The organism is Thermithiobacillus plumbiphilus (assembly GCF_038070005.1).
GTDB lineage: Bacteria > Pseudomonadota > Gammaproteobacteria > Acidithiobacillales > Thermithiobacillaceae > JBBPCO01.
Genome location: NZ_JBBPCO010000011.1, coordinates 56,614 through 114,284 on the forward strand (window position 1 = coordinate 56,614; position 57,671 = coordinate 114,284).

Consider the following 57,671-nt stretch of genomic DNA (forward strand, 5'->3'; position numbering starts at 1 on the left):
GGCCAGGCGGATCGCCGGGCGCGCGTAATCGGTAAAGACAAAGAAGGTAGCCGCGAAAGGCCGCAGGCCACCGTGCAGCATCATGCCGGAACTGGCGGCACACATGCAGTGCTCGCGCACGCCCCAGTGGATGTTGCGGTTCTCGTAGGCCCCCTTCTCAAAATCCCCGGAGGACTTGATCAGGGTACTGGTCGAGGGTGCCAGATCGGCGCTGCCGCCAATGAGCCAGGGAATGCGCTCTGCCAATGCATTCAGGACCTTGCCCGAGGCAGAGCGGGTGGCGACGGCGCCCTCACCGGGCTGGAATCGCGGCAGATCCTCCTCCCACTCAGGTGTCAGTTCGCCCCAGAGCGCGGCATTGAGCTGTTCGGCCAGATCGCTGTACGCATGCTTGTAGGCTGACAGCAACCTTTGCCAGTCCTGCTCCAGGTCCCCTCCCCGTTCAACCGCCTCTCCCAGGTGCTCGCGAACCGCCTCCGGCACCAGGAATTGGGCATCCTCGGGCCAGCCATAATGGCGCTTGGCGCCCCTGATCTCCTCCTCGCCCAGGGGCGCGCCGTGGGCCTCCGCCGAATCCTGCAGCTTGGGAGCGCCATAGCCGATGTGGGAACGCACGATGATCAGCGATGGCCGGGTCAGATCCGCGCGGGCGTTGTTGAAGGCGGTCTTGAGTGCGTCGAGATCGTTGGCCGCGTCGCCAAGGTTCTGCACCTGCCAGTGGTAGCCCTCGAAGCGCTTGGCGGTGTCATCCGAGAAGGCGAGATCCGTTGCACCCTCGATCGAAATCCGGTTGTCGTCATAAAGGACGATGAGCTTGCCCAGCCCGAGATGTCCTGCCAGTGAAGCGGCCTCATGAGAGGCACCCTCCATGAAGTCGCCATCGCTGCAGAACACATAGGTGAAGTGGTCGATGATGGGGAAATCCGGGCGATTGTAGACCGCCGCCAGATGCGCCTCGGCCATGGCCATGCCGACGGCGTTCATGAATCCCTGACCCAAGGGGCCGGTGGATGTCTCAATACCCGGGGTGATGCCGTATTCCGGGTGGCCGGGCGTGCGGCTTCCCAATTGTCGAAACTGGCGGATGTCCTCCAGGCTCAGATCATAGCCGCTCAGGTGCAGCATGGCATAGAGCAGCATCGAGGCATGTCCCATGGACAGCACGAAGCGATCGCGGTTGAACCAGTGCGGGTTTTTCGGGTTGTGGCGGAGAAACTGGGTCCAGAGCACGTAGGCGGCCGGCGCCATGGCCATGGGTGTGCCCGGATGGCCCGATGCGGCCTGCTGAACCGCGTCCATGGCCAGGGTGCGAATGGTGTTGATGGATAGGTCGTCGATCTGTTGCGCTGCGTCCTGTGGTATGTCTGCCGAATTACCCATGCATAGATATCCCATACTGTCCGGCAGCTTCCCCAAACTGCCAAATACCCAATGATTCGTCAGAACGTGCTGGCCATGTTTGGCTCAGGCAAGCCCTGTTCATTTGATGACTCAGCTGCCAAAGGGTTTCAAAGAGTGACGTGCTCAGCCTCCTACCATGGGCTGATGGCAGAAAGCCGCCAATCAACGCTACTCACTTCATGCCACCCTGATCGTGAGCATCCGGGGCGTCCAGATCTGGGATTTCCGTCTCCTGTCCGACGCAACGCAACATGCCACCCATGGCCGCGGCGATCTTCCCTGGCTGATACTGCAAGGCCCAGTCCAGCTCATGCACGGTACGCTCGAAACGGAAGAAACGCAGCCATTCGAGCACCTGCCCGGGATCCCTGACCTGCACCGGGCTGTCGAGCACGGCTTCCTGATAGGTCGCCAGAAAGGTTTCCACTGCTTCGCGCTTCCACTGTTCTGTGAGCGGCTTGAACTGCTCCAGATCAGTGGGTCGCCTCAGACAGGCCTGATTGAGCGCCTCCCTGGCAGCATAGTCAAAGGAACGCAGCATGGCGGCCACATCCCGCAGCGGCACGTGCTTCAAGGTCCGGGCAGAAGCCAGTGGCGAGCCGGCACCGGCAAAGTTGGTGATGTAGAAATCATTCTGCGCCAGCAGCACCTGCTCCAGGCCGTAGTCCCCATGGTGCCGGATCCTGATGCCCTCGTGGAGGCTGGCAGCACAATGATCAATGCCTTCCAGCAAAGCCTCGCGCAGGGAGAGCACGCGTTCGGCCAGCGGCTGCAGGCTGCCAGGCAGCGTGCCCAGCAGACCCTGCAGGTGATCGAGTGCCCGCATGGACTGCTGACGCACCAGCAGGGTCCAGGCACGGACATCCTCGGGCCGCACCGGTTCGGGCTCGAAGGCGCTGTCCCCGGCAGGTCTGGCCAGTGCCTGGTGCATGGCAGCAGTGCGAAGCGCCAGGGTGCGCACCAGGGCAAGGTAGGCGGCATGCTCGCTGTCATGGAACTCGGCCGACTGGGCCGGCACCTCGGGACCCGTGTCCACGCCTTCCAGGAAGCGGCCAAGATAGTCGAGCGTGTAATCCCAGAAACTTCCCTGATTGGTCAGGTAGCCCTGTAGCAGGGCCAGGGTGCAGGGCACGCCGTCCTCACGGATGTATTCCAGCGCCCCCAACACCGGCGGCGTGTTCGGGAAGGGCGAGACTTCGGTCAGGAAACGGCCGATTTCCAGCTCGCCGTCCATGCCCTCGGCCAGCAGACGGTTCACCTTCAGGAAAAGTTGTTCCTCAAAGGTGATGAAGGTCTTGTTGCGGCTGTAGCCGGGCACCTGCGCCGGCGGCAGCGGTGAATCCCCGATCACGCCGGGGTAGGCCGCTGTCGAGGAGAAACGCAGCGTGCCGGTTCCCATGCGGTATTCGGTATTCTGGCCCATGGACAGGACAAGCGCCCGGCAGAACAGTTCGTCGGCAAAGGCATCATACAAGTATCCCATCTTGGCGCGCTGCCTGACCCTGGCCACCGCCCAGGATTGAACCGCGCGGGTACGCTCCTCGTTGTCGGTCTCCTCCCAGATCAGGGCCAGTGGCAGGAAGATGCTTTCGCGCTCATCATCATGCAGGTCCACCCGTGCCATGGTCATCAACCAGTTGCCGTTCATCGGCGACCATTCGCTGATCGCCTGCAGGGTGACTCCGGAGATCGTTCGGGACCCCAGGGTCAGCCAGCGCTGTGCCTTCAGAAAGGCTGGCAGGACATCGTGTTCGAGCTGCGTGCGGGTGCGGCTGGCGAGCAACTGGCGCACGGAATCCGGGGCATTGAGCTGTTCGAAGAAGGTCCGCCAGCCTTCCAGCAGGACCAGCACCGGCAGCTCGGGCGGCGCGAGCCGCTCCTCGTGCCAGACCGGCGCGACGGCCTCGGGGGCGAGATGAAACCAGTAAAAACTGTAGCCCGGCAGGGTAAGAAAGTAGGGCAGCTCGCCGACTGGCGGAAAGCTGGTATGCCCCATGAGCTCGACCGGCACCGTGCCCTTGAAGCGGGACAGGTCGATCTCCACCGGCTGGGCATTGCGGGACAGGTTGGCCACGCACAGGATGGTTTCATCCTCGTATTCGCGCAGGTAGGCCAGTATCTTGCGGTTGCCGGGATGCAGGAACTGCAGGCCGCCCCGGCCGAAGGCCCTGTAGCTCTTGCGTACCGCGATGATGCGCTTGGTCCAGTTGAGCAGGGAAGACGGATTGCGGCTCTGCGCCTCGACATTCACCGACTCGAAACCATAGATCGGGTCCATGATCGGCGGCAGGAACAGCCGGGCGGGATCGGCGCGGGAGAAGCCGGCATTACGATCCGGGCTCCACTGCATCGGCGTGCGCACGCCATTGCGATCCCCCAAGTAGACATTGTCACCCATGCCGATCTCATCGCCGTAATAGAGGATGGGCGAACCCGGCATCGACATCAGCAGGCTGTTGACGAGCTGGATCTTGTCGCGATTGTTTTCCATCAGCGGCGCCAGACGCCGGCGGATGCCGAAATTGATGCGCATGCGCTTGTCGGCGGCATAGATGTCGTACATGTAATCGCGCTCACGGTCGGTGACCATCTCCAGGGTCAGCTCGTCATGGTTGCGCAGGAAGATGGCCCACTGACAGTTGGGCGGAATGTCGGGGGTCTGGGCCATGATCTCGACGATCGGGTGCCGTTCCTCCAGAGCCACGGCCATATAGATGCGCGGCATCAGCGGGAAGTGATAGGCCATGTGGCACTCATCGCCATTGCCGAAGTATTCGCGCACATCCTCCGGCCACTGATTGGCCTCGGCCAGGAACATGCGGCCGGTGTAGTGAGCATCGAGCTCCGAACGCATGTACTTGAGCACATTGTGGGTTTCAGGCAGGTTTTCGTTGTTGGTGCCCTCGCGCTCGATCAGATAGGGAATGGCATCCAGGCGCATGCCATCCACCCCCATGTCCAGCCAGTAGCGCATGGTCTTCATCACCGCTTTGACGACATTGGGATTGTCGAAATTCAGATCCGGCTGGTGGGAAAAGAAGCGGTGCCAGAAATAAGCCTTGGCCTCTGGATCCCAGGTCCAGTTGGAGGTTTCCGTGTCGTTGAAGATGATGCGGGTCTCTTCGTATTTCTTGACCGTGTCACTCCAGACATAGTAGTCCCGCTTCTTGGAACCGGGCGGCGCCTTGCGGGCGGCCTGAAACCAGGGGTGCTGGTCGGAGGTGTGATTGATCACCAGTTCGGTGATCAGACGCATGCCGCGACGGTGCACCTCGCGCACGAGGTTGCGAAAATCCGCCATGTTGCCGTAATCGGGATGGATGCCGTGGTAATCGGCAATGTCGTAGCCATCGTCCCGCAGCGGCGAGGGATAGAAAGGCAGGAGCCACAGCGTGTTCACGCCAAGATCCTGAATGTAATCCAGTTTTTCCGTCAGTCCGCGGAAATCCCCGATACCGTCGTTGTTACTGTCATAGAAGGCCTTGACGTGTAGCTCATAGATAATGGCGTCCTTGTACCAAAGCGGATCGTCTTCGAACATGCGGGCTCCTGAGTGAAGGCTTGGGCGTGGGGCTCGGGGCTGCGCCCCCTGCCCTCTGACCTTATCCTAGCATTGTACCCGGCTGACCGGCTCAGGCCCTGCGCCGTCCGGCGGAGAAGGATGGGTAAATCTTTTTTCAGGCAGAAAACAGATCTTGAGCTATCATTATCAAAAAACCACGCCTGTGACACCATGCACAAATTCGAACGCTTCTTCAAACTGCATGCGCTGCTGCATTCAGGGCACCCGGTCTCCATGAAACGCATGCGCGAGGCGCTGGATGCATCACGTGCCACCGTCAATCGTGATCTTGAATACATGCGTCTCTTCCTGCACGCACCCATCATCTACGAGCGTGCGGCCAACGGCTACCGCTACGATCCCGATGCACCCACCTTCGAACTGCCGGGGCTCTGGTTCAACGAATCCGAGCTGTTCGCCCTGCTCGCCAGCGAGCAAATGCTGGAATCGCTTCAACCCGGCCTGCTCGCCCCCTACACTGAGCCATTGCGCCAGCGCATCCGTGAACTGATCGCACAGAGCGGGCACAGTGCCGAAACCGTCAGCCAGCGCATCTGCCTGCACAGTTTCGGCCGACGCCAGACACAAAGCGCCACTTTCGCGACAGTCGCCCAGGCCGTGCTCGAATGCCGGATGCTCAGCATCCATTATCACAGCCGCAGCCGTGACCAGACCAGCAGCCGTTGTCTGCAGCCCCGCCTGCTCCTGCATTATCGCGATAACTGGTATCTCATCGCCCACTGCGAAAAAGCGCAGGCACTACGCACCTTCTCACTCGACCGCATCCGTGAAGCGGTCCTGCACGAGGCCCCCGCCGCTCCCGGCGACGAATCCGAGTTACAGGATTTTCTGGGTTCCAGCTTCGGCATATTCAGCGGCCCCGTTCAACACTGGGCCGTCTTGCGTTTCAGCGCCGCGCGCGCCGCCTGGGTCGCCGACGAAGTCTGGCATCCGGATCAGGTCGGCGCCTGGCGTGATGATGCCTACGAATTGCGATTGCCCTACGCCGACCCTACCGAACTCATCATGGAGATTTTGAAACACGGGCCAGAGGTGCAGGTGCTGGAGCCGGCGGAGCTACGGGAGATGGCCATAGGACGGCTTGAGGCGGCATGGCGACAGTATCAGAAGTGAAAAAGTTTTGAGCGGCTCAGGCTGTGAGACAGTGGGTGTGGGAGAATGGATGTAAAGGCGGGGAAGACTTGCACCGTTGTGGTCAGATCACTCTTGGGAGTCGGTGGAAGTTTTTTCTTTTAAACCGAGCAACTTACGCCGACAGCGCTTGGTATTCCATGCGCGATGACGGAGATATAGCCCGACTCCCGTCACGCCGATAAGCAACATAGACAATAGAGGGGACAGCTTGATCTGGAAAATGATCTCCATGACGCTGCCATCCATGAAGAGAGGAATAGCCATAATACAATCTCTCTCTGGATTTACAACCTTTACTAGATTTGTAATAAAACAACAGCTATGCTTCAGATCTCTAGGTCATAATACCTAGCCCCATTGAAGCACTAGCTTTGTCATAGAAGATCCAGCAATAGAAAACATATCCGGGGCACTGCCCCGGCCTCATTGCCGTGTAGGGAGAGAGCATGGAATACGAGGCGCTGTTTAGAAAAGCAACCGGGTTGCAAGCTCCGTACCCTTATCAGGTGAAGCTCGCCAAGGAACCGTGGCCAGACACCCTCGACATTCCTACCGGGCTCGGCAAAACTGCCGCCGTAATGCTGGCCTGGTATTACAAGCGGCGCGTTCAGAAGGACGCGGCCACACCACGCCGACTCGTTATTTGCCTTCCGATGCGGGTCTTAGTGGAGCAGACCCACTCCAATATAAATCAATGGCTGGAAAATTTGGGTGATTGGGCGTCTGCCGCAGGCAACGACAAGGTGTCTGTACACCTTCTCATGGGTGGAGAAAACGACCTCACATCCTGGGCTGACTTCCCTGAAGAGGACATGATCCTGATCGGCACCCAGGACATGCTGCTGTCGCGCGCCTTAATGCGCGGTTATGGCATGAGCCGTTATCAGTGGCCAGTTCACTTCGCCTTGCTACACAACGATGCTCTCTGGGCTTTCGACGAAGTGCAATTAATGGGTGCCGGCCTGCAGACGTCAGCTCAGCTTGAGTCCTTCCGACGCTCTTTTATCCTCGGCTCGAACTCCCGCTCGCTCTGGGTATCTGCCACGCTGAACAAGAATTGGCTTGCCACTGTTGATTTCAAGCCATATTTAGAAAATCTCGCTCAGCTCACCTTGTCCCCGGATGAATGCGCCAACAATGTCATCCAGGCGCGACGCGAGGCGGTGAAGCGATTATCCCGTGCCCAAACTGCATTGACCACGGAAAATACCAAAGCCAAAGCCATCGTCTACGCGCAAGCCCTGACCCAAGAAGTGCTGGAAAAACACCTGGCAGGCACACAAAGCATCGTGATCATCAACACTGTTGAGCGCGCCCAAGCAATTTTCGGAGCACTGAAAAAACACTCACCTAATGCGGAATTACTGCTCATCCATTCCCGCTTCCGACCACCTGAACGCAAAGCACTCAACCAAGCTCTGTCCATCCCACCATCCACAGAGGGCCCCGGGCGCATCGTGGTCGCCACCCAGGCCATCGAGGCTGGCGTGGACATGACAAGTCGCGTGCTTTTCACCGAACTTGCTCCCTGGTCCTCGCTCGTGCAGCGCTTCGGCCGCTGCAATCGCTATGGCGAGTGCAATGATTCCGGCGGGGCAGATGTGTTCTGGATCGACCAAGATTCTGAGCTGACAAATCCATATGCAGCGGATGCATTGGCCTTGGCACGCGACAAACTGATGTGGCTCGATTCGGCCAGCCCTGCCCATCTGCCCGCCACCGACGAGCCCTCTCCTCTGGTTTCCGTACTGCGCAGGCGAGACTTTCTGGAACTCTTCAATACCGACCCTGACCTCTCCGGCTTCGATACGGACATCTCAATCTACATCCGAGATGCGGATGATCTGGACGTACAGGTGTTCTGGCGCGATCTCATCCAGGGTGTTGAAGAACAAACACAACCATCGCGAAATGAAATCTGCCGCGCTTCCCTTTCCCAACTCAAGAACTACCTGGATAAGCGCAAGGGCGAAGATGCGGCGTGGCGCTGGGATGCGCTGGACGGCAAATGGAAACTGTTCAGGGAAAAGGTGAGGCCGGGGCTCATTCTCATGTTGAATGCAGATCTTGGCGGCTATGATGCAGAACTGGGATTTTCTCCTGAGAAAATCAAATATGCTGTGACTATCCTGCCCGACGATTCCAGGGAACAAGTGGAAGAATCCTACGATGGCGACGCCCGAAGCCAGCAGAACCACCCCGTGGAACTAGCGCTCCATTTAAACGATGTCGAACAGGAAATGCGCAATCTTGCACACGCACTTGAACTCAGCCCCAAAGACGCAGAAGCCACCGCCCGTGCTGGCCGCTGGCATGATACAGGTAAAGCGCACGAGGTTTTTCGCTCCACCATGACCGCCTGCGAGAGTATGGCAGCGCAGAAAAACACCCTATGGGCGAAATCGCCTTGTCGCGGACGGCACAAACGCCCACATTTTCGTCACGAACTGGCTTCCATGCTGGCATGGCTGACACACCGCGCCAGCGAGCCGAACGCCGACCTCATTGCCTACCTGATTGCCGCGCATCATGGCAAGGTACGCATGTCATTACGCGCGCTGCCCGATGAAAAGTCACCGGAGACTGGCACACGCCTCTTTGCGCGGGGCGTATGGGATGGCGACACGCTGCCGGGAATTGATCTGCCCACGGAGCACATCCCAGACACCACGTTGCGGCTTGACATCATGCAGTTAGGTGAAAGCGCGATGGGATCCTCATGGTCCGACAGAGTACAGCGCTTGCTGGCTGCACAGGGTCCGTTCCGCTTGGCTTGGCTGGAAGCGCTGGTCAGGATCGCCGACTGGCGCGCTTCACGGAAGGAACAGGAGGATCGTGCATGAATGCGCAGGCTCATGAACTTGTGTTGGATGGCTGCGCACCCACCCCACTTTCTGACTATCTCAAGGGGCTGGGAATACTGCGTCTCCTCGGAGAACAAAAGCCAGAATGGGATGCGCGGGGTGCATGGCGAAAGGATAAGTTCGTTCTGAGAAGCACTGCTTTCAGCGGCGACCAACAGGTGGATCGGCAACGCTTGCAAACCTTTTTTCTCGACGAATACCGCCCCACGCCTATTGTGGCGCCGTGGAACGGCGGTAGCGGATTTTATCCGAAAGACAATCGCGATGGCGTTGATGCCATCATGCAAAGCGGAAGTGATAGGTTCTCAAATTACCGGCATGTCATTGATTATAGTCGTAACCTTGTCGAGCGTTTGAAGCTTCAAGAAAGCCCCAAGAATGAAGGGAAAGCCTACTTTCTTACCGCAATCCGCGCAGACGCACCTGAAGCACTTCTGGCCTGGACGGATGCAGCTGTTTTACTGGCAGGCGATGAGCCGCGCTATCCCCCGCTTCTTGGGACTGGTGGAAACGATGGCCGTTTGGACTTCACTAATAATTTCATGCAGCGTATCAAAGACCTGATTGACCCCGAGTCTGGAAATTGTACTACTGCAGCAGCGGCATTGCTCCCGGCAACATTATTTGGTCAAGCTGCGCCCAAGCTGGTAAATTCTGCCATTGGGCAATTCAATCCCGGAAGCGCCGGCGGTCCGAATGCTGGTGCTGGATTCGAGGCTGATTCTCTGATCAATCCGTGGGATTTTGTCTTAATGTTGGAAGGCGCGGTATTCTTTGCAGCCTCTATTGCTCGCAAATTAGAGACTAGTGAGCCCGGAATGCTGTCCTTTCCCTTCACTGTTCGCTCGACAGGCGCTGGCCATGGGGCGCTTGACGCAGCAGACGAATACCAAGCGAGGGCCGAAATCTGGCTTCCACTCTGGTCAGGGTTCGCCTCTATTTATGAAATACGGATGTTGCTGAATGAAGGAAGAGCTACCGTAGGCCGCCGCCCGGTGCGTGACGGCCTGGGTTTCGCACGCGCCGTCGCTGCATTGGGTGTCGATCGCGGAGTAACCGCATTCCAGCGTTATGGCTTTCTTATGCGTTCCGGCAAAGCCTATCTTGCCACGCCACTGACCCGTGTGACTGTTCGCCGCAATCCCGACGCTGATTTGATAGCAGAACTCGAAAAAAACTTCTTCCTTGATCGCCTGCGACAGTTTGCTCGCAAGGACGAGGCACCAGCCACTATCCGCGCCAAGGTAAGGCAACTTGAGGATGCATTGTTCGAGCTGGCTCAGCGTAGTGAGCCCCGTGCCTTGCAAAAAGTCATTGTTCATCTTGGCGCCCTGTCGCTTTTGCTTGGCAAAAGCCGGAAGGGAAGAGAGTCGGTGCCGCCGGTGCCAACCCTGTCTGAAGCCTGGATTATGAAGGCCGATGACGGCACTTCAGAATTCCGGATCGCCGCTGCCATAGCGGGCCTTGGTGGCAATGCATTCCCCATGCGGCCATTCATAATCCCTGTCGTGCAAAAGGAGAAAACCAGATCTTGGGACTGGAATATCGAATCCCGACTAGCCGTATGGGGCGAAGGCGATCTTGCGGCCAACATTATTCAAGTGATTGCACGCCGCCGACTGGAGGCCTTACAAGAGGAAAAAAAGGTCTCGCCCTTCCAATACCATGCAGGCGTAAAAAGCGGTGATGTGGCAGCGTGGCTTGAACAGCAGGTGGACGATGCGCGCATCGCCATGCTCTTCGTCGGACTGGTACACGTTCGCATTCCCAAGCATTTTGCCAGCCTTGGTGAACGGGTTGTATTGCCCGCAGCCTATCGGGTGCTCAAACCTTTTTTCATCCCAGACGAGTTCTTGATTTCTTTGCTGCCCCCGGACAATAAATTGCCTCTACCTGGCGAGATCGTAGCCAAACTACAAGCCAATCGCGTACAGGAGGCCGTGAATGTTGCCTGGCGCCGCCTACATGCAATGGGCTATCCACTGCCGCCATACCCAAAAGCACCGCCTTCGGCACAAGGCCTCAACGGTCAGCGCCTACTGGCAACTCTTACTGTTCCGCTGGAATCCGCAGAACTTCTCAAATGCTTGAGCTTGATCACCTGCGAAAAACCTACTGCAACCGCTTGACCGCCACAGGGAGAAAAACGTGAACTTCGACAGTCTCAAGACCGCCCCCCGCCTGCTCATTGAAGCCCAATTGCAACCCGTACAAGGTACCCGCTTCCAGCCTACCGGTTTTCCCGATCTGGGAGCCGCCACCTATGATGGCCCGGACAATCACCGCATGCTGCTGGTGGAATCCGCACAAAGCATGGCCAATCGCCTGGAAAATGTATGCTGGGATAGGGTCACTGATGATTGGGTCAGCGCACTACAGGGATTACCGCTTATCAAAGTGGCGGATAAAGATGGGCAGCCATTGACCAACTCGGTGTTGGAAGCTCACCGCACCAACTCGCCCTATATCCTCGAAGGTAACGACAAGACGGTGCTGGAGATGCTCAAGAACGAGCTTGCCGGCATGGAGGAAGGCGCGGTAGATATTCGCAAGCTGGCAAAAGTGCTGCTACGTCATGATACCAATGCACTTTTACATGGAGTCTTTTTAGCGAAAGGCGATCTTGCCGGCGGGCGCCTGCGGCTTCCTCGGGTATTATCCGCCTTCATCGAAGCCGAGGACGTGCGAGAAGCTCAGAACGGTGGTGTCAAGAACGATCACGTAAACCCTTCTGGCGATACGGCGCGCGGTTTTGGCAACGTGCCGTTTTCTCGCACTGAGTTCGCCTCGCCCAAAATTATCGCTTATTTCAACATTGATCTTGCCCAAGTCCGGGGTTTCGGTCTAGGTATGGCCGTGGAGAATCTGCTCATTGCCGTGGTGCTCTATAAAATTCGTCGATTCCTCGAAACTGGTCTGCGCCTGCGTACCGCCTGTGATTTAGATGTCGTAAAGCTTAATGCGACACGGCCGGCGAATTTTGCAGTGCCGACTACAGCGGATCTTGAGTCAGCCCTGCCCGGCTTGATCAACACAGTGGCCACTGAAGGTCATTTCGCCGAACCGCGCGTCACTATGGTCAGATGGGAAGGTTCTGCCAAGAAAAAGGCGTAGCAGATCTGGCGTAACGGAGAATAGTCAATGCTCGTAATTTCCTTTACCTTTCCGGGTGGGCGTTATCACGCTACCCCCTGGGGAAGGCATGTCAACGAAGCGGATCTGGAGTGGCCTCCGTCCCCTTGGCGTATCGTGCGCGCACTCATTGCGGTCTGGCATCGCAAACTGGACCCGGCGCGGCGCGATGTCGATCTGCTGATCCGTCTACTCGGCAGAGTTTCAAGTGAAGCGCCTCACTATCAAGTTCCCGAGGCGGTGCATGCCCACACACGACATTACATGCCCGGGAAAGGCGATAAAAGAACGCTGATCTTCGATGCCTTTGCACGGCTGGATGCGAACACACCCGTAATTGCCGTCTGGCGCGGGATTCATCTTGCGGGTGATGAAGTCGAACTCCTTGATAGCTTGCTGGCGAAACTGGGGTTCTTGGGACGTGCGGAAAGCTGGGCTGACGCTGTGCGATTACCCGAATGGTTGGGTGAGTGCAATTGCGTTGCCAATGGAGAAGAACTGGATCCCGAAACGGGCGAAGTCAGTGAGCGCATCTCGCTCTATATGCCCATGGCTCCCGCAAACTACGATGTGTTCCGCCGCGCGCAAATCGATGGTCTTTCCAAGCGCGCCGACATCACACCCAAGGATCGCAAGAAAATTGAGGCAACTCTGCCAGAGTCATGGATTAGTGCCGTGGCGCTCGACACTTCCGAACTGCGCTCAGCCGGCTGGAACATGCCACCTGCTGCACGCAAAGTGAATTATGTGCAACCTGCCGGTTTACTACGATCTGTCGCCCGCATACGCCCTCGATTTCGAGAGCGCCAGTCGGTAAATACGCTTCGTTTCGCAATGTATGGAAAGCCCTTGCCGCTCATTCAAGATACCGTTCGGGTGGGGGAATGGCTGCGCATGGCGGCCATGAGCGTGGTAAAAAGGAAACATAATGAGGACAGCATTCCCCCAATCATCTCCGGACATGACCTCGCTGACGGGAATCGCCACCAACATGCATTCTGGCTGCCAGAAGACGCGGATGGTGATGGGCACATCGATCATCTGCTGATCCATATCCCGGCTGGCCTGGCGGGGCCCGCGCGGCAAGCTCTCGAATCACTGTCTCATTTATGGAACCATGAAGGTCAAAAATGGCAATTACTTCTTGAAAGTAGCTCAGGTTCAGATGGCAAGATCGGTTCAAGCACGCTATTTAAAGAAGGAAATACTTGGACTTCCGCAACCCCCTATCTGCACCCTTGGCACGCCAAGAAGAATTTCACCGCCGCAGATCAAATTCGACGTGAATGCCGCGAGCGTGGCTTGCCGGAAGTCCAAAATTTGCAGCAAATATCGACAATCAGAATACAAGGTCGTGAACTGCGTCCGACCCACTTCCACCGTTTTCGCTCGAAACGTGGTCTTGTGCAACCCGATACCCACGGCAGCTTCTGGCGCATTACCTTTGCCGAACCAATCCCTGGTCCCTTGGCGCTCGGCTTTGCTTGTCATTTTGGCTTGGGATTATTTGCTCCTTGTGAATAAGGATAAACCAATATCCGTTCTCAACAAGGATATTGTCATTCCAACACCGACATCCCCATTGCCACCGCGGCCTCACGCAATCCGTTGTCGAACACCACCATACGGAACTCAGCCGCCGTCCCGGCCACATGCCACACTGCTTCGGCGGCCGACAAGTGCACGCTGTCGTAACCGCGCAGACCGTACTGCTCAGCCAGATCGCCGGCGCGACGGATCAATGCCTCGGTCGGTATGACAACCTCCAGGTTGCGCCAATCCCGTTCCAGCGATTGGCGGTATCCTGCCAGATCGCCGGGCCCAATACGTTTCATGCGAAGCGCCTTGGCCAGGCCGGCGCGCATCTCGGCATAGCTCAGCAGATGCGTGGCCGACAGGTTTGCTTCGCTTACAGCCTCCCGGACACGCGAAGATTCGGGTTCATCTACGTACAGTTTGAGCAATGCCGAGGTGTCCAGATAAAGAATCACTCCCGGTCATCCAGAATGATCCGTGAAAGCGGCTTTTCTCCAGACGGCCACATGATCGGATGCTCTGGACCCAAGGGCTTGCCACCCTTGCCTGCCCTGATCCAGGGCTGCGACCGCAGACGTGCAAGGACCTGTGCTTCTGGGTCGGCTTCTGACGCATGCGGGGGAGCCAGACGCGCCACCGGCTTGCCATGGGATGTAACAACCAATTCCTCGCCCGCCTGTACGCGCCGCAAGTACTCGGACAGATGGTCTTTGAATTCACGCACTGAAATTTCCACAAGTTCTCCGATGTGGCCATACGTATGAAGTATGGCCACAATCATCAAAAGACGCAACCATCATGCGAAAATCAGAGCAACCCGGGCACTTGGCATCCCAAAGATTTCATTTTGCACGCTGGCCATGCACATTTCCCAATATGAAATTATCGGCTATAAAAAAGATAAAAAGGTGATTTCGAATGATGGAAGAACAACGCGAACTGTCTTTGAGCTTCCCCGAACTCTCCCCGGAGACCCCACCCATCCCGGTGCGCATGGTCAATGAGTTCGTCTACTGTCCACGCCTAGCATATCTCGAGTGGGTACAAGGCGAGTTCGCCCACAACGCCGATACCGTGGATGGCGCGGTCAAGCACAAGCGCGTGGACAAGCCCAGCGGGGGGTTGCCGGAGCAGCCCGAGGATGAGGAAAACATTCATGCCCGCTCAGTGTCGCTGAGTTCCGTCAAGCTCGGGATTACCGCCAAACTGGATCTCGTCGAGGGCGAAGGCAGCTATGTCACCCCAGTGGACTACAAGCGCGGCAAGCGCCCACATACTGCTGCCGGCGTCTATGATCCTGAGCGCGTACAACTCTGCGCGCAAGGGCTCTTGCTGCGTGAACACGGTTTCGAATGCGACAGCGGCGTGATCTACTATGTTGCCTCCAAAGAACGGGTGCGCGTGCTCTTCGATGAAGTTCTCATCGACAAGACACTGAATGCAATACACGGCCTGCGTGGGCTGGCACTGGGCGGCATCATCCCCGAGCCCCTGGAAGAAAGTCCCAAATGTCCGCGTTGCTCGCTAGTCGGCATCTGCCTGCCCGATGAAGTGAAACTCCTCAATCAATCACCTATTGAACCTCGTCCCATTTTCCCGTCCGTGGAAGATGCTTTACCGCTCTACGTGCAATCTCCACGCGCTTACGTGCGCAAGGATGGCGAGCGGCTGGTCATCGAGGTCGAAAAAGCAAAGGTTGCCGAAGCAAGATTGAACGAGGTTTCGCAAGTGGTGATCTTCGGCAATACGAGCATCACCACCCCTACCTTGCACGAGTGCCTGCGGCGCCAGATACCGATCACCTGGATGAGCTATGGCGGCTGGTTCATCGGCCACAGTGTCGGCACGGGTCATCGCAACGTCGAGACGCGTACGCATCAATACCGTGCGAGCTTCGATTCGCAGATTTGCTTGCAAATAGCACGGGGGCTCGTGGCGGCCAAAGCAGCAAACTGCCGCACACTGCTACGGCGCAACTGGCGTGGCGAAGGCGATGCTTCGGCTGCGCCGCCGGATATTCTGCAAGGCCTCAAGGAAGACATCCAGCGCGCGCAACGTGCGCCGAGCCTGGAGTATCTCTTGGGTGTCGAGGGTGCGGCGGCCAGTCGCTACTTTCAAAATTTCGCTGCCATGCTCAAGGCAGACGAAGAGCCCTCCCTGAGTTTCGACTTCATGGGCCGCAACCGTCGCCCACCAAAAGATCCTATCAATGCGTTGCTTTCTTTCGCTTACGCCATGCTCACGCGCGAGTGGACTATCGCCCTCTCCGCCGTCGGCCTTGATCCCTACCGTGGTTTCTATCACCAACCGCGCTTTGGCCGTCCGGCCTTGGCACTGGACATGATGGAACCCTTTCGCCCGCTGATCGCTGATTCTGCCGTGGTTATGGCTGTCAACAACGGCGAAGTCCGGCCCAGCGACTTCATCTACATGGCCGGGAGCTGCAATTTGAACGATTCGGGACGTAAGCGATTCATTGCCGGTTTCGAACGGCGGCTTGCGCAGGAAGTTACCCATCCCATTTTCAAATATCGCATCAGCTACCGTCGACTTCTGGAAGTTCAGGCCCGTCTACTGGTACGTTTTCTGGCTGGAGAAATCCCCGAATACCCGAATTTCGTGACCCGGTGACAATCATGGAGCATCTATACATCATCAGTTATGATATCAGTGAACCCAAACGCTGGCGGCGGGTGTTCAAGTGCATGAAAGGCTATGGCGAGTGGCTGCAACTGTCGGTGTTTCAGTGTCGCCTGAGCCGCATGCGCATGATCCGGCTTGAAGCGGAACTCGCCGAGATCATTAACCAGCGCGAGGATCACGTGCTGATCCTGGACCTTGGGCCAGCCGAAAACGTCGACCCTCGCGTGCGTAGCTTAGGCAAGCTCTTCGAGCCTGTTACACGCGAAGCAGTCATCGTTTGATTTTGCCTCCGGTTTGCGAGCACTGAGATGATGCGCCAAACCACGGCAGCGCTCGCCAAAAGACAAGTTCTTTAAAAATATGGTGTTTTTTACCTTTCCAATCCACAGCATCGGCACTTGGAGAACTCGTTTGGGTCACACAGAACCACAGTGCTCGCAAACCTTGCTCTCAAGCCGCACGGTTGCTGGTGCGAGAAAGGAGCTGTTTTCCGAGGCAGAAATGCCTCGGCCTCATTGAAGCCAATGGCCTGGCGCTGTCCACCATCGAGGCCGATACCGAGGTTTTCCGAGGCAGAAATGCCTCGGCCTCATTGAAGCCAGGATGCACTTGGGATCTTTGGTGATCGAGATCCAGGTTTTCCGAGGCAGAAATGCCTCGGCCTCATTGAAGCCTGGCGACGCGGGCGGCGAGCTGCGGGCGTACCGCTGTTTTCCGAGGCAGAAATGCCTCGGCCTCATTGAAGCTGCGCGGCAACGCGATAATAGGATTGCTTGAGTTCGGTTTTCCGAGGCAGAAATGCCTCGGCCTCATTGAAGCTCCTGTGCTTTGGATGCGAACTTGTAACAGATGATGTCGTTTTCCGAGGCAGAAATGCCTCGGCCTCATTGAAGCAGAGACCAGCAGGAACTGGACTTTCGCGCCACCTTGTTTTCCGAGGCAGAAATGCCTCGGCCTCATTGAAGCTCCTTCATTCCCCCCTCCCTTGTTCGCCCACCATCGCGTTTTCCGAGGCAGAAATGCCTCGGCCTCATTGAAGCTGATGCTATGCGCCGAGGAATTGCACCGGGATTATGGCGGTTTTCCGAGGCAGAAATGCCTCGGCCTCATTGAAGCATCATCGGCCCGGATTACATGTCCGCGCGGGATGCCCGTTTTCCGAGGCAGAAATGCCTCGGCCTCATTGAAGCACGCCGTAGTATAGCCCGACCTCGCCGCGTGCTTCGTTTTCCGAGGCAGAAATGCCTCGGCCTCATTGAAGCATCATCCAGTGGGGAACCACCAGCGTGGCTGCGAGGTTTTCCGAGGCAGAAATGCCTCGGCCTCATTGAAGCTCGGCCGCCGTCCCCAGCCATTCTGTCAGGGCCTTGAGGTTTTCCGAGGCAGAAATGCCTCGGCCTCATTGAAGCCCATCGCGGCGGAACTCCTGGCGCACGCCCAGCGGGGTTTTCCGAGGCAGAAATGCCTCGGCCTCATTGAAGCGAGGATCACGGTTTTATGGGCATTGCCTACGCCGCTATGTTTTCCGAGGCAGAAATGCCTCGGCCTCATTGAAGCCGTGACGCCGCGCTGGGGCTCAAGGATGCCGCTCGCGGTTTTCCGAGGCAGAAATGCCTCGGCCTCATTGAAGCAGCATCGAGGCCTTTATCATCGGCCCGGATTACATGTGTTTTCCGAGGCAGAAATGCCTCGGCCTCATTGAAGCGAGAATGTGGCCTTTTCCAGGTCGCCAATCAGATGCGGGTTTTCCGAGGCAGAAATGCCTCGGCCTCATTGAAGCGCCAACTGGCGGGCCGTTGCTGCCTCGACTGTGCGGGTTTTCCGAGGCAGAAATGCCTCGGCCTCATTGAAGCAAGAAGCTCCTAGGCCGTCCTGCGGCCGTTCCTGTTGGGTTTTCCGAGGCAGAAATGCCTCGGCCTCATTGAAGCGAATCTGTGGCGGGCATCCTGGGTGCTGCCATGCTTGTTTTCCGAGGCAGAAATGCCTCGGCCTCATTGAAGCCTACGAATGGCGGCTGGTCAGTCGTAACGGCGAAGTGTTTTCCGAGGCAGAAATGCCTCGGCCTCATTGAAGCCTGATACTCGATGAAGTTTGGCGGATTTGGCCTTCCGGTTTTCCGAGGCAGAAATGCCTCGGCCTCATTGAAGCGCGCTGATATACCGGCTATGCTTGCCCCGGTAGACCGTCCGGTTTTCCGAGGCAGAAATGCCTCGGCCTCATTGAAGCCAGCTCTGGGACAAGATATAACTGTTTCAGTGGAACCAGTTTTCCGAGGCAGAAATGCCTCGGCCTCATTGAAGCCTCATGTTGTGTTTCCCCAGTCGCACATCCTGCCTGGGTTTTCCGAGGCAGAAATGCCTCGGCCTCATTGAAGCCCTGCTCCTTGCTTTTTTGATGCGCCCCGCTCTGGGTTTTCCGAGGCAGAAATGCCTCGGCCTCATTGAAGCCCATGTAGTCGGCCGGGGCAAAGCGGGTGATGAACGTTTTCCGAGGCAGAAATGCCTCGGCCTCATTGAAGCAGACGCATCCTGTGGTTGCTGGCATGGGCGAAGAAAGTTTTCCGAGGCAGAAATGCCTCGGCCTCATTGAAGCTGCTGGCCAAGGTGTATCACGCCTGCGGCCTGATCCCGGGTTTTCCGAGGCAGAAATGCCTCGGCCTCATTGAAGCCCCGAGCATACCTGTTATGTGGAGGCCTTCGCCGGCGGCGTTTTCCGAGGCAGAAATGCCTCGGCCTCATTGAAGCTGGGCGCAGATGGACTACCTGACGCCGGAGCTGCTGCGGTTTTCCGAGGCAGAAATGCCTCGGCCTCATTGAAGCTGATCCTGTTCCAGCGATTCCAGGGCACGGTCGTGACGTTTTCCGAGGCAGAAATGCCTCGGCCTCATTGAAGCGGAAATCCCTGCCGGGGGGTTGCCGGCGAAGATGATGTTTTCCGAGGCAGAAATGCCTCGGCCTCATTGAAGCCGGTATCTGTTCGCGCTGGAGGCGGTGGCCGATGATGGTTTTCCGAGGCAGAAATGCCTCGGCCTCATTGAAGCGGGGGCAGGGACTGCGGGCATATCCGCCGGGTCCACTGTTTTCCGAGGCAGAAATGCCTCGGCCTCATTGAAGCAAGATAAGACATTGCGGGCTCCTGAGATAAAAAGCCCGGTTTTCCGAGGCAGAAATGCCTCGGCCTCATTGAAGCATGCACCCCATGCGCTATTCTGGCCGCCTAGACAACGGTTTTCCGAGGCAGAAATGCCTCGGCCTCATTGAAGCATGAGGGAGGGAGAGTGATGTGCAATCGCCCAGCACTGGTTTTCCGAGGCAGAAATGCCTCGGCCTCATTGAAGCTCGGCCATGATCTGGACGCGATGCCCACCGCCGAACGTTTTCCGAGGCAGAAATGCCTCGGCCTCATTGAAGCTTGTTAGGTGACCCGTTGCCCGTGGCCGGTGGGTCAGGCGTTTTCCGAGGCAGAAATGCCTCGGCCTCATTGAAGCGCATCCGCGCACCAGAAGGCAGTGGTCCAGCCAGCCGGGTTTTCCGAGGCAGAAATGCCTCGGCCTCATTGAAGCATTCAAGGAGAGTCCGACCAGGTGGGGAATTGGGCCGGGTTTTCCGAGGCAGAAATGCCTCGGCCTCATTGAAGCAACAAGTTCTTCTGTTGTGGCGTCGGATAGAGCCTTGTTTTCCGAGGCAGAAATGCCTCGGCCTCATTGAAGCCCGGGAAATCCTGGCCGCCTACGAGGACTACAAAACGAGGTTTTCCGAGGCAGAAATGCCTCGGCCTCATTGAAGCATTATGACCCTATAACAAGAACCTATGTTGTCACGTTTTCCGAGGCAGAAATGCCTCGGCCTCATTGAAGCGCGCTGCGGTGATTCCGGAACAGAGGCAAACCTGGGGAGTTTTCCGAGGCAGAAATGCCTCGGCCTCATTGAAGCTGGGTGAAGACCAGGCCACCCTTGATCACGTCACGCGGTTTTCCGAGGCAGAAATGCCTCGGCCTCATTGAAGCCAGGCAATCAGCGCATCCAGAGCCGGCTCGATCCACAGTTTTCCGAGGCAGAAATGCCTCGGCCTCATTGAAGCCTTATATTCTCCCTGGTAGGTTCCGGGAGTTGGTAGTTGTTTTCCGAGGCAGAAATGCCTCGGCCTCATTGAAGCGACTTCCATGCGAGCGTCATTAGCTCAATGCTCATGGGTTTTCCGAGGCAGAAATGCCTCGGCCTCATTGAAGCGGTCTTCGATTGGGCGAGAAAGAACACGGAATTGTCGTTTTCCGAGGCAGAAATGCCTCGGCCTCATTGAAGCGAGGGCGGTAAGCCGCGCGTCGATGTCATGCAGGGCGGGTTTTCCGAGGCAGAAATGCCTCGGCCTCATTGAAGCAGCATATGGATCTGCCCCCCGGCCATGACTGTGTTGGTTTTCCGAGGCAGAAATGCCTCGGCCTCATTGAAGCTCGCTGCGCCAGGAGGCCACCGTGTGCGGGTTCATCATCGTTGTTTTCCGAGGCAGAAATGCCTCGGCCTCATTGAAGCCAACCAGATCGAAAAGACCCGCGTGCCGCCGTTCCCGGTTTTCCGAGGCAGAAATGCCTCGGCCTCATTGAAGCCAGGATGCGCTGGGGGATCTGATCCGCGCCCCGGGCGTTTTCCGAGGCAGAAATGCCTCGGCCTCATTGAAGCATGCTGGGAGCGTTTTAAAAGAAATGAACTTCAAGAAGTTTTCCGAGGCAGAAATGCCTCGGCCTCATTGAAGCTGCCTGTGTTTTTGGCAACTGGCGCAGCTTGCCAAGTTTTCCGAGGCAGAAATGCCTCGGCCTCATTGAAGCCAGCTCTGCCGCCGATGCCAGAGGCCCACAGTGCCCCACGTTTTCCGAGGCAGAAATGCCTCGGCCTCATTGAAGCTGGAGACGGTGGAATCAAGTTCGGCGAAGGCCCGCAGATGTTGGTGGCCAGATAAACTGACCCATTACTGGCCAGTAGATTTGACCCACCCAGGTGTGGCCGCCAGGCCACGGAACCAGCTACTGTCCCCCGTTTTGACCAATGGCCGGGGGCATGTCAGTGAAGGAGTGGGTTGTGATACACAAGATCAAGGCGCTGCACGACAGCGGCAAGAGATTGTCAATTCGCGCCATCAGCCAGGCGCTGGGCGTGTCCCGCGCCTGCGGGGATGCGGGGATGCGGGGATGCGGGGATGCGGGGATGCGGGGATGCGGGGATGCGGGGATGAACCGATCATTGCTGCGGGCAAGGATAGCGCAAGGGCCCAGGATGAGCCTGGGCAGGAACATCGGGTGCGTTGGGTAGAGATTACAGGCCATGAACCTAGCAAGCAGGGACAGAAGGCGCTGCGCTCGGAAGTGTTGGGCAAGCAGGAGCCAATTCTAGCCAACGTCTTCGCAGGCAAGGAATATTTCGAGCAGCACAACAACCCCAGCATCACCCCGGAAGGCGGCCAAGCGCGCTTGTGGCGCGCTTCTTGGGTAAAAGCCAGCGCTATGTGCCCATTGAGGTGGTGCTGAGCAATAGCAACAATGAAGCCAATTTCGACGCTGTGCGCAAACTCGCAGATACGTGGAGCTTTCGGGATAATAACGTGCCAGAAGGGCAGGAATCCAAGCTGATTTCGGCATCTGGCAAGCAGATGAAAAAGGCCTGGGGGCGTGCTATTCTGTTTGTAAGGAAGGTGAAATATGCGTGAATTCACACCTGAGCAAAAGCGCCTCTTGGAACAGGCAGACCCGCAAACACGGGCGTTGTTGGAAAAGCACGGCTTTGGTGCCTTTGACGGCTATGACTGCCGTTCAGAGTCCGATACCTTTGCGCCAGGCGAAGACTACCTGAAGGCCGTGTTGCCGGAACACCTGCAGAGGCTTGCGGGTAAACTGGCCAAGAAATAGTAACGCCATGTTGCTGGCGCTGCCAGATGCACAAGCCTCAATGTGAATCAGGGTAGTGATTCTATCCCCATCTCGGAGAGCGAGAATGGAAAAGAAGCAGAACATCGAGAAGTTGATCCAGGAGAGGCCGGATCTCTTCGACGACATGGATTGCCGGCCGGGTCACGGGAGCTATCCTGGGGAGCAGGGCGACGAGATCATGGACAGCATCCTCCCCGATTGGCGGGAAAGGGTGGCGGCGCGGCAAGCGAAACTAGCCGAAAGAAAGAAGATCTAAAGAAATCCGCTTCTGCGCGTGTCTTCTTCCTGAAGACAACAACTTGAAGTGGTGCTGAAAAAGAAGTGCAAAGAAAGAATAGGTGGTGGTCGGCGGGGCCCCCCATCCACTGGCGTGGCAACCCCGCATGGCGCTCCGGCATGAGCCGTGCTACGGCCGGGAGAATGTTACCGTGTCACGACCACCAATCGGTTAGACTAGCATAGCCAGATTCGGTTTTCTGCCAGATCGCCGTAAATTACCGTTATTGAGGTCCGGGCGCACTGCCTAAATTGGGCGAGGGAACGGACTCGCTCCGATGCATTCAGCGTCATTGAGCGGCGCCAAAATACAAGCCGGAGTTATCCGCCCCTGGCTGGCAAATTACTTTTTCGCCTGCCTCGGCAAGGCTCCCGCTTCGCCGTAATAGCAGAAGTGGTCGTGATACTCCTTATCGGTCGCTGCAGTATCGCCCTTGAAGCGCGGGTCCTGCGGCCTGGGCTGATCCATGACGTAGGCGGCCACATCCCAGGCATCCTGGTCGGACAGCGTGTTGCCCTGCCCGAGTGGCATGTTTGCCTTGATGAATCCTGCCGCGGTGTTCACCCTGTGCATGCCGGCCCCCCAGTTGAACGACTGCGGACCCCAGAGCGGCGGGAAGACGGTTGTGCCATTGACCGACTGGCCCTGGCCATCGGCCCCATGGCAGACAGCGCAGCTTGAGGCAAAGATCTTGGCACCGCGTTCACGGTTCACCGAAGCTGGCTTCTTCAGTACCGGATAACCACGGCCGGCCATTTTCTTCTCACCAGTCGGTGCGCCCTGTGCCATCCAGTAGGCATAGGTGACCAAAGCGGTCATTTCCGGGCTGTCGGCGGCCGGGGGGGTACCGTTCATGCTGAACCTGAAGCAGCCCTGCATGCGCTCCTGAATGGTGTTGACGTGCTTGTTCTTGCTGCGATAGGCCGGGTAGGCCACATAGGCGGCCCAGAGCGGTGCGGAGTTCGCCAGCCGGCCCTTGTCGATATGACAGTTGACGCAACTCAGCGCATTTCCGGAATAGCCTTTGGCGTAAGTCGGGGTGTTGGTAAAGATCAGCTCGCCCTGGCGGACCACCTTGCCAAACTCGTCGTTCGGAATTTCCCGGGGCGGCTGGAAGTATTTTTCGGCTGAACCACCCGAAGGTGCTTCGGCAGGTGTGAGATCCTGCTGTTCCGGAGCCGGTGCCGGACGACTGGCATTGGCCTGTTGTTCGGTGTTTTGCTGCCCCTCACCGGATTGCTGCTGGCAACCAAGAAGAACAAGGGATGCGCTGATAACCGCCAGCGCTGGATACCATTTAAGCTGGGTCATGATCAGCTCCTGAGATATTCCGAAACCGGCGTCCGGTGAGAACTGCCACAAAGCTTCGGGCATCCTGGCGGCCTACCAGCCCGGTCAGAAGAAATTAAACATTTATCAGATTGATTACAGGTGCGCAACAAACGAAGGTAGTGCGTCTGGTAATTCGCCATCCTGAGCGCGATGGTTTGCTGACTTTATCTATTCCCCTGAATGTGAGTTGCCAGTTCTTCCTGATCAGACAGCATCGCCTGCTGTAGCTTGCCTGTTGAACGCGGATCACAGAACCAGGCCGCTGCCAATACGGCAAGAAGCATCAGAAAGACGGCGCGCTTGATGAGTAGCCCAAGATCCAGCGTGTGCTTGCCGGCAGCGGCGAAAGGTCGGCGGGTGGCGCGCGCGAGCTTTGATAGCCGGGACAGACGGCTGCGATGACTGTGGGCAGCGATGGCCTGGGCGATCGCTGCTGCAATCGCGGGCGGACAGCCGCGGCGGCTCAGTTCCTGGGCAAGCACGACCGGGCTCACACCCCGCTCGGCCAGAAAAAAGGCCAGTTCCATGGTGTTGTTCCAGAAGCTGCTGGTACTGAGCATGGCCTGGCTATTGCCGCGCGCCAGGTTTTCATCATAACGCTGGCGCGCCTGGATATCAGTAAGTGTCTTGTGGGCTTCCAGAATCTGCCGGAAACGGTGCGTGGCCATCTCGCTACCGCCATTGCGGTCCGGATGCCAGCGCATGACCTCGCGCCGATAGGCCGCCTTGATTTCCTCAAGGGTGGCATTCGGCTTCAGGCCAAGGACTTCGTACAGTGTTTCTGCCACAGAGCCTCCTGACCATACGCATGGAGCCGCATGAATGCAGCCTGTTGGTCTTGGGTATCGTTTTTTTGATCCAGGGTGGAGCCTCGATCTTAGACTTGGCGGGCAGCGTAGCCAATGCAGCTTTCGACTGCCAGATGAAAGGCTTAGGGCAAAAGTCCCTTGAAAGGCAGAAAGGTGACGGCATCCCCCGCCCGGATCACCTGGTTGGGCGCCACATCCACCAGGCCATCGGCCCAGACCGTGGACGACAGCACGCCTGAGCTCTGGCTTGGGTAGATCCCGACCCTGATCTGCCCGTCATCGCCAGGCTCCAGGCGGGCGCGCAGGAACTCGCGGCGCTTGTCGGGTTTGGGCCAGTCGAAGGCAGCAGCGACGGCGAAAGCCGGCTGTGCGGTCTGGCGTTCTCCCTGGCAGGCGGCAATGAAGGGCTTTACGAAAAGCTGGAAGGTCACGAAGCTCGAAACGGGATTGCCGGGCAGGCCGATGAAAAAGGCCTCGCCAATCTGGCCAAAGGCCAGGGGCTTGCCGGGCTTGATGGCGATGCGCCAGAGATCCAGCCGGCCGCGAGCTTCCAGGGCGCTCTTGACGTGGTCCTCCTCCCCCACCGAAACCCCGCCGGTACTGAGGATGAGATCCGCTTGGCCGGCCGCCCGGTCGAGCACCGCGCAGGTTTCGCCATAGTCGTCGCGCACCCGCCCCAGATCGATGACTTCGCAGTCCAGACGCCGCAGCAGGCTGATCAGGGTATAGCGGTTGGAATTGTAGATCTGGCCGGAATGCGCCAGCGGCATGCCGGGCTCGACCAGTTCGTCGCCGGTGGACAGCACCGCCACCTGCAGCCGCCGAAATACCGGCAGGCTGCCCAGCCCCACCGAGGCGGCCAGCCCCAGCGCCTGGGGCGTGAGCCGGGTACCTGCCGCGAGCACTTCTCTGCCCTTGCGGATATCCTCCCCGGCCCGGCGGATATTGGCGCCAGCCTTGACCGGAACAGGGAAACGCACCACGCCGTCCTCTTCCCGGCAGACCTCCTGAATGATCACGGTGTCGGCACCTGCCGGCACGGGCGCGCCGGTGAAGATGCGTGCCGCCGTGCCTGCCTGCAGTGGCTGGGCCACCTGACCGGCTGGAATGCGCTGAGAGACCGGCAGGCTGGCTTCGCCGGAGGCGGGTAGGTCCGTCGTGCGTAGGGCGTAGCCATCCATGGCGCTGTTGTCCGCGCCGGGGACATCGATCGCGGAGACCTGTGCGCTCGCCAGCACCCGGTTGAGCGCATCCAGCAAAGACACGTTCTCCTGGCCTGCTACCGGCCGGGCCTGGGCGAGGATGCGCGCCAGGGCCTCGTCCATGGAGAGCATGGGACGGGTGCCAGGTAATGGCATATCGCAGCAGGTGCTCATATTCACTCCTGAATGAATGGCGCCGGGCACTTGAAGCCTTGGCAACTTGACGAAAATGCTAAGTGGCCCTAGATACTGTAATGCAGCCGCACGGAATGGACCATTATAAGATGCATCTCTCCAAAGAACAGACAGTTCACCGCATCATCGAACGTATCGAAGAACAACAGCGCCGTATCCGGGAAGAACGCGCCAAGCGTCAGCGGGGCGAACCCTACCTGACCGAGGACCAGGTGAGGGTGGAAGTCGCCATCAAGTACCTGCGGATCGAGGCCAGCTGGCCATCTGGTGCCACTGAGGCCCCCAGTCAGCCACGGCTACATCATCCGGTAGCGCCTTTCTCAGGCCGCCTTCATTGACCCCCGCATGCCCTGCCAGCAACGGATCGGCGCCAGCCAGCAGCTCCCGGACTCGTGACTTTTGCGCGAAAATATGATAACCAGATAGGTCTAATCTTTTCTGGATCTTCTCTCTTCACCTGACAGCCGTCCCGCCGCTCTGAGGCGCCGGCTTTCCATGGCGCAAGGGAGAAGCCGTCTGCCGCAGCGCTTCGAGAGACCCGATGCTTAAAGAGAAAACTGTCAAACACCCCCTGGCCGGTCAGACCATGACGGGCGCCGATATCATTCTCCAGGTACTGAGCCAGGAAAGCGTCGATACGGTATTCGGCTACAGTGGTGGCGCCATTCTGCCGACCTACGATGCCATCTTCCGCTTCAATGCGGAACGCGAGGAAAAGCCCGAGGCGCAGATCCGCCTTGTCGTGCCCGCCAACGAGCAGGGTGCGGGCTTCATGGCGGCCGGTTATGCGCGCGCCAGCGGCAAGGTGGGCGTGTTCATGGTCACCTCCGGCCCCGGCGCCACCAATGCCGTCACGCCCATCCGCGACTGCATGGCCGATTCGGTGCCGGTGGTGATGATCAGCGGCCAGGTTTCGCGCGCCGCCATCGGCACGGACGCCTTCCAGGAGGCGCCGATCTTCAACATCATGAGCCCCTGCGCCAAGCATGTGTTTCTGGTTTCCGACCCTGAGAAACTGGAGGAAACGCTGCGCACGGCCTTCGAGATCGCCCGCACCGGCCGACCCGGCCCGGTGGTGGTGGATGTTCCCAAGGACGTGCAGAACTGGTGCGGCATCTTCAAGGGCGAAGGCAAGCTCGACATCAAGGGCTACCGCCAGCGCATGAGCGCACTGCGTTCGGCGCTCTCCGACGAGCAGGCCGACAGCTTTTTCGAGCTGCTGGAACGTAGCGAGCGTCCCCTGCTCTACGTCGGCGGCGGTGTGATCAGCGGCAATGCGACCGAGACCCTGCGCCAGTTCGCGCATCGTTTCCAGATCCCGGTGGTGAACACACTCATGGGTATCGGCAGTCTCGACAGCCGCGATCCCCTGGCCCTGCACATGCTGGGCATGCACGGCACGGCCTACGCCAATTATGCGGTCGAGGACTGCGATTTCCTGATTGCCGTGGGGGCGCGCTTCGATGACCGGGTGGCGGGCAACATCGAGCAGTTCGCGCCGAATGCCCGCGCCATCGCGCATATCGACATCGACGCCTCGGAAATCGGCAAGGTGAAGCTGGCCCACTGGCATCATGTCGGCGATGCCCGGGAGACCCTGGAGCAACTGCTGGAGAGTGGCGAACACTTCAGCAAGGATCATTCTGCCTGGCTGGGGCATCTGCAGGAGCTGCGCGCGCGCCATCCGATGAACTATGACCGCGACAGCGCCTTGGTGCAGCCCTACTACGTGCTGGAAGAGCTGAACCGCATCACCCAGGGCCAGGCCATCGTCAGCACCGGCGTCGGCCAGCACCAGATGTGGGCGGCGCAGTACCTCGATTTTGCCCACCCGCGCAGCTGGCTGACCTCGGGCAGCATGGGTACCATGGGTTTTGGCCTGCCGGCGGCCATCGGCGCCCAGATCGCCTGCCCCGACCGGCTCGTCATCGACGTCGATGGCGACGGCAGCATCCGCATGAATCTCGGCGAGATGGAGACGGTCACCACCTACAATCTGCCGGTCAAGATCCTGCTGCTGAACAATGTCGGCGATGGCATGGTGCGCCAGTGGCAGAAGCTTTACTTCAATGACCGTTTCGCCGCCAGCGACAAGTCCCTGCACCAGAAGGATTTCGTGCGGGCGGCCCAGGCCGACGGTTTTGGTTTCTCCAAACGCCTGGACCGCAAGGAAGATGTGCGCGGCGTGCTGGAGGAGTTCCTGGCCTATCCCGGCCCGGCCTTCCTGGAGGTGATGATCGATCCGGATGCCGGCGTGTATCCGATGGTGGGCCCTGGCATGGGCTATCGCAACATGATCACCGGCGAACACATCCCCTGCCGTGACATGCAGGAGGACAGTGCCGGCAGGAGCGCGCCGGCCTCGGACATGTTCTGAGGCACCGGCTTTTCCTGCAGGAGAAAAAGCCCCGGCCTGGCCGGGGCTTTTTCATGCCACTCGCCCGCGCCCTTCACCCTCGATGCAGCGCCTGAAGGGCGGCAGGGCGGCGAGCATCTGCCGACCGTAGCGCATGCTGACCAGGCGCCGATCGAGGATGATCACCCGCCCGTGATCGCTTTCGGCCCGCAGCAGCCGCCCGGTGGCCTGCTGCAGCTTGCGGCTGGCCTCGGGCACGGTGATTTCCATGAAGGGATTGCCGCCGCGCGCTTCCACCCACTCGGCATAGGTGGCGGCAATGGGATCGGAGGGCACCGCAAAGGGCAGCTTGGCAATCACGACACAGGTGCACAGCTCGCCCGGCAGATCCAGCCCTTCGGCAAAGCTGTCCAGGCCAAACAGCACGCTGCCCTCCCCCGCCTGGATGCGCTCGGCGTGCTGGCGCAGCAGTGCCTGCTTGCTGCCGCTGCCCTGCTGCAGGACCAGGGCCTGCCAGGGCGGGCTGAGCAGGGTGGCGACCTCCTCCATCTGCCGCCTGGAGCTGAACAGCACCAGCGAGCCCTCGCCGGGGTCAAGCAGCGCCTCCAGCTTGCTGGCGACCTCGCGGGTATGTGCTGCACTGTCGCGCGGATCGCTGCTCATCAGGGGCACATGCAACTCTGCCTGGCGGGCGTAGTCAAAGGGCGACCCGAGCGCGAGATATTGCACATTGCCCAACTGGTCCAGACCGGTCTTTTCGGCAAAGAAGTCGAAGCGCCCGAGCGCGGTCAGGGTGGCCGAGGTGAGCACGGCGGCATCGATGCGCGGCCAGAAATGCGTGTTGAGCACGCCGCGGGCCTCGGTCGGGCTGGCGCAGACCAGATAGTCCCATTCGCGGTTATTGTACTGGGCACGGATCCAGCGGGCGGTCGGCGCGCTTTTGGCGACATCGGCGGCCAGCATCATGTTCCAGAGTGATAGCGCGTTTTCCAGGCGACCGATGAGAAAGCCGAGATCCATGGCCGGTTTTTCGCTCTGGTCGGCGCTCAGCTTGCGCTCCTCGATGGCCTGCTGCAGCTTGTCCTTGAGCCGGTTGGCAATGCTCGCCAACTCGCGCAGGGGCGCCAGCACATTGTCGCCCAGGGGGCGCAGCTCTTCCGGAAAGCGGCCATCGGCAAAGCGCAGCAGCTCGGGGTCGTCATCGCGCCCGCCACTGCCCTGGCCGCTCTGGCGCCACTGATCCAGGGTGCGGGCAAGTTCCATCAGCGCCTGTACCAGCTCCTGACCGAGACTCTCGGCCTGGGCCGCCTGCTTGACGGTGTCGCCCTGCAGCAGCACGGCGGCCTTGCCGGCCACGCTGCCGACCTGCTCGACCCAGCTCATGGCGCCACGCACAGTCATGGCCCCGGCAAAGCGCTCGATGGCGGTATCCGGCAGGTGATGCGCCTCATCGAGGCAGTACAGGCTCTTTTGCGGATCGGGCAGGATGACCCCGCCGCCGAGGGCGAAGTCAGACAGGAGCAGGTCGTGATTGGTGACGATCACGTCCGCCTCGTTCAGGGCCTCGCGGGCACGGAAGAATGAGCAATCCTTGACGTAGGGACAGCGGCGCCCGGTGCAGCTATGCCGGTCATTGGCGATCTGGCTCCAGAGCCGATCCGGGATGGCATCGGGCCAACTGTCGCGCTCGCCGGACCAGCGTTCCGGCAGACTGTCGGCCATGCGCTGCAACAGATCACTCTCGCGCGCCTCGCCACTTAGCTCAAAGAGCGCGAGATTGGCCGGGCCGCCTTCGCTCAGGGCCCGCAGGTTGCGCTCACAGACATAACGCGAGCGTCCCTTGGCCAGGGCATAGCTGAACTGCAGCCCGCTATGTTCGGCAAAGAAGGGCAGATCCTTGTGGAGGATCTGCTCCTGCAGAGCCACGGTCGCGGATGAGATGATGAGCTTGCGGCCCATGCGCAGGGCGAGCGGCAAGGCCCCCACCAGATAGCCGAGCGTCTTGCCGGTGCCGGTCTGGCCTTCCACCACCAGCACGGCGGGATCACTCGCGGGATTGGCGCGGAGGGTGGCCAGGGTCTTGGCCACTTCGGCAATCATCTTGCGCTGTTGCGGGCGCGCGCGAAAGCCGGGCAGGGAGGCGCCAATCCGGGTCAGCGCCGCGCGTATGTCGTTTTTTGCTTCATCATCCAGCATCATGAATATCACCAGAACCCGATTGAGCGAACTGCCATCTGAGACAACATTATACTTTAAGCGGGATTTTCGATACAGCCCGGGAACCGGGGCCACAGCCATTCAGTATCCGGCATCCGGCAGCGCCGCCCTGGCAAGTTTTATTGAAATCATTGATGCGGCATAGCCAGCATTCACCTTGTATTTTTCATTAAAAGTTCCATATCGGCGCATATTTTTAATCATGTAGCACCTTTTCACTTATTTAGTAAATTGTGCTACAATCACCCGCATCGGGGCCGCAGAAAAATCGGCCAGATCCCGCAATACCGCTCATGATCCGGTGCCGGGACCCGGGCCTACTGGAGTAAATATGGCACAAGTCAAAAAAGTCTATGATGAATCGAGCATCCGTGTGCTGCGCGGCCTGGAACCGGTCAAGGAACGGCCAGGCATGTACACGCGCACGGACTCTCCGACCCATATCGTACAGGAAGTGATCGACAATGCCGCCGATGAGGCCCTGGGTGGGCATGCCAGCCGCATCGTCGTAACCCTGCACACCGACGGCTCGGTCAGTGTCGAGGACGATGGCCGCGGCATCCCGGTGGGCCAGCACCCCGAGGAGGGCGTATCCACGGCGGAGGTGGTCTTCACCCGCCTGCATGCCGGCGGCAAGTTCAACAAGCGCGATGGCGCCGGCGCCTATGCCTTCTCCGGTGGCCTGCACGGTGTCGGCGTATCGGTGACCAATGCCCTCTCGACCCGGCTGGAACTGCGCATCAAGCGCGATGGCCATGAGCATACGATGGCCTTTGCCGGTGGCGAACCCGTCACGTCCCTGACCCGTGGCGCGGCGCTCAAGGCCAAGCGCCAGACCGGCACGCAGGTCAGGGTCTGGCCCGATCCGCGCTACTTCGACAGCCCGAAGGTGTCGCTGGCGGAACTGGAGCGCACCCTGCGCGCCAAGGCGGTGCTGCTGCCGGGCGTGGAGGTCGTGCTCTATCTGGAGCAGCGCGAAGGGCCGGCCGAGATGCGCACCTGGCGCTACGAGGGCGGGTTGCAGGCCTATCTGGCCGAACTGAGCGCCAATGCCGAAACCGTGGGCGCGATCTTTGCCGGCGAGCGCTATTGCAAGCAGAGCGAGCAGTTTGCCGATGGCGAGGGCGCGGCCTGGGCCATGACCTGGCTGGTGGAAGGCGAGGCCGCGGGCGAGAGCTATGTCAACCTCATCCCGACACCGGCCGGCGGCATGCATGAAACCGGTCTGCGCGCCGGGGTATTCGAGGCAGTGAAGGCCTTCGCCGAGCACCACAGCCTGATCCCGCGCGGGGTAAAGCTCACCGCCGAGGACGCCTGGGCGCGGGTAGCCTTCGTGCTCTCCGCCCGGGTGCTCGACCCGCAGTTTCAGGGCCAGACCAAGGAAAAGCTCAGCTCGCGCGATGCCGTCAAGCTGGTTTCGAGCATGGTGCGCGACCCGCTGGAGCTTTGGCTCAACGAGCACATTGATATCGGGCGCAAGATCGCTGAACTCGCCATTCGCCAGGCCACGGCGCGGCTGAAGCAGGCGCAGAAGGTCGAAAAGCGCAAGTCCAGTGGTGTCGCCGTGCTGCCGGGCAAGCTGACCGACTGCGAATCGCGGGATGCCAGCGAGACCGAGCTCTTTCTGGTGGAGGGCGACTCCGCCGGCGGCTCGGCCAAGCAGGGCCGCGACAAGCGCTTTCAGGCCATCCTGCCCCTGCGCGGCAAGGTACTCAACACCTGGGAGCAGGATCGCGACCGGCTCTTCGCCAATCAGGAAGTGCATGACATCGCCGTGGCCATCGGCGTCGATCCGCATGGGCCGCAGGATCAGCCGGATCTCTCCGGACTGCGCTACGGCAAGATCATCATCATGTCCGATGCCGATGTCGATGGCGCGCATATCCAGGTGCTGCTATTGACGCTCTTTTTCCGCCACTTTCCCCAGCTCATCGGCAAGGGTCACGTGCATATCGCCCAGCCGCCACTGTTTCGGGTGGACGTGCCCGCCCAGGGCAAGGGCAAGCCGTCGCGCAAGCTCTATGCCCTGGATGATGGCGAGCTGAATGTGATCGTGGACAAGCTGCGCAAGGAAAAGGTGCGTGAGGGCGCCTGGTCGGTATCGCGCTTCAAAGGCCTTGGCGAGATGTTCCCGGAACAGCTCTGGGACACCACCATGAACCCCGATACCAGGCGACTGGCGCCGGTAGGCATTCGCTTGGGCGCCGAGGCCGAAACCCGTACCCGCTTTGATCTCTTGATGTGCCGCAACGAGGCCGCCGGACGTCGTCAGTGGCTGGAAGCCCGCGGCAATGAAGTCGAAGCCGATATCTAGTTGAAGGATGGATATGGATACCCTGGATCTGTTTGAAACGACCGAGGCCGGCAAGCAGCCGCCCAAGACCCCTCCCGCCCCGCCCGCAGCGGCGGACGCTGGCGATTTTCTGCCATTAGGGGACTACGCCGAGCGCGCCTATCTGCAATATGCCATGAGCGTGGTCAAGGGCCGCGCCCTGCCGGACGTGGCCGATGGCCTCAAGCCGGTGCAGCGGCGCATCCTGTTTGCCATGCGCGAGCTGGGGCTGGGCGCCAGCGCCAAGCCGGTCAAGTCGGCGCGCGTGGTCGGTGAGGTGCTGGGCAAGCTGCACCCGCATGGGGATGCCTCCGCCTATGACGCCATGGTGCGCATGGCGCAGGACTTCAGCCTGCGCTATCCCCTGATCGACGGCCACGGCAATTTCGGCTCGCGTGATGGCGATGGCGCGGCGGCCATGCGCTATACCGAAGCGCGGCTCTCGGCCTTTGCCGAACTGCTGCTCGCCGAGATCGACCAGGGCACGGTGGACTTCGTCAGCAACTACGACAACACCCTGGAAGAGCCCCAGGTCCTGCCAGCGCGCCTGCCGGTGCTGCTGCTCAATGGCGCCTCGGGCATTGCCGTGGGCATGGCCACCGAGGTGCCGTCGCACAACCTTGCGGAGGTGGCGGAAGCCGCCGTTGCCCTGATCCAGAATCCGCAGCTCGATGTTAATGATCTCCTGCGGATCATACCGGGCCCGGATTTCCCCGGCGGTGGCCAGATCATCAGCAGCCCGGAAACCATTCGCGACATCTACAGCAGTGGCCGGGGCAGCCTGCGGGTGCGGGCGCGCTGGCGCATCGAGAAGCTGGCGCGCGGCCAGTGGCAGGCAGTCATCCATGAACTGCCGCCCCAGACTTCGAGCCAGAAGGTGCTGGAAGAAATCGAGGAGCTCAGCAATCCGCGGGTACGCGCCGGGCGCAAGGAACTCAGCGCCGAGCAGCGCCAGTCGCGTCAGGCCATTTTAAGCGTGCTGGACGCCGTGCGCGACGAGTCCGGCCGCGAGCATGCCGTGCGCCTGGTGTTCGAGCCCAAGTCCTCGCGTCAGGACCCCGAGGAGTTCATGCAACTGCTGCTGTCGCTGACCTCACTGGAAGGCAATGCGCCGATGAATCTGGTCAGCATCGGTCTGGATGGCCGGCCGGCACAGAAGAACCTCAAGGAGATCCTGGCGGAATGGATCGCCTTCCGCTTCCAGACCGTCACCCGCCGCAGCCGCCACCGGCTGGAGAAAGTGGAAGCGCGCATCCACATCCTCGAAGGCCGGATGATTGCCTTCCTCAATATCGATGAAGTCATCCGCGTCATCCGCGAGGCCGATGATCCCAAGGCTGACCTGATCGCACATTTCGCGCTCTCGGAAACCCAGGCCGAGGATATCCTCGAAATCCGCCTGCGCCAGCTCGCCCGGCTTGAAGGCATCAAGATCGAGCGCGAGCTTGGCGAACTGCGCGAGGAACGCGGGACCCTGCTGGAATTGCTGGATGACACCGGCAAGATGCGCCGCCTGATCATCAAGGAAATCCGCAAGGATGCGCAGCGCTTTGGCGACGCGCGCCGCACACTGATCGAACAGGCCGTGACCGCCAGCGCCAAGCCCGCTGCCGTGCTCGATGAGCCGGTCACGGTCATCCTGTCGCGCAAGGGCTGGATTCGCAGCCGCACAGGGCATGGGCTGGATGCCGGCGGGTTCAGCTTCAAGGAAGGCGATGGCCTGCTGGCCACCGCTGAACTGCGCAGCACCGAAAGCGTACTGCTGATGGATGATCAGGGGCGCGCTTATACCCTGCCCGCCGCCAGCGTTCCGGGCGGGCGTGGCGAAGGCGTGCCGGTCGGTACCCTGCTGGAGCTGCCGAAAGGCGCGCGCATTCAGTTCATGCTGAGTAGCGGGCCGGAACAGCGCTGGCTGCTGGCCAGCTCCGATGGCTATGGCTTTATTGCAGGCACGACTGATCTGCAATCCCGCGTGCGCGGCGGCAAGGCCGTGGTGAATCTGAGCGAAGGCGCGGCACTGCTGCCGCCAATCGCGGTCGCCGAGCAGGATGAGCTGGTCCTGCGAACGCTAACCGGTCGCCTGCTGATCTACCCGGCCGGCGAGATCCGCAGCATGGCCCGTGGCCGCGGGGTGCAACTGATGGCGCTGGCCGCTGGCGACCAGCTCGCGGAGATCCAGATCCTCGGCGAGGGACTCACCGTGCCCGGCAAGCGCAAGCCGCAACAGCTCGGCAAAGCGCAACTCGCTGCATTCCGGGGTAAACGTGGCGGGCGCGGCAAGCTGCCCGGCGAGGGCCGCTAAGGCACCTTGCCCAGGGTATCGGCCACATAGGCATCCCGCTCGCCCATGGGCTGGGGCTTGCCGGTGGTGGTGTCCTTGGCCGTCTGGTGCTCCATCTCGGCATTGAGCTCGGCGCCAAGCAGGATGATGAAGGCCGAGTAGTAGAACCACATCAGCAGGATGACCACCGCGCCCAGCGATCCGTAGGTCTTGTTGTAGTTGGCGAAGTTCTCGACGTAAAACGAAAAGCCCAGCGAACCGGCGACCCACATCAGGGTTGCCACCACAGCACCGGTACTGACCCAGCTCCAGCGCGGCTCGCCGCGGCTCGGCGCATAGCGGTAGAGCACCGCCAGCAATACCATGACGATGCCCGCCAGCAAGGGCCAGCGCAGCAGTCTGAGCGCAATCTCGACCACCCAGCCCAGGCCGATGAAGTTGAAGATGATCGGCATCACGACCACCAGCATCAATGCAAACACGAAAAAGAGCAGCACGCTGATGGTCAAGCCGATTGCCGTGAGATTGAGCCGGATGAATCCCCGTTTTTCATGCTCATGATAGGCGATGTTGAGCGCCGTGATCAGGGCCTTGACCCCACCCGTAGCCGACCAGAGCGTCAGCAACAAGGCGCTGACGAAGCCAAGGCTCAGGGCAGAGCCAGAATGCGAGGTGATGCTCGTAAGCTGCTGATTGAGGGTCGCCAGTGCATCGCGCGGCAGAATCCCGACCAGCGAGTTGATCTGATTCTGCACATCCACCGGGTCTGCGAGCAGGCCATACAGGGAGACCAATGCGGCCAGCCCCGGGAAGACCGCCAGAAAGAGGTAAAAAGCGGTACCGGCGGCAGTGATCGAAAGATTGTCGTCACTGATGCTTGCCTTGACACGCAGCAGGACGTCCCGCCAGCCAGGTTTGGGAATCTCCTGCGGCACTTGCGCGCTGCGGCCGCGATCACGTTCAGCCGGCTCGTCGTGCATGATCAAGCTCGCCTCCAGACTTTGATTTCCGGGAATCAGCGGCTATTATCCTAGACATTTCGGGTGGTTCCCGTATCTAGACAAAGGCGGAACCCCTGCCCTGTTTCATCCATGCGCGGCCTTCCCGGGCAAAGTGAATCTAGTCCATGAATAATCGCACCATCAAGCGCCTGATCCTGCTGGCAGGACTTCTCGTGTCCACTGGCATGCTCCCCGCAGAAGCGGGCGACCTGATCAGCAGCGTTCGCCAGGGCGACACTGCCAGCGTCCGCCAGCTCATCGAGTCCGGTGCCGATTTCAATCAGGCAGGCCCCTACGGCACGACCCCGCTGATGTTCGCCGCCATGTATGGCTGGCAGGACATCGCGCAGATGCTGATCAGCGCCGGGGCGGACATCAATGCCCGCAACCAGGACAATGGCACCGCCCTGATGATTGCCGCGCACAAGGGCAATGCCGCTCTGGTACGGCAGTTGCTCAGCCTTGGCGCGACGCCAGACATCAAGAACCGCAGCGGCGCGACCGCGCTGATGCTGGCGGCGCATCGGGGCCATGTGGCCACAGTGCAGACCCTGCTCGCCGGCGGGGCCGACATCAATGCCCAGGACCTCGGCGGCTGGACGCCGCTGTTTTTTGCGGTCAACGAAGATCACCGCCAGGTTGCGAAGCTGCTATTGGAGGCTGGCGCCAATCCACGATTGCTTGCAAAGGACGGCAGCTCCGCGCTGGAGCTGGCCAAGCGCCAGAATGATCCGGTCCTGATCCAGTTGCTGCAGCGTTGGGGAGTGCCAGAGGAAGCGCGGGAGAACTAAAAAACCCGGCTTGGCGGCCGGGGGGAATTTATTGTTATCAAGCCTGAAGTCAGGCAGGTAATGTTTTTTTTGTGCTACCCACCCATTACCTGAATGGAGAGATAGGCGACTTCCCCCAACTCACAAGGTTTGCTGCTCAGTCTTTTGTCGTATGCGCTTTCATGGCAGCCGACATGCGAGTCAGCGCCTCGTCGAGCGTGGCGCGCGGGCAGCCGAAATTCAGGCGCACAAAGCCAGGCGCCCCGAAATCCGTCCCCTCCGACAGCCCCACCCCGGCCTGCTCGAAAAAGCGCCCCGCCTGCATGGGATCAATCGCGCGGGCATCAATCCAGGCCAGATAGGTCGCCTCGACCGGGCTCATCGACAGGCCCGGCATGGCGGCCACCGCCTCCGCCACCCGCGCCAGGTTGCCACGTAGATAATCCAGCAGGGCGGCATGCCAGGCCTGCGCCTGCGTATAGGCGGCCAGGGCCGCGCTGAAGCCCAGCACGTTCACCTCCGGCACGGCGCCGGCCTTGGCATCGCGAAAGCGCCGGCGCAGATCGGCATCGGGAATGATGGCAAAGGAAAAGCCCAGGCCTGGAATGTTGTAAGTCTTGCTCGGTGCCATCAGGGTGATGCTGCGCCGGGCAATCTCCGCATCCAGACTGGCCAGCGGAATGTGTCGGCGGGACGGATCGAGCACCAGCCCATCGTGGATTTCGTCGCTGCAGATCGTCAGGTCATGACGTTCGCAGAAAGCCGCCAGGTCGCGCAGCTCCGTTTCGGTATAGACCCGGCCCACCGGATTGTGTGGATTGCACAGCAGCAGCAATCGGGTATCGGGCGTGATGGCCGCCTCCAGCCGTTCGAAATCGATGCTGTAATAGCCCTGGTCATCACGCGCCAGCGGCACATCGATCAGACGCCGATCCGAAGCAGCCGGCGCTTTCAGGAAGGGCGGATAGACCGGCGAGAGGGTCAGGACGGCCTCCCCTGGCTCACCCACGGCCCGGCAAGCCAGATGCAGGCCCGGCACCAGGCCCGGCAACCAGACGATCCAGTCCGGCCACACCTGCCAGCCATAAACCCGCAAGAGGTGCGCCTGAATCGCATCCAGCAGATCATCCGGCGCATTGCCATAGCCAAACACGCCATGCGCGACCCGCGCCTGCAGGGCCTCGATCACTGCCGGCGGGGCGGCGAAATCCATGTCCGCCACCCAGAGCGGCAGAATGTCCCGACCCTTGTAGCGGTCCCACTTGACGCTGCCCGTCCCGCGCCGCTCGATGGGGATGTCGAAATCAAACCGGCCGTGCTCTACTGCCATGCTGCCCCCCTTTCCTGACAAGTTCTAGTGGACATACTATCCCGCCCGGCGGGCAGAAAATGCAAATTCGACAGCCCGCGTCCTCATCAAAGCGAGCCTGGTCTTCTTGGAGCGAAAGCCCGATGGTATTCACCCGGCGCGCGGTTTAAGAAATGGATCACAGGCCGCGCGTCTGCAAGGCGGCAAATTGCCCGGAGATAGTTCCGCATGCAAAAGGACATCCGTGAGCTTGAGAAGGAACTGAGCTTTCAAAAACGGCTCTGGAAGACGCAGCGCATTGGCTGGATTACGACGGGCCTGCTCCTCCTGGCGGCCGTGCTTGGCCTGCTCGGCTCCGGCGGTCCACTCAATGAGACTGAACTGCACAGTGCGGACGGCCGTGTACTGGTGAGTTATGACCGCTTCATCCGTTTCGATGCGCCTGGCACGCTGCGAATTAAACTGCCTGCACAAGGCAGCATTGCCAGACTTTGGCTGGACAAGGATTACCTGAACGCGCTCGACATTCAGTGGATCACCCCAGGTCCGCTGCGCGTCAGCGCTGACTCTTCAGGGCTCACCTACGAATTCGCCCCCACAGCCCCAGGCACCAGCCTCCCGGTCGAAATAAAGTTCCAGACCCAGACGGTCGGATCCTTGCAAGGCAGACTGAGGCTTGAAGACGGAACCATTCTGGGTTTCACTCAGTTCAGCTATCCCTAGGAGGCTGCATGGAATCCGTGCTCCGCGCCCTGGCGGTCTACATCTTCATCTGGCTGATCTTCCGTGTCTCCGGCAAACGCTCTCTCGCTCAGATCACGACCTTCGACTTTGTACTACTGCTCATCATCAGCGAGGCCACTCAACAGGCCCTGCTCGGCCAGGATTTTTCGGTCACCAACGCCGTGATCGTCATCAGCACCATGGTGGGTCTGGATATTGCCCTGTCCCTGGTCAAGCGCCGCTCGCCGCTGATGGGACGGCTGATCGACGGCGTACCCATGATCATCGTCGAGGATGGCCAGCCCTTGCTGGATCGCATGTACCGGGAACGGGTGGAACTCGAAGACGTACTCGCCGCCGCGCGCGAATCCCAGGGCCTCGAACGGCTCGATCAGATCAAGTATGCCGTGCTCGAACGCAGTGGTGGCATCAGCATCATTCCCAAATGAAGCGCTGCTGGTCTCACCGAAAAACGCAAGGTATCATCGGCGCGAAACGTTTGAGGACTCGCCATGTCGCAATACATCCTTCCCCCGGAATGGGCGCCGCAGAGCGCCGTGCAACTCACCTGGTCCCATGGCGACAGCGACTGGGCGCCATATCTGATTGAAGTGGAGCCCGTGTTCGTCGAGCTGGCGCGCCAGATCAGCCTGCGTGAAAAAGTACTCATCGCCTGCCATGACGAAGACCTGCGCGAACACGTCCGCACCCTGCTGCACAGGGCAGGCGTGAACGAGCAAAACCTGCGCCTCCTGGTCGCGCCCAGCAACGACACCTGGGCCCGGGACCACGGCCCGATCACCGTGTTCGATGGCGGCAAGCCCTGCCTGCTCGACTTCGGCTTCAATGGCTGGGGCCTCAAGTACCGCGCCAACTTCGACAACCAGATCACCCGTCGCCTGCATGCCCAGGGCGCCTTTGGCGACGCCCCGCTCCGGACCATCGGCATGATTCTCGAAGGTGGCGGCATCGAAAGCGACGGCCAGGGCACCCTGCTGACCACGGCCGAATGCCTGCTCTCGCCCAACCGCAATCCACACCTGAGTCCTGAGGAGTTGGAAGCGGAACTCCGCCGCCTCTTTGGGGTCCAACGCGTGCTCTGGCTGCATCACGGCTATCTGGCGGGCGACGATACCGACAGCCATGTCGACACCCTGGCGCGGCTTTGTAGCGCGGACACCATCGCCTACGTGCGCTGCGATGACCCCGCCGACGAGCATTTTGAGGCCCTGATGGCCATGGAGACAGAGCTGCAGGGTTTTCGCACCCTGGATGGCAAGCCCTACCATCTGGTGCCCCTGCCCTGGCCCGCGCCCAGGCGCAATGCCGAAGGTGATCGCTTGCCCGCCACCTACGCCAATTTCCTGATCATCAATGGCGCGGTGCTGGTGCCGACCTATCGTGACACGCAAGACGCCGCGGCCCTGAGCGCGCTCGCCGCCTGCTTCCCGGATCGCGAGATCATCGGCATCGACTGCAGTCCGCTCATCCAGCAGTTCGGCAGCCTGCATTGCGTCACCATGCAAATTCCCGAAGGAGTGGTCCCTTGAACAAACGCATCCTGCCGGTCGGCCTCGTACAGCAAGGCTGCAGCGAACACCGCGAGAGCAACCTGGAAACCAGTTTCGCCGGGGTGCGCGAGGCCGCGCGCCGGGGCGCGAAGCTCGTGCTGCTGCAGGAGCTGCATACCGGTGTCTACTTCTGCCAGACCGAGGACACGGCGCGTTTCGACCAGGCCGAGACCATCCCCGGCCCCAGCTCCGAGGCCCTGGGTCAGCTGGCGCGGGAACTCGGCATCGTCATCGTCGGCTCGCTGTTCGAGCGCCGCGCGCCGGGCCTGTACCACAATACCGCTGTCGTGCTCGACAGCGACGGCCGCCTGGCGGGCAAGTACCGCAAGATGCACATCCCCGATGACCCGGGCTTCTACGAGAAATTCTATTTCACCCCCGGCGACCTCGGCTTCGAGCCGGTGGATACCAGTATCGGCCGCCTGGGCGTGCTGGTCTGCTGGGACCAGTGGTACCCCGAAGCCGCCCGTTTGATGGCCCTGGCCGGTGCCGAACTGCTGCTCTACCCCACCGCCATCGGCTGGGATCCGCGCGACGACGAGGCCGAGAAAACACGTCAGCGCGATGCCTGGATCATCAGCCAGCGCGCCCATGCCGTGGCCAATGGCCTGCCGGTGCTCGCCTGCAACCGCACCGGCTTCGAACCGGACCCCAGCGAGAAGGGCCCCGGCATCCAGTTCTGGGGATCGAGCTTCGTCGCCGGCCCGCAGGGGGAATTTCTCGCCCAGGCACCCATGGATCAGGAAACGGTGCTCGTGACCGAGGTCGATCTCGACCGCTCGGAAGACGTGCGCCGCATCTGGCCCTTCCTGCGCGACCGGCGCATCGAGTCCTATGGCGATTTGCTGAAGCGCTATCGGGATTGATGTCCAGTCAGGATCCTGCACTGGCTTGACCCGGCCGGGAACCGGCCGATATAATGGCCGCCAATTCGGGTGGTTAGCTCAGCGGGAGAGCATTGCCTTCACACGGCAAGGGTCACAGGTTCGATCCCTGTACCACCCACCAATTTTTGTCAGGGGAAACTCACATTTCTCCGCTGCTTGCAGGTTCGCCCACCCCGACTGGGCCGGCTGCATTCATTACAAAATCCTTTCTCAGTCCAGATGTCCAGCATGCCGGAGATGGCAGAGTGCCGATGTTGCCCCACGGATGTCCTCCAATAAACATCTGGAACATGGCCTATGGGCATAATCCCTGAAAAAGATCGTGTTTCCCCGCCTTCAGGGCTCATGCGGATGCCGTGGCCCTGGATCGTTCTGCTCATTGCCCTCCTGCTTACATTCATCGGCTGGCGCTGGAGTTCCGAGGTCGTGGTCGATAACGCCAGACTCCGTTTCAACAGCCAGGCGGAAGACGCCCGCCTGATCCTGCAATCCCGGCTCAACAACTATGCCCAGGTGCTGCGGGGCGCGGCCGCCCTTTTGGCTGCTTCCAAGGGCGTTACCCGACAGGAGTGGCGCGAGTATGTCACTTCATTGAGATTGGGCCATTTCCTGCCGGGAATCGCGGGCCTGGGCTACGCGCCCTATCTGCGCGCGGATGAAAAAACCCGATTCGAGCAAGGCGTCCGGGAGGAAGGTTTCCCGGATTTTGCAATCTGGCCCAAGGGTGATCGCAAGCATTACGTCCCGGTGAATTACATCGAGCCCTTTGCCGGCGCGAACCTGCGGGCCTTCGGTTATGACATGTATGATGACCCGGTACGCCGGGCAGCGATGGACAGGGCGCGCGACAGCAGCCAGATAGTGCTGAGCGGGAATGTAGGGCTCGTGCAGGACGGTGACCAGCAGCCAGTGTCTGGCTTTCTGCTGTATGCGCCCGTTTACGATTACCGGCTGCCACTCGCCACCCTGAGCGAACGACGCGCTGCCATTCGCGGCTTCGCCTATATCCCTTTCCGCCTGGAAGAACTGATCAGCGACACCCTGGGCAACAGACAACAGGGCATCATGCTGCGCATCTATGAGGGGTCCCGGCCGGATCCAGCCAGGCTGCTGTATGTGTCCCGTGAAGAACCGCGCGGCCACCGGCTTGTACATGTTCCACTCTTCACACGATCGTTGCCGCTGGAGTTCGGTGGTCAGACATGGACCCTGCTTTTCGAGAGCCAACCTGCCTTCTACCTGACCCTGGACCGGCTGACGCCCATGCTGGTGCTGGTTGGCGGACTGTTGCTGAGCGTCCTGCTCTTCGGCATTACCTGGTCACTCACCCGCACGCGGGAACGCGCCCAGGCCCTGGCCATGCAAATGACCGAGGAACTCAGGGAAGGCGAGGCACGCTTTCGCGCCACCTTCCATCAGGCAGCGGTCGGCATGACCCAGAGTTCTCCGGAAGGCCATCTGCTCCAGGTCAACCAGCGCTTCTGCAGTATGCTTGGCTATGACAGACCGGAAGAATTGCTCAACCGACACGTTCTGGACCTGTCCCCGCCAGACGACCGGGAAGCCCATCGGCGCTTGCGCGAGAGCGTGCTCAATGGTCAGGCATCGAGTTATGTTCTCGAGAAACGCTATCTCTGCCGCGATGGGCGAATGATCTGGGGACGCCTGACGGGTTCCCTGGTGCGTCATGCCAACGGCGAGCCACATTATCTCATCGGCATCGTGGAAGACATCACGCAAACGAAAGAGGCCACTCAGGCACTGCAGGAGAGCTATGAAAACCTCAAACAAATGCATCAGGAACTGGAATCCTTCAGCTATTCGGTGTCCCATGATCTGCGTACCCCCTTGCGCGCCATCGAAGGCTTTGCCCTGATCCTGCAGGAGGATTACCGGGACAGGCTCGACGAGGAAGGATTCTCGCATCTGCAGCGCATCAGGATGGCGAGTCAGCGGATGGCCGGCCTCATCGACGCACTTCTGAGCCTGGCACGCGTGAATCGCCAGCAACTTGCCCGCGAGGAGGTGAACCTCAGCGCGAAGGCGAGCGAGATTGCGCAGTCACTCAAATCTTCCCAGCCGGGGCGGCAGGTCGACTTCATCATAGCATCGGGAGTTCGGGCCATTGGCGACCCTTACATGCTGGAAGCCGTGCTTGAAAACCTGCTGGGAAATGCCTGGAAGTTTACCAGCCCCCGCCCCAGAACCGTGATCGAATTCGGTGCTTTCGAACTGAATGGCGAAAAGATTTTCTTTGTCAAAGACAATGGCGTGGGATTTGACATGGCCTACGTGGACAAGCTCTTCGGCGCATTCCAGCGCCTGCACAAAGCCGACGAATTCAAGGGCTATGGCATTGGGCTGGCGACCGCCCAGCGCATCATCCAGCGGCATGGTGGGCGAGTCTGGGCTGAAGGATCACCAGGACAGGGCGCCACCTTCTATTTCACCCTGAATCACGCAGCCGGCACTGCAATGCCGGAAAAGAAGACCGCCTCGATGTAGCAAACCGGCAGCAACAAAAATGCGGGCGGTTGGAGCACTGACATCTGCATGTCACTGCCCTGGCCGCGCCGCATGGATACCACTATCCACTGAAGATCGTGGATATTACAGCCTTACAGAACTTCAGCCTGCGGTCTGAACCTTTGGCTTTCTGCCACGACGACCGCGTCTTGGCTGAAGCTGCTGCTGATGCGCCTGGCCTTCCGCGCGGATCTCATCGGTCAGGGCAGGATTTTCGGCGAGTTCACGCTGGGTGCGAGCAACGGCGCCAAGCACGAGCGCCGAATCCCATTCAGGAACCAGTTGAAATATCTGAGCGACAAGCATACGGCGCTCCTGTTCCATGGCCTTGCGGGCCCTGCCACCTTCTTCCAGCCGCTTGATCTTGGCTTCAAGACTTTCCAGCTGCTGCTTGGCACGCGCCTCTATCTGACGGCGCTTTTCAGCCAACTCTGCAAGACGGTCCTCCCGGGTTTTCCGGCTTCTCTTACGCTGAACGTTTTCTGCTGTTTCCATTTCTTATCCTCAACTAAAAACGAAAGCCCCATGCTCTCAGCCACTGTTGTATTCTGGCAATTATATATAAAAAAGCAATGATGTCACCCCGCAATGGAGTTGCATTTTGCAACAGCACATTCATTATGCATTTTTTAATTAAATATCAAGGCACTTGGAATTTAAAGAAGGTCGAGGAATGACATTGCCGAGCTGAGCTGAAAGTTCAGGCGTCAGGAAGTGGTATGCATCCGGTCCGGAAAGGGGATCACACGCGCAAGCGGAGGCTGTGCTTCAGCAGTGAATTTGCGGGGGCTCTCTGAGCTGGCATTGATCAACTGATTCATGGATGCCTGCAAACCACCAGGTCCCAGCAGGGCCTGCCACATCATGTCGGATATGCGCAGGCAGGCGGCCAGAGGGGTACGCGCGCGCCGCCGCTCCAGGTCCAGCCGGAACTGCAATCCTTTCAGGCGTGCACGACGCGCGTCGGGGGCACTTTGTATGAGCTGTTCGATCAGCATGCGCCGTCGCATCTCGAAGACCTCCGGGTCCTGTGTCGCCAGCCGGGACCATGCGTCAAAATCGAAATCTTCCGCCCTGAAGCTTTCCACGCTGCAGCCCTCCCTCTCCGACAAGACTCGCGAATCATCATGCCGGGAGCGAACAAGGCAGACCATCGACCAAAGGGCCGGCCTTGCCACATTTCATCAGCGCTTACCAGGTTGCTTTAGGGGACTGCGTATTTCCAGTCCTGGCCTTGCCAATGCTCAATTCCGCAATACGAGCCTGGACTGGCAGCGCCGGCACTGGTAAGTGGCCTCGCCGCGCAGGACGCGATTGTGCCGTCTGGCGCCGAGCAAGTGGGTACTGCATTGGCACTGATACTGAAATTGGCGCTGCGGACGCCGGATTTCCTCGACCTTGAAGTCATGGCAGCGGCTTGGTTCGGCCCCCATGCGTCGCATCAGATCCTGCCAGAAACGACCATGGGGCCGATCCGCAATGCCCAATTGCCGGTGCCAGAGATGGCAGAGCTCATGGGGGATGACGTTTTCGAGAAAGGCTGACAGATTGCCTTCTAGAAGGGCCCGGTTCAAACGCATCCGGTTGGCCGGCCAGATCGCCTGGCCCGCGGCCCTGCCCCGCAGGTCGTAGCTGACCAAAGGCTTGCGAATCCCGTGCAGCTCGCAGAGCAGATTTACCCTGCCCTCAACCAGTGATTGAAGCTGTTCGATGGGCAAGGCCCGGAGGGTTTCGCTCAAATTCTTTTCCGCTCCTGACATTCTCAATTATCCCGTTCACACCAGCCACGCCAGATCCGGCCTGCCTGCGACCCGCTGCTGCCCGGCAATGCTCTCACCTTCGGCCCCGCAGGGCTGTCGTCGGATAGCGCCAGCGAACTTAAGCTGCTTTAAACAATCTTAAGTCTAGACGCTGATAAAGCAAGGGAGAGCCTATGCCAGCCGTCGACCAAGCGTCGCTGAAGGAACTGTACAACCGCCTGGACGAAAGCATTCAGCTCAGCAGCAAGGAAGACTTGGCGGTCTGCACCCGTATGCTGGTGCTCGAGCTGGCATATCTCAAGGTCCGGCACACGGTGCTGACCCAGCAGATTCCGGGCGACCTGCAGAACCTCAGCCCGGCACAGTTGCAGAAGGTGCTCAACGAGGCCTATCAGGAGTTTTCACTGATCCTGGCCCAGGCGCGGGAAAAGGACGAAAAGGTCATCCCCATGAAGAGCAAGTTACAATCCTGAACGGCTGATTTCAGGGCTGCTGCCCCTTGCTGGTGCCTTTTGCTGCCTTCACGATCTCGGCGTTGACCACGCCCCCGAGAATGATGACGTTGCCGGTGATCTGGAACCAGAGCATCAGCACGATGACCGCCCCCAGACTGCCGTAAATACTGCCGTAGTTCCCGAAATTCTGCACGTAAATGGTGAATCCGATGGAAGCCGCCAGCCAGATCACCAGGGCCAGCAGGGCACCGGGCGAAAACCAGTGCCATCCGGTATGGCAGGCGGGCGCAAAGTAATAAATCAGGGAGAGCATGAGCAGGGCCAGAGAAAGCTGCAGGGCCCAGCGCGTGATATCCCAGGCGAGCGCCCAGACATCCCCCCCAGGTACGTAGGTTTCAAGGAAAGCACTGACCACCGGGCCGAGCGCGACCAGGATCAGGTTGGAAAACAGCAGCCCGCCTGCCGTCAGCAACAGCCACAGGGCCGTCAGATGCAGGTGGAGATAATGCCGGTCCTCCTCGACGCCATAAGCGTGATTCAGGGCCCTGATGATGGCCAGAAAGCCGCGACTGGCACTCCAAATGGCAAACAGCGCGCCAAATGAAATCAATCCCGGATTCGGCTTGCCGAAGATCTCTTCCACGGTGTTTCGCAGGAGAGAGGCCGCTTCCGGGGGGGCGTATCGTACCAGTAGATTCATGATCTGGTCCGGCGCAATTTCCAGATAGGGAGCAACACCCGTCAACAGAATGAGCAGCGGAAACAGGGATAGCAGAAAGGAAAATGCCAGATAGCCCGACCAGGCCAGGAGACTTGCCTCCTCGAACTGAAACCACACGCGTTTTGCCAGGGTCCAGATGGAGAGTCCCCCGAGGGCCCAGAGATTGATACCGCTACGGCGCATGGCGGGCCAGTGCAAGGGAAACGCATTATGAGATAAACGCAGGGGCCTCATGATGTCGGATTCCCTGAAAGGAACATGCTTGCCTGGAAGATAAAATTCAGGCCCCGATGGGGCCTGACGGAATCGAGCAATATCTGTTCTAAACCAGGCCAAGCACCCGCAGAACCACGAATATGACGACAATGGCGCCAATTATGTAAAGCACATTATACATAAATGCTCCTTTTGCTATGTGGGCCGGAAGGCTAAGGCAGCCTGCAGTGATTCTCGCCATTTGGTCCGTACGGCAACAGATCCTTTAGACCTAGCACCATCGGATCGGCATCAGGCATTTATCCCACCCAATGCCGGGCATTGCGGAACATGCGCAACCAGGGGCCATCCTCGCCCCAGTCGGCCGGATGCCAGGGGAATTGCACGGTGCGGAAGGAGCGCTCCGGGTGCGGCATGGCAATGGTCACGCGCCCGTCGGGCGTGCTCAACCCGGCGATGGCGTCCTGCGAGCCGCTGGGGTTGAAGGGATAGCGCTGGGTCGGCTGGCCGTGGTGATCCACCCAGCGCATCGTCACCAGCGCTTGCGCCTGGGCCGCATCCTGCGCGCTGCGGAATTCGGCGCGGCCCTCCCCGTGTGCGAGTGCGATCGGCAGACGCGAACCTGCCATGCCCTGAAAGAAGATCGAGGGGCTCGGCGCCAACTCCACCATGGCATAGCGCGCCTCGAACTGCTCGGAGCGATTGCGCATGAAACGCGGCCAGTGATTGGCGCCCGGAATCAGCTCGTGCAGGGCGGACAGCATCTGACAACCGTTGCAGATACCCAGCGCGAAGCTGTCGGCCCGCTCGAAAAAGGCACTGAATTCGTCCCGCGCGCGGGCATTGAAGAGGATGGACTTGGCCCAGCCATCGCCGGCGCCGAGCACATCCCCATAGGAAAAACCGCCGCAGGCCACCGCACCCTGGAAGTCCGCCAGGCTCACCCGGCCGCCGATGATCTCGCTCATGTGCACGTCGATTGCGGCGAAGCCGGCGCGATCGAAGGCCGCGGCCATCTCGGTATGGCCGTTGACGCCCTGCTCGCGCAGGATGGCCACGCGCGGGCGCACGCCAGTGTTGATGAAGGGCGCGGCAACATCCTCTGAAGGATCGAAGCCGAGCTGCGCGTGCAGGCCGGGGTCATTGGCGTCCAGCAGGGTATCAAATTCCTCCACGGCGCAGTCAGGGTTGTCGCGCAGGGCCTGAATGCGATGACTGGTCTCGGTCCAGGCACGCTGCAGCTCGATGCGCGATGCTTCAAGGAGCACCTTCTCGCCCAGACGGATGCTGATGTGATCATCGGCTGCAGGCACGCCCAGGACATGGCAGCAGTCAGCCAGACCCTGGCTGGCCAGGATCTCCTGCACCCGCGCCCGGTCCGCCGAGCGGAACTGCACCACCGCCCCCAGTTCCTCATTGAAGAGACTGGCCAGCGGGTCCGCACCCAGGGCGGCGACATCCACGCGCAGACCGCAATGCCCGGCAAAGCCCATCTCGCAGAGCGTGGCCAGCAAACCGCCGTCGGAGCGGTCATGATAGGCCAGCAGCAGCCCGTTGCTGTTGAGTTGCTGGATCGCCGCAAAAAAGCCCTTCAGAAGCCTTGGATCATCCAGATCGGGCGGCGTATCGCCCATCTGTCCATGCACTTGCGCCAGGGCCGATCCTCCCAAGCGGTTGCGGCCCCGACCAAGATCGATCAGCAGCAGCTCGGTGTCCCCATTCGGCAGCAGTTGCGGGGTGAGCGTGCGGCGCACGTCCATCACCCGCGCGAAGGCCGAGACGATCAGCGAGATCGGGGCGGTCACGGCCTTATGTTCGCCATCATCCCCCTGCCAGACCGTGCGCATGGACATGGAATCCTTGCCCACCGGGATCGAAATGCCCAGCGCCGGACAGAGTTCCATGCCCACCGCGCGCACCGTGTCATAGAGCCCGGCGTCCTCGCCGGGATGCCCGGCCGGCGCCATCCAGTTGGCCGAGAGCTTGATGTCCTCGATGCGCTCGATGCGCGCGGCGGCGATGTTGGTGATCGCCTCGGCCACCGCCATGCGGCCGCTGGCGGCGGGATCGAGCAAGGCGAGCGGCGTGCGCTCACCAATGGCCATGGCCTCGCCGAGATAACCCTCGAAGCTCATGGCCGTAACGCCGACATCCGCCACCGGGACCTGCCAGGGCCCGACCATCTGCTCGCGGCAGACCAGGCCACCGACACTGCGGTCGCCAATGGTGATCAGGAAGGCCTTGGACGCCACGGTAGGCAGGCGCAGAACGCGGTAGACAGCATCCTGCAGATCGATTTTTGAGGTCTCCAGCGGCTGGCGCGGGCGTTCGAGGTGATGCGCCTCACGCGTCATGCGCGGCGGCTTGCCGAGCAGCACTTCCATCGGCATGTCCACCGGCTTGTTGTTGAAATAACTGTCTTCCAGCACCAGGCGCTGCTCGGCCGTGGCCTCCCCCACCACCGCATAGGGGCAGCGTTCGCGCTCGCAGAAGGCCCTGAAGGTTTCGAACTGCTCGCGCCCGACGGCCAGCACGTAACGCTCCTGGGCCTCATTGGACCAGATCTCCATGGGCGACATGCCCGGTTCCTCGTTGGGCACGGCGCGCAACTGAAAATGCCCACCCCGGCCGGCATCATTGACGAGCTCGGGGAAGGCGTTGGAAATCCCGCCGGCGCCGACGTCGTGAATGGAGACCACGGGGTTGGCGTCGCCCAGGGCCCAGCACTGGTTGATGACCTCCTGGGCACGGCGCTGCATCTCGGGGTTGCCGCGCTGCACCGAGGCAAAATCCAGATCCTCATGGCTCGATCCGGTCGCGACGCTGGAGGCCGCCCCGCCGCCAAGACCGATCAGCATGGCCGGCCCGCCGAGCACGATCAAGAGCGCCCCGGCGGGGATCTCGTCCTTTTGCACGTGCGACTCGCGGATGTTGCCGATGCCACCGGCGAGCATGATGGGCTTGTGATAGCCGCGCCGCTCACCCTTGTAATCCAGCTCGAAACTGCGGAAGTAACCCGCGATGTTGGGCCGGCCGAATTCGTTGTTGAAGGCCGCCGCCCCGAGCGGCCCCTCGATCATGATATCCAGCGCCGAGGCGATGCGCCCGGGCTTGCCGTAAGCGGGCTGCTCCCAGGGCTGCTCGAAGCCCGGGATCAAGAGGTTGGAGACGGTGAAGCCCGCCAGTCCGGCCTTGGGTTTGGCGCCCCGCCCGGTCGCGCCCTCGTCGCGGATCTCGCCGCCCGACCCGGTCGCCGCGCCCGGAAAGGGCGAGATGGCGGTCGGGTGATTGTGCGTCTCCACCTTCATCAAAATATGCACCGGCTCCGCATGATGCCGGTACTCCTGATCTTTGGGGTCGGCAAAGAAGCGGCTGCTGGCAAAGCCCGCCATCACCGCCGCGTTGTCCTTGTAGGCCGACAGCGTGCCTTCGGGATGCAACTGATGGGTGTTGCGGATCATCTGAAACAGCGACCTATCCTGCTTTTCGCCATCGATGACCCAGTCGGCGTTGAAGATCTTGTGCCGGCAGTGCTCGGAATTGGCCTGGGCGAACATCATCAGCTCGACATCGCTGGGATTGCGCCCGAGTGCCTGGAAGTTCTCGACCAGATACTCGATCTCGTCCGGGCTCAGGGCCAGCCCCAGTTCCAGATTGGCCGCCGCCAGTGCCGCCGTGCCACCCGTCAGGATGTCCACGCTGCGCAGGGGCGCGGGCGCGGTGTGCTCGAAGAGCCGCGCCGCCTCACCGACATCCCGCACCACAGTCTCGGTCATGCGGTCATGGATCAGGGGCAGCACGAGCTGGATTTCCGAGGCATTCAGGGGCTTGCCATCGACCGTGTCCAGATGGTAGGCAATGCCGCGCTCCAGGCGGCGGATGTTTTCCAGACCGCAATGCTGGGCGATGTCGGTGGCCTTGCTCGACCAGGGCGAGATCGTGCCGAAGCGCGGGATCACCAACAGCATCTCGCCGGCGGGTGTGCCAGCGGGCAGACTCGGGCCATAGCTCAGCAGGCGTTCGAGTATCGCCTGCCGGCCTGCATCCAGCTCGCCATCGAGATCGATGAAATGCATGAACCCGGCCTGGACACGCTGGATGCGCGGGAGTTTTTGCTGGAGCGCGCTGAGGAGCTTTTCGAGACGGAAGGCGGACAGGGCGGCGGAGCCACGGTGCTGGAGCATGGAGCGGACCTTGTATTGGGGTTCGGACACCTGCGAAAGACAGGCGCCAGTCGAGCGCGGATTATCCCATGAGGCGGGGACCCGCGCCAAGGTCGTTCAATGCCTTCATCGGGCGGCAAGTGCGCCCCTGCCCATGACCACGCCTCGCATTTGCGCTATACTTCGCGGCCAAACCTGCTGATCCACTCGCCTGCAGAGGTCCGATCCATGCACCCGATGCTGAACACCGCCGTACGCGCCGCCCGCAAAGCCGGAGATGTCATCAACCGCGCCCTCAACCGGATCGGCGACCTGAACGTGACCGCCAAGACCCGCAACGACTACGTGACGGAGGTCGATCACGCGGCGGAGGCGGCCATCGTCGACATCATCCGCAAGGCCTATCCCAGTCACGGAATCCTGGCCGAGGAAAGCGGGCGGCAGGAGGGCGACGATTATCAGTGGATCATCGACCCCCTGGATGGCACCACCAATTTCATTCATGGATTGCCGCAGTTCGCGGTGTCGATAGCATTGCTGCATCGCGGGCGGATCGAGCAAGGCGTGATCTTCGATCCGGGGCGCAACGAGCTCTTCACCGCCTCGCGCGGTGGCGGGGCGCAGGTGAACGATCGGCGCATGCGGGTGAGTCCGGCGCGCAGCCTGGAAGGCACCCTGCTTGGTACCGGCTTTCCCTACAAGGACCAGTCCTACATGGACGAGTACCTGGCCACCTTCAAGGCGCTTGCTGCCCAGACTGCGGGCATTCGCCGGCCGGGGTCGGCGGCGCTCGATCTCGCCTATGTCGCGGCCGGCCGTTATGACGGCTTCTGGGAATTCAATCTGAGCCCCTGGGATATCGCGGCTGGTGTGTTGATGGTGCAGGAGGCCGGTGGCATGGTGACGGACTTCGGCGGCGGCGACAACTATCTGGAAAGCGGCAACGTGCTCGCCAGCAACGGGCGGCTGCACACGCCGATGCTGAAGATCCTGCGCGACAACCTGCCCCAAGAGCATCGCAAGTAAATCTCAAGGCGTGGTGGACAGCCCCAAGCATACCCCGATTATGTCGGGACACTGACTCGGCGCGCCGCCAGATATCGATTTTTTCTTTTTCAGCAAGAGATTAGGCTGGTGGCGGCCATCGCCGCGCTGAGGTCGAATTGGCATAGATGGGCATGGTTTGGCGCTCAAATTGCCCCAAATTTGTCCCAAGAAATCGGATCGCATACTGGGGCACAGCCAGTCGTGTGCGAACGTAGTTTTCAAGAGGCTACGCAGCACCGCGCTGGACTGTGACGATGCGTGATGGATTTCGAAGCAATGAAGGTCAGCAATCTGGGGTGGTGCCGCCGCTGAGCTTTCGAAATCGGCGGAGTGCTTTTCGGCCAATGCGGACAAACGTTTAGCTGCCGCTGGGCTTAGCATGCCACTGAATTTCAGCTTCTTGACTTGTGAAGGCAGATTGGGCAGCTGTCTAAAAGTGTTGGGTGCGCAGCGCGAGGTACGGACATGCGAAATCACCTTTGCTAGGAAAGTACTTCGTGGGAAAGAAATCTAGAGAAAAGAGGGGGCGCCGGGAAACTCGGACAGCGGGCTCGCCCGACATACTTAGGAACTTTCTGCAGGGGCGGGAAGAAGATCTTCATAGGAAAGCAATCGAGAAAGAATTCGCGCAGCACGTCTCCGCCGTACGGACGGTCTTGGATCGCTATGATCCGTTTGACGCCGCACTGGCCATTGCTGTCTCGGATCTATGGCCAGCCAATGCGGCGAGCCCAATCAAGCATATCCTTGCTTGGGCCATCCTGGCCGGGGTGGAACGCGTGACTGAGGGCGCGCTACGCATCACCACGTATGAAGAGTTCAGGACATTCGCCGATGCACTGATTTCGGCGTATCCCGACTTTCCGATGCTGGAGGACTTCGTTCCCGAGATCGACTGGGGCGAAGTCCGGGTGCCGCTAAATAACGATCTCGTACCTATGTTTTACGGCAGTTGCATAGAACGTACCCCCGACTTCGTGGATGCCTTCAGAATCACCCAGGCAAGTAATGAGCAGGCACTAGCCGACATGGATTTGGCCATCGCGATTCAAAGCCATATCCTGCGCAGCATGCCTGAGCTCGCGAATCGCCCTGCACTAGATGTGACGACCGGACACATCGAGGTGCCACCCCCGAGGTTCTGGGTGTCTTGCCGTGCGACGATCCTCAGTGCCCAGAACGAACTCAATGCCTGGCGTGCAAGATCAAGTGGTCGCCTCGATACTCGGATTGGCGCCTATCAGGCGCCACTAGGCCGTGACGCGTTTGGCAATGCCTGCATGCAAGGTCTCGCGCTGCCTTTCGTTGGTATGGTATTCAAAGAACAGTGGATTCCCATTGGCGTCCGAAGCGCACCGGGAAATACGATTGATGTTTGGGCTGATGAATCCAGTAACAGGCCCATAGACCACGCGACTCACTTGTCGCTGGCGAAGTTTGTGCAAGAGCGGTTCCGGCACGTCGTTCCCGGTCCTATGCAAATCTGGGTTGACAATCGGGAGTTTAACCTCCCAATCAGCTGCCTCATCTCAGATACCCGCCTCTGGCTGTTCGTCTGCTGCTCTCATGCCACAGCCGCCGTGGCTGAGCGACAGGCTCAAGAGGCCATGTCGGCAATTCGGCCAGGCAAGAAATGGGGGTTCAAACATGCCCACGGTCCACGCGTGTTTATTACCAACGGTGACGGGCATAGCCCATCCGCAAAGGACGTCAACGTACTGCTAGTAGTCACAATGGCGAGCACGGCATTTGGAGCAATAGACGCGCCGAAAAAGCCTATCCGGTTACTGCCGATGGCAGACCTGATCACCATCTTTGACTCCATTGAAGACTTCGACGAACTCGAGAGATTCTGGAAGTACGTCGACTCACAAAAACTCTCGTTGAGTCCTTTTTCAATGGGGGCGGTTGACCTCTTTGCGTCTTTTCGGGATACACACGAGGTACTGGTCGAAGGCGCAATAACGCCTACGCTCGTTGCGCTGGATCCGAGCTGGGGCAGCAACTGGCGGTACAAGTGCCTCGCTAAATTCTGGGCTGATGCCCCACGTCATTTTCCAGATGGATCAATCGGGTGGCTCGTCGCAAGGAACGCGAATGGCGTAATCGAAATGCGCTCGCGTCATGACATTGCCCTCGCTTACTCACTGGAGGTGGCCAGTTGCACCTTCCAAGCCATCACGCGTATTGATCGATCTTTCACCGTGACTGAGAACCGGATGCTCGACCTGTTCTCTCAAGCACTCTTGGACTGTCTGCAGCACTGTCGAAACCTGGTGTCCGGGCTTACAGTATTTGAGTGCAGGCATGTCGTCGTTCTGTGTGTGGTTGATCCTACGCACAGACTCGATGAATCCAAAATGCCCGACGCCGCCGATTCGACAGACCCAATCGTCACGTCATCCAACAAAATTTCGGATAACCCTATGACGTTGCGGCTTCTGGTGAATTCTGCGGCAGTTCAGGCTGGGCTCAATGAAGCGATGACGGCCACATTCGAAATTGAAAGCCTTGTTGAGACTCTCGTGGCCGTTCACCGGACCTGCGGATGGGCATTGTCAGAGGATGTTCTCGCCCAAGTTCGTGCGACTGCCAATCGGCCGGCACGCTATCAATTAACTGTGGTAGAGCAGACGGTTGATGCTCTGGAGTATGTCGAACCGATCATCCCAGCGCCAAGGGACTACAAGCTGGCCCGCCGGCATTTGGCCATCGGCATGCAGAAACTCGGTTTCGCCCCTGGCCGCTACGAATTGAACGAAGCAAAGGTGCGGATCGATGCCGGGCGTGAGCACCTCCGCCAGCACATCGACGACCTGATTGCCAAGTACGACTTCAATGAACTGGCCCGCCACTGCATCGAGCAACACGAGGCACTGCTGATCAGCGAGCGCCACCGGGTAATGCGCGTGCGCCAAAGCCTGTCGCATGAGGTCGACTATGACCGGCACGAGGCCGTTGCCGAAGCGCGCAAAGAGTTTGGCACAGCCGCTCGCCACTATCGCTTGCTGCTTGAGAAGGTTCTGAGTGCTTCGCTGCGCACTGGCTTGCAGCCCGTCAATGCGAGCCTTCTGCGCGAACTCATCGGACTCATCGACTGGTATATGGTCTTGGCAGGGGCAAGCGACATCCTATACAACGGGGTGGATGTTGGTGGCATCGAGATTGATGATTCCTACATTCCTGAGGTGTTCTACTCGGCTGATTGGAACGTCCGCGAAGCTGCCTTCGAACACCAGTACGCGAGGTCTCGGCTAGGAACCTGTGTAACCGCCACAGATGCGGTGAAGGGCGATCTTACTGATGCCCTGGGGAGTCCCGAGCTATGTCGGGCGTTCCGGAAGGATGCCGGATTCGAGCTCAAGCAACTTCTCCAGACCTTGACCGTGTTGTCGCAGCCAGTCCGATGTGGGCTGGTGTCGGAGCCAGCGTTATCGCATGCCGCCCCTGCCCAGACCATCCGGAAGTTGATTTTTCGCAACATCGATGGAGCGTCTCCGGAGGATTGCGAGGCAATCGTTCAGTTCCTCACATTGTCCGCATCTGACATTCGACGTCTGCCTGGACGCGACATTGACGAAAGAGATGTGCCTTACTGGGAGCACTTCAAACGTTTGCATCGGTACGCGATTCGGCCTCTGGTGCCAGATGGTGAGTTGCTTCGCTGGGGCGCAGAGCAGGCAAGTCGTGCTCTGCATATCTGGACAGGATCGGTGGTCGATGGCTACCTGCCAGCTGAGCTTCCCTGGCCGCATGTCGGGAGCGTGGTTGGACAGATAAAGGAATATATCGAGGAGCAACTTGAGGTCCGAACCGAGGAGATATTTCGAAGGTTCACTCCCTACGTGATGCGCGGAGTTAACTTCTTCCGCCGGTTCCCAAGGGAAGGTTTTGCGGATGTTGGCGATTTTGACGTTTTGGCGTATTGGCCTGCCACGAATACGCTGGTGGCTGTGGAGTGCAAGTACAACAAGCCGCCGTTTAGCGTCAAAGACTCCAGACGGCTCCGGGATGAAGTCTTTGGTAGAGACGGCAAGGGCAGGAAATACCAATTTCTTCAAATCGCACTTCGTCGCAATTTCGTACAAGAGAACCGAGCACGCATGCTTGAGTTGCTGAACTGGCCGCGAGCTACGGTTGCCGAGAAACGCGATGTGGAGATGTATGTGAGCCGAGACGTACATTGGTGGATGGTCCATCCTCCCTACACGGTTCCGACGGTCTTTGTTACAGTCGGCTCCCTAGATGACTGGCTCAGGAGCCAGTCTTGGTTGTTGTGATGCCAACGCTTGACGTTACTTATCTCGGCCTAGAGCAATAATGTGGGGATCTCCGAAGGGGTTTTACCCTGATTTCACGGACACATCCATTAAGGCTTATGATGAGCCAGGAGGTGTGTCATGGCAAAGCGCAGGAAATATTCGGCGGAGTTCAAGCATGAAGCAGTCGGGCTGGCGCGTTCGAGCAGTCTGCCGGTCAGCCAGGTAGCCCGAGATCTGGGCCTCAATCCCAACATGCTCACCCGCTGGTGTCGGGAACTGAGCACGGTCGGCAGCAAGGCCTTTGTTGGCCAGGGCAAGCCGCGTGACGAGGCACTGGCGGCGCTGCGGCGTGAACTAGCGCAGGTGAAGCGGGAACGGGATTTTTTACAAGAAGCGGCGGCGTTCTTCGCGAAAGCGTCGAAATGAAGTACCGCATGATCGAGCGTTGCCGCGACGCCTTCCCGATACGGCTGATGTGCCGCTGCCTGGCGGTTTCGCCCAGTGGTTACTATGGCTGGCGCACGCGCATGCCCAGTGCTCGCGAGCAGGCCAACACGCGTTTGCTGGCGAACATTCGCCAGATCCACACCGCCAGTGATGGTGTTTTGGGTGCCCCGCGCATCTGGGAAGATCTCCAGTACGCGGGTATCTCGTGTGGTCTCAACCGCGTGGCTCGCTTGATGCGACGCGATGCCCTGCAGGGTATCCCGCAGAAAACGAATTGGTCAAGGGATACCATTCCCGAACCATATGCAAAAATTGACAAAATTACAAGGTTTTTGCGTATGGATTGGGTGCTTGATGTTGCCCCTAGCGTTCTTCTCTACTTGGAGCAATCCTGCGGCAGCACCGTTGCTCCATACGCTCAATGAGCGCATAATCGCGCTAATTGCCAACAGTCGGCGCAGGCGTCTTGTCCTGCGAGGCGTGATGGCACACATGGAATCACGCGATGCCACGCTCGCTCAACCGCCGCAACCACATTTCGGCTTCGACAAATGCCACGCCCCCCGAGCCTGATGACATTCGTGCGGCCAGAGCCGTAGCGG

Annotated in this window: 40 protein-coding genes, 1 tRNA gene, 1 pseudogene and 1 CRISPR repeat array (1 of these 43 running past the window's edge); of the genes and pseudogenes, 26 read left to right on the forward strand and 16 right to left on the reverse strand. The window is 60.0% G+C overall.

Translation table 11 applies throughout. The features are described from left to right. Together tkt and treS are read right to left on the reverse strand one after the other, a co-directional pair. A protein-coding gene (gene tkt, locus WOB96_RS11345) for a transketolase (protein ID WP_341371409.1) crosses the window boundary here: on the reverse strand, positions 1–1,380 show its 5' portion. The gene continues 660 nt to the left of window position 1, outside the view; the window shows 1,380 of its 2,040 coding nt (coding positions 1–1,380); its start codon is at positions 1,378–1,380; its stop codon lies beyond the left edge, outside the window. Positions 1,381–1,573: 193 nt separating this feature from the next. After that, positions 1,574–4,942 (reverse strand): maltose alpha-D-glucosyltransferase, encoded by a 3,369-nt coding sequence (gene treS, locus WOB96_RS11350; RefSeq protein WP_341371410.1) that lies wholly within the window; start codon positions 4,940–4,942, stop codon positions 1,574–1,576. A gap of 192 nt (positions 4,943–5,134) precedes the next feature. Between treS and WOB96_RS11355 the strand changes: the two genes are divergently transcribed. After that, positions 5,135–6,097 carry a helix-turn-helix transcriptional regulator gene (locus WOB96_RS11355; protein ID WP_341371411.1) on the forward strand — a complete coding sequence of 321 codons (963 nt, stop codon included), beginning with the start codon at positions 5,135–5,137 and terminating at the stop codon, positions 6,095–6,097. 87 nt (positions 6,098–6,184) lie between these two features. On the opposite strand, the gene WOB96_RS11360 is transcribed toward WOB96_RS11355, so the two are convergent. Beyond that, positions 6,185–6,382, reverse strand: coding sequence for a hypothetical protein (locus WOB96_RS11360; protein ID WP_341371412.1), 198 nt, complete (start codon positions 6,380–6,382; stop codon positions 6,185–6,187). Between the two features lie 182 nt (positions 6,383–6,564). Between WOB96_RS11360 and cas3g the strand changes: the two genes are divergently transcribed. The 4 genes from cas3g to csb2 are packed head-to-tail and all read left to right on the forward strand — an operon-like array spanning position 6,565 to position 13,638. Then, positions 6,565–8,961 (forward strand): type I-G CRISPR-associated helicase/endonuclease Cas3g, encoded by a 2,397-nt coding sequence (cas3g, locus tag WOB96_RS11365; RefSeq protein WP_341371413.1) that lies wholly within the window; start codon positions 6,565–6,567, stop codon positions 8,959–8,961. Beyond that, the gene (gene cas8g1 / locus WOB96_RS11370) at positions 8,958–11,111 is read left to right on the forward strand and encodes a type I-G CRISPR-associated protein Cas8g1/Csx17 (protein WP_341371414.1); all 2,154 of its coding nucleotides are present in this window, start codon (positions 8,958–8,960) and stop codon (positions 11,109–11,111) included. Before cas3g ends, cas8g1 begins: the two co-directional genes overlap by 4 nt. A 19-nt stretch (positions 11,112–11,130) precedes the next feature. After that, positions 11,131–12,096 carry a type I-G CRISPR-associated RAMP protein Csb1/Cas7g gene (gene cas7g, locus WOB96_RS11375; RefSeq protein ID WP_341371415.1) on the forward strand — a complete coding sequence of 322 codons (966 nt, stop codon included), beginning with the start codon at positions 11,131–11,133 and terminating at the stop codon, positions 12,094–12,096. Between the two features lie 27 nt (positions 12,097–12,123). Beyond that, on the forward strand, positions 12,124–13,638 hold the full coding sequence (gene csb2, locus WOB96_RS11380) for a type I-G CRISPR-associated protein Csb2 (RefSeq protein WP_341371416.1): 1,515 nt from the start codon (positions 12,124–12,126) through the stop codon (positions 13,636–13,638). A 35-nt stretch (positions 13,639–13,673) separates the two neighbouring features. On the opposite strand, the gene WOB96_RS11385 is transcribed toward csb2, so the two are convergent. Continuing rightward, positions 13,674–14,105, reverse strand: coding sequence for a type II toxin-antitoxin system VapC family toxin (locus WOB96_RS11385; RefSeq protein WP_341371417.1), 432 nt, complete (start codon positions 14,103–14,105; stop codon positions 13,674–13,676). Then, positions 14,102–14,374, reverse strand: coding sequence for a type II toxin-antitoxin system Phd/YefM family antitoxin (locus WOB96_RS11390; RefSeq protein WP_341371418.1), 273 nt, complete (start codon positions 14,372–14,374; stop codon positions 14,102–14,104). The genes WOB96_RS11385 and WOB96_RS11390 overlap by 4 nt, the downstream gene beginning before the upstream one ends. Before the next feature lie 194 nt (positions 14,375–14,568). On the opposite strand from WOB96_RS11390, the gene cas4g/cas1g reads away from it, so the two are divergent. The 5 genes from cas4g/cas1g (at position 14,569) to WOB96_RS11415 (ending at position 22,466) form a co-directional block, all read left to right on the forward strand. Continuing rightward, positions 14,569–16,281, forward strand: a complete 1,713-nt coding sequence (gene cas4g/cas1g / locus WOB96_RS11395; RefSeq protein WP_341371419.1) for a CRISPR-associated endonuclease Cas4g/Cas1g — start codon at positions 14,569–14,571, stop codon at positions 16,279–16,281. 5 nt (positions 16,282–16,286) lie between these two features. Continuing rightward, positions 16,287–16,574 (forward strand): CRISPR-associated endonuclease Cas2, encoded by a 288-nt coding sequence (gene cas2, locus WOB96_RS11400; RefSeq protein WP_341371420.1) that lies wholly within the window; start codon positions 16,287–16,289, stop codon positions 16,572–16,574. 204 nt (positions 16,575–16,778) lie between these two features. Further along, positions 16,779–21,191: a CRISPR direct-repeat array (repeat unit 37 nt; unit sequence GTTTTCCGAGGCAGAAATGCCTCGGCCTCATTGAAGC). Between the two features lie 565 nt (positions 21,192–21,756). Continuing rightward, positions 21,757–21,990 carry a hypothetical protein gene (locus WOB96_RS11405; RefSeq protein WP_341371421.1) on the forward strand — a complete coding sequence of 78 codons (234 nt, stop codon included), beginning with the start codon at positions 21,757–21,759 and terminating at the stop codon, positions 21,988–21,990. Next, positions 21,983–22,189: a hypothetical protein gene (locus WOB96_RS11410; protein ID WP_341371422.1), complete on the forward strand. Its 207-nt coding sequence runs from the start codon at positions 21,983–21,985 to the stop codon at positions 22,187–22,189. The genes WOB96_RS11405 and WOB96_RS11410 overlap by 8 nt, the downstream gene beginning before the upstream one ends. An 85-nt stretch (positions 22,190–22,274) precedes the next feature. Further along, a complete protein-coding gene (locus tag WOB96_RS11415; protein WP_341371423.1) occupies positions 22,275–22,466 on the forward strand; it encodes a hypothetical protein in 192 nt (63 codons plus the stop codon). Between the two features lie 363 nt (positions 22,467–22,829). On the opposite strand, the gene WOB96_RS11420 is transcribed toward WOB96_RS11415, so the two are convergent. The 3 genes from WOB96_RS11420 to WOB96_RS11430 all read right to left on the reverse strand — a co-directional run bounded on the left by WOB96_RS11420 (position 22,830) and on the right by WOB96_RS11430 (position 26,004). Continuing rightward, positions 22,830–23,798 (reverse strand): c-type cytochrome, encoded by a 969-nt coding sequence (locus WOB96_RS11420; protein ID WP_341371424.1) that lies wholly within the window; start codon positions 23,796–23,798, stop codon positions 22,830–22,832. Positions 23,799–23,983: 185 nt separating this feature from the next. Beyond that, complete coding sequence (locus WOB96_RS11425) at positions 23,984–24,607, reverse strand: J domain-containing protein (RefSeq protein WP_341371425.1); 624 nt, start codon at positions 24,605–24,607, stop codon at positions 23,984–23,986. A 143-nt stretch (positions 24,608–24,750) separates the two neighbouring features. Beyond that, positions 24,751–26,004, reverse strand: a complete 1,254-nt coding sequence (locus WOB96_RS11430) for a molybdopterin molybdotransferase MoeA (RefSeq protein ID WP_341371426.1) — start codon at positions 26,002–26,004, stop codon at positions 24,751–24,753. Positions 26,005–26,114: 110 nt separating this feature from the next. Between WOB96_RS11430 and WOB96_RS11435 the strand changes: the two genes are divergently transcribed. After that, a complete protein-coding gene (locus WOB96_RS11435; RefSeq protein ID WP_341371427.1) occupies positions 26,115–26,363 on the forward strand; it encodes a hypothetical protein in 249 nt (82 codons plus the stop codon). 203 nt (positions 26,364–26,566) lie between these two features. Next, positions 26,567–28,402, forward strand: a complete 1,836-nt coding sequence (gene ilvB / locus WOB96_RS11440; RefSeq protein ID WP_341371428.1) for a biosynthetic-type acetolactate synthase large subunit — start codon at positions 26,567–26,569, stop codon at positions 28,400–28,402. 51 nt (positions 28,403–28,453) lie between these two features. On the opposite strand, the gene dinG is transcribed toward ilvB, so the two are convergent. Both dinG and WOB96_RS11450 read right to left on the reverse strand, forming a co-directional pair. Then, positions 28,454–30,580, reverse strand: coding sequence for an ATP-dependent DNA helicase DinG (gene dinG / locus WOB96_RS11445; RefSeq protein WP_341371429.1), 2,127 nt, complete (start codon positions 30,578–30,580; stop codon positions 28,454–28,456). A 99-nt stretch (positions 30,581–30,679) separates the two neighbouring features. Further along, positions 30,680–30,802, reverse strand: a complete 123-nt coding sequence (locus WOB96_RS11450; RefSeq protein WP_341371430.1) for a hypothetical protein — start codon at positions 30,800–30,802, stop codon at positions 30,680–30,682. Positions 30,803–30,929: 127 nt separating this feature from the next. Between WOB96_RS11450 and WOB96_RS11455 the strand changes: the two genes are divergently transcribed. Both WOB96_RS11455 and parC read left to right on the forward strand, forming a co-directional pair. Further along, a complete protein-coding gene (locus WOB96_RS11455; RefSeq protein WP_341371431.1) occupies positions 30,930–32,912 on the forward strand; it encodes a DNA topoisomerase IV subunit B in 1,983 nt (660 codons plus the stop codon). A 13-nt stretch (positions 32,913–32,925) separates the two neighbouring features. Beyond that, positions 32,926–35,232 carry a DNA topoisomerase IV subunit A gene (gene parC / locus WOB96_RS11460; protein ID WP_341371432.1) on the forward strand — a complete coding sequence of 769 codons (2,307 nt, stop codon included), beginning with the start codon at positions 32,926–32,928 and terminating at the stop codon, positions 35,230–35,232. Here the strand turns inward: parC and WOB96_RS11465 are convergent. Further along, on the reverse strand, positions 35,229–36,191 hold the full coding sequence (locus tag WOB96_RS11465; RefSeq protein WP_341371466.1) for a YihY/virulence factor BrkB family protein: 963 nt from the start codon (positions 36,189–36,191) through the stop codon (positions 35,229–35,231). The two genes, parC and WOB96_RS11465, sit on opposite strands and share 4 nt — an antisense overlap. A gap of 146 nt (positions 36,192–36,337) precedes the next feature. Here WOB96_RS11465 and WOB96_RS11470 point away from each other — a divergent pair, with 146 nt between their 5' ends. Beyond that, positions 36,338–37,003 carry an ankyrin repeat domain-containing protein gene (locus WOB96_RS11470; protein ID WP_341371433.1) on the forward strand — a complete coding sequence of 222 codons (666 nt, stop codon included), beginning with the start codon at positions 36,338–36,340 and terminating at the stop codon, positions 37,001–37,003. A 136-nt stretch (positions 37,004–37,139) separates the two neighbouring features. On the opposite strand, the gene WOB96_RS11475 is transcribed toward WOB96_RS11470, so the two are convergent. Beyond that, positions 37,140–38,312, reverse strand: a complete 1,173-nt coding sequence (locus tag WOB96_RS11475; protein WP_341371434.1) for a MalY/PatB family protein — start codon at positions 38,310–38,312, stop codon at positions 37,140–37,142. Positions 38,313–38,519: 207 nt separating this feature from the next. On the opposite strand from WOB96_RS11475, the gene WOB96_RS11480 reads away from it, so the two are divergent. The 7 genes from WOB96_RS11480 to WOB96_RS11510 all read left to right on the forward strand — a co-directional run bounded on the left by WOB96_RS11480 (position 38,520) and on the right by WOB96_RS11510 (position 44,574). Then, entirely contained in the window at positions 38,520–39,014 is a 495-nt protein-coding gene (locus WOB96_RS11480; protein ID WP_341371435.1) for a hypothetical protein, read from the forward strand. Positions 39,015–39,022: 8 nt separating this feature from the next. Continuing rightward, positions 39,023–39,463, forward strand: a complete 441-nt coding sequence (locus WOB96_RS11485) for a DUF421 domain-containing protein (RefSeq protein WP_341371436.1) — start codon at positions 39,023–39,025, stop codon at positions 39,461–39,463. 63 nt (positions 39,464–39,526) lie between these two features. Next, on the forward strand, positions 39,527–40,564 hold the full coding sequence (locus WOB96_RS11490) for an agmatine deiminase family protein (protein WP_341371437.1): 1,038 nt from the start codon (positions 39,527–39,529) through the stop codon (positions 40,562–40,564). Continuing rightward, a complete protein-coding gene (locus WOB96_RS11495; RefSeq protein ID WP_341371438.1) occupies positions 40,561–41,451 on the forward strand; it encodes a carbon-nitrogen hydrolase in 891 nt (296 codons plus the stop codon). The genes WOB96_RS11490 and WOB96_RS11495 overlap by 4 nt, the downstream gene beginning before the upstream one ends. A 67-nt stretch (positions 41,452–41,518) precedes the next feature. Next, positions 41,519–41,593: transfer RNA gene (locus WOB96_RS11500), tRNA-Val, on the forward strand. Positions 41,594–41,817: 224 nt separating this feature from the next. After that, positions 41,818–43,977, forward strand: coding sequence for a CHASE domain-containing protein (locus WOB96_RS11505; protein ID WP_341371439.1), 2,160 nt, complete (start codon positions 41,818–41,820; stop codon positions 43,975–43,977). A gap of 189 nt (positions 43,978–44,166) precedes the next feature. Beyond that, positions 44,167–44,574 (forward strand): hypothetical protein, encoded by a 408-nt coding sequence (locus WOB96_RS11510; protein ID WP_341371440.1) that lies wholly within the window; start codon positions 44,167–44,169, stop codon positions 44,572–44,574. 131 nt (positions 44,575–44,705) lie between these two features. On the opposite strand, the gene WOB96_RS11515 is transcribed toward WOB96_RS11510, so the two are convergent. After that, entirely contained in the window at positions 44,706–45,086 is a 381-nt protein-coding gene (locus WOB96_RS11515) for a DUF3135 domain-containing protein (RefSeq protein ID WP_341371441.1), read from the reverse strand. 156 nt (positions 45,087–45,242) lie between these two features. After that, positions 45,243–45,737 carry a SprT family zinc-dependent metalloprotease gene (locus WOB96_RS11520; protein ID WP_341371442.1) on the reverse strand — a complete coding sequence of 165 codons (495 nt, stop codon included), beginning with the start codon at positions 45,735–45,737 and terminating at the stop codon, positions 45,243–45,245. A gap of 194 nt (positions 45,738–45,931) precedes the next feature. Between WOB96_RS11520 and WOB96_RS11525 the strand changes: the two genes are divergently transcribed. Continuing rightward, a complete protein-coding gene (locus WOB96_RS11525; protein WP_341371443.1) occupies positions 45,932–46,231 on the forward strand; it encodes a hypothetical protein in 300 nt (99 codons plus the stop codon). Between the two features lie 10 nt (positions 46,232–46,241). Here WOB96_RS11525 and WOB96_RS11530 read toward each other — a convergent pair whose 3' ends face one another. Both WOB96_RS11530 and purL read right to left on the reverse strand, forming a co-directional pair. Next, the gene (locus WOB96_RS11530; protein WP_341371444.1) at positions 46,242–47,168 is read right to left on the reverse strand and encodes a YihY/virulence factor BrkB family protein; all 927 of its coding nucleotides are present in this window, start codon (positions 47,166–47,168) and stop codon (positions 46,242–46,244) included. Positions 47,169–47,449: 281 nt separating this feature from the next. Continuing rightward, entirely contained in the window at positions 47,450–51,334 is a 3,885-nt protein-coding gene (gene purL, locus WOB96_RS11535; RefSeq protein WP_341371445.1) for a phosphoribosylformylglycinamidine synthase, read from the reverse strand. A gap of 207 nt (positions 51,335–51,541) precedes the next feature. Between purL and WOB96_RS11540 the strand changes: the two genes are divergently transcribed. The 3 genes and pseudogenes from WOB96_RS11540 to WOB96_RS11550 all read left to right on the forward strand — a co-directional run. Continuing rightward, a complete protein-coding gene (locus WOB96_RS11540; protein WP_341371446.1) occupies positions 51,542–52,339 on the forward strand; it encodes an inositol monophosphatase family protein in 798 nt (265 codons plus the stop codon). A gap of 677 nt (positions 52,340–53,016) precedes the next feature. Next, positions 53,017–56,640 carry a hypothetical protein gene (locus WOB96_RS11545; protein WP_341371447.1) on the forward strand — a complete coding sequence of 1,208 codons (3,624 nt, stop codon included), beginning with the start codon at positions 53,017–53,019 and terminating at the stop codon, positions 56,638–56,640. A gap of 120 nt (positions 56,641–56,760) precedes the next feature. After that, positions 56,761–57,353, forward strand: a pseudogene (locus tag WOB96_RS11550) (transposase); the annotation flags it as partial. Between the last annotated feature and the right edge of the window lie 318 nt (positions 57,354–57,671).

What these genes read in the sequence shown, in the direction of transcription:
- WOB96_RS11480 (WP_341371435.1), top strand. Translation starts at nt 38,520, where the DNA reads ATGCAAAAGGACATCCGTGAGCTTGAGAAGGAACTGAGCTTTCAAAAA.
- WOB96_RS11470 (WP_341371433.1), top strand. Translation starts at nt 36,338, where the DNA reads ATGAATAATCGCACCATCAAGCGCCTGATCCTGCTGGCAGGACTTCTC.
- WOB96_RS11455 (WP_341371431.1), top strand. Translation starts at nt 30,930, where the DNA reads ATGGCACAAGTCAAAAAAGTCTATGATGAATCGAGCATCCGTGTGCTG.
- WOB96_RS11525 (WP_341371443.1), top strand. Translation starts at nt 45,932, where the DNA reads ATGCCAGCCGTCGACCAAGCGTCGCTGAAGGAACTGTACAACCGCCTG.
- cas2 (WP_341371420.1), top strand. Translation starts at nt 16,287, where the DNA reads ATGGAGCATCTATACATCATCAGTTATGATATCAGTGAACCCAAACGC.
- WOB96_RS11505 (WP_341371439.1), top strand. Translation starts at nt 41,818, where the DNA reads ATGCGGATGCCGTGGCCCTGGATCGTTCTGCTCATTGCCCTCCTGCTT.
- WOB96_RS11465 (WP_341371466.1), bottom strand. Translation starts at nt 36,191, where the DNA reads ATGCACGACGAGCCGGCTGAACGTGATCGCGGCCGCAGCGCGCAAGTG.
- WOB96_RS11420 (WP_341371424.1), bottom strand. Translation starts at nt 23,798, where the DNA reads ATGACCCAGCTTAAATGGTATCCAGCGCTGGCGGTTATCAGCGCATCC.
- WOB96_RS11430 (WP_341371426.1), bottom strand. Translation starts at nt 26,004, where the DNA reads ATGAGCACCTGCTGCGATATGCCATTACCTGGCACCCGTCCCATGCTC.
- WOB96_RS11530 (WP_341371444.1), bottom strand. Translation starts at nt 47,168, where the DNA reads ATGAGGCCCCTGCGTTTATCTCATAATGCGTTTCCCTTGCACTGGCCC.
- WOB96_RS11360 (WP_341371412.1), bottom strand. Translation starts at nt 6,382, where the DNA reads ATGGCTATTCCTCTCTTCATGGATGGCAGCGTCATGGAGATCATTTTC.
- WOB96_RS11410 (WP_341371422.1), top strand. Translation starts at nt 21,983, where the DNA reads ATGCGTGAATTCACACCTGAGCAAAAGCGCCTCTTGGAACAGGCAGAC.
- WOB96_RS11355 (WP_341371411.1), top strand. Translation starts at nt 5,135, where the DNA reads ATGCACAAATTCGAACGCTTCTTCAAACTGCATGCGCTGCTGCATTCA.
- WOB96_RS11510 (WP_341371440.1), top strand. Translation starts at nt 44,167, where the DNA reads ATGCGCCTGGCCTTCCGCGCGGATCTCATCGGTCAGGGCAGGATTTTC.
- WOB96_RS11490 (WP_341371437.1), top strand. Translation starts at nt 39,527, where the DNA reads ATGTCGCAATACATCCTTCCCCCGGAATGGGCGCCGCAGAGCGCCGTG.
- WOB96_RS11415 (WP_341371423.1), top strand. Translation starts at nt 22,275, where the DNA reads ATGGAAAAGAAGCAGAACATCGAGAAGTTGATCCAGGAGAGGCCGGAT.
- parC (WP_341371432.1), top strand. Translation starts at nt 32,926, where the DNA reads ATGGATACCCTGGATCTGTTTGAAACGACCGAGGCCGGCAAGCAGCCG.
- WOB96_RS11485 (WP_341371436.1), top strand. Translation starts at nt 39,023, where the DNA reads ATGGAATCCGTGCTCCGCGCCCTGGCGGTCTACATCTTCATCTGGCTG.
- cas3g (WP_341371413.1), top strand. Translation starts at nt 6,565, where the DNA reads ATGGAATACGAGGCGCTGTTTAGAAAAGCAACCGGGTTGCAAGCTCCG.
- cas4g/cas1g (WP_341371419.1), top strand. Translation starts at nt 14,569, where the DNA reads ATGATGGAAGAACAACGCGAACTGTCTTTGAGCTTCCCCGAACTCTCC.
- cas8g1 (WP_341371414.1), top strand. Translation starts at nt 8,958, where the DNA reads ATGAATGCGCAGGCTCATGAACTTGTGTTGGATGGCTGCGCACCCACC.
- purL (WP_341371445.1), bottom strand. Translation starts at nt 51,334, where the DNA reads ATGCTCCAGCACCGTGGCTCCGCCGCCCTGTCCGCCTTCCGTCTCGAA.
- WOB96_RS11540 (WP_341371446.1), top strand. Translation starts at nt 51,542, where the DNA reads ATGCACCCGATGCTGAACACCGCCGTACGCGCCGCCCGCAAAGCCGGA.
- treS (WP_341371410.1), bottom strand. Translation starts at nt 4,942, where the DNA reads ATGTTCGAAGACGATCCGCTTTGGTACAAGGACGCCATTATCTATGAG.
- WOB96_RS11475 (WP_341371434.1), bottom strand. Translation starts at nt 38,312, where the DNA reads ATGGCAGTAGAGCACGGCCGGTTTGATTTCGACATCCCCATCGAGCGG.
- ilvB (WP_341371428.1), top strand. Translation starts at nt 26,567, where the DNA reads ATGCTTAAAGAGAAAACTGTCAAACACCCCCTGGCCGGTCAGACCATG.
- dinG (WP_341371429.1), bottom strand. Translation starts at nt 30,580, where the DNA reads ATGATGCTGGATGATGAAGCAAAAAACGACATACGCGCGGCGCTGACC.
- WOB96_RS11435 (WP_341371427.1), top strand. Translation starts at nt 26,115, where the DNA reads ATGCATCTCTCCAAAGAACAGACAGTTCACCGCATCATCGAACGTATC.
- WOB96_RS11450 (WP_341371430.1), bottom strand. Translation starts at nt 30,802, where the DNA reads ATGATTAAAAATATGCGCCGATATGGAACTTTTAATGAAAAATACAAG.
- csb2 (WP_341371416.1), top strand. Translation starts at nt 12,124, where the DNA reads ATGCTCGTAATTTCCTTTACCTTTCCGGGTGGGCGTTATCACGCTACC.